Below are 57,671 nucleotides of genomic sequence, written 5' to 3' on the forward strand. Positions count from 1 at the left end.
GGTCTTCCCATATCGGACTCTCCGTTCAGGACTCAACTAACAGCCCTGCCACAAAGTCTGACGCGCGACAGCGAGACCCAAGCGGTCCCTTTCCAGTCGACCACCGTTGAAGACGCAACCCTGGCACAGGGCACGTCCTCAATTACCACTGCAGGGGTCAATGGGACTGAGACGAAGACCTACCTCGTCACGTACACCGACGGCGTAGAGACCGACCGGGTACTCCAAAGCGACGTTGTCACCACCCCGCCCGTGACGCAGGTGACCACCATTGGAACATACGTCGCCCCCGCTCCTGTGGCGCCGACGTGCACCAATGGAACGTACGTCAATAGTGCCGGAAACACAGTTTGCAGGCCGGAAGCCTCGGCGACAGCGCCCAGCGGTGCGACGGCCAAGTGCGTGGACGGTACCTACAGCTTCAGCCAGTCACGACGCGGGACCTGCTCGTCTCACGGCGGCGTTGCCGAATGGCTCTGAGCGGAGCAGCTCGGCGCCAGTGCGTCGTAGTGCACGCCACCGACTTGAGCCTCCTTTGCGTGTCACTACCAGGGCGAGCGAGGTGATCTGTTGGGCTTCTATGTCCGTAAAAGTCTCAAAGCGGGGCCTTTCCGATTCAATCTGAGCAAGTCCGGCGTGGGCGTAAGCGCTGGAGTGCCCGGGTTTCGCGCGGGTTCTGGTCCGCGTGGAAATTACGTCAACGTTGGCGCTCACGGGGTCTACTACCGCGCCAGTCTCGGCTCTAGGCCGACCGGAGCGCGTGCTCGTACAGGCGATCCACGAGCCGATATGCCACCCGTACTCGGCTCCGAGGTGCTGATGGAAGATGTGACAGGCGCAACGGTGCAGGATCTGGCACCCACCGCCTCCGACGACCTGGTTGAGCAGCTGCGGGAAGCATCGAGCCGGCGGCCTGTTGCGATTTGGGTTGCGCTAGCCGCTCTCGTCGGGGGTGCTCGCATCATGCCGTGGGGGTTCGCCCTCTGGGCGCTTGCCATTCCTGGCGTCTGGTGGTTGGCACTTCGCGACCGAGCTCGTCGATCAGTCGTCGTCTTCTATGACGTGAACGACACCGCAGCAGCCCAGTTCCAGGCCGTCGTGGACGCAAGCGCACAACTCAGCACTGCTGCCGGCAAGTGGAGGATCACGCAGTCCGGACAGGTACGGGCCGGCTACCAACACAAAGTCAACGCTGGCGCATCGTCTCTCGTGAGGCGCGAGCCAGTCGCGATCGGCTCGAAAGCCCCCAGCGAGCTCGTCACCAATGTGCAGGTACCAACGTGGACTGCAGGGCGAACAACCCTGCTCTTCCTACCGGACCGGATACTCGTGCGCGAGAACCGGAATTACGTCGACGTCGCCTACGATGAGCTCGAGGTCTCGGACACAACTACCCGCTTCATCGAATCGACCGGTCGCATACTGCAGGACACGAAGCAGGTTGGGACGACATGGCAATATGTCAACAAAGGCGGAGGACCGGACCGGCGTTTTGCGAACAACCCGGTACTCCCCATCGTCAATTACGGCGAAGTCGTCATTACAACTCCCGGCGGACTCCGTTGGCAACTTCAGACCTCACGATCGGAATCGGCGAGCTATACGGCGAGCGCACTGCGTTTTGCCGCGAACACCTAGGCGAACGCGAAACGGCTGTCGGCCCTACCTAGTCGGTACCGATGCGAGCCCCGCGAACCGCGCTCTTCATGACCGACACCTCTCGCTTTAGCGTCCTGTAGGGCCTCTACCGTTGCTACGGTGGCCAGGTGACTGATGGGTCTACGATCCGGGCCTTACGTGATTTCGTGCGTGAGCGTGAATGGGCACAATTCCACAGTGCGGAGAATCTGGCGAAGAGCGTAGCGATTGAAGCTGGCGAGCTTTTGGAGTGCTACCAATGGGATGGCGCCGCCGATGATGATCGCGCGCGCGACGAGCTAGCAGACGTGCTGACGTACTGCTTCTTCCTTGCCGACAAGCTCGGAGCGGACCCGGAAGACCTGATCCTGGAGAAGCTGGTACGCACAAGGTCGAAGTATCCGATTGAGAAGGCCCGTGGGCGCAGCACGAAATATGACCAGCTTTAGCATCGAGCGGCTGCCGTTCGATGACGTGTCGGTCAAAGCGCTCCCTGGACGAGGACCTCGCTTCATCAACTGGCCCGTCGTGTACATGCTCGATGACGATAAGGGGATCTACGTAGGCGAGTCCCTCAACGTAACCCAGCGGATGCGACAGCACCTGGACACTCCTTCGAAGAACCGCCTGCGCAGGCTCCGCGTCATCCTTGACGACGAGTTCAACAAATCTGCAGCCCTCGACCTCGAGTCCTACCTCATTGGTCTCCTCGCTGGAGACGGACGCTTCGAGGTCCTGAACGGAAATGCCGGCATTACCGACGCGGACTACTTCCGGCGCAGCGACTACCGCAAGACGTTCTCACAGATCTTCGACGAACTTCTCGCCGAAGGAGTGTTCACACGAAGCATTCGAGAAATCGAGAACCGGGACCTCTTCAAACTGTCGCCGTTCAAGGCACTGACTCGTGACCAAGCGATTGCGGTCGAGGATATCCTCGACGGATTGTTCCACGACCTGAGCGTCGGTGCGACAAGCACGATCGTCGTCCAGGGCGAGCCCGGTACCGGCAAGACCGTCCTCGGCATCTACTTGATCAAGCTGTTGATGGACATCAGATCTACCTTGCCCGAAGAACCGGTCGAGACGGATTCCATGTTCTCCGAGCTCTTCGTTCCCGAGAACGCGGAACTACTGGCCGACCTCAACGTGGGACTCGTGATCCCGCAGGGATCACTGCGACAATCCGTCGCCGACGTGTTCGCAAAGACTTCGGGCCTTACGAAGAAGATGGTTCTGAGCCCCTTCGAAGTGGGCTCGAGCGAGACACGGTTCCATCTGCTGATCGTCGACGAGACCCACCGGCTCACGCAGCGCGCAAACCAATCCGCAGGGCCGCTCAACAAGAAGTTCACCGAAATCAATCAACGCCTCTTTGGCGACAACGACCTCGGATTGACGCAGCTCGACTGGATCCGGAAACAAAGTGACCATCAGATTCTTCTGCTCGACGCCGCGCAGACGGTCAGGCCTGCGGATCTGCCACGGACACTGACCCGTCGTCTGGTCACCGATGCGCAAGAGCGACACCGTTGGTATCCCCTGACGTCACAAATGCGATTAAAGACCGGCGACGACTTCGTCTCCTACATTCGGGACATGCTGAGCGAGCATCCGCCGGCGCCAAAGAACTTCGAACCATACGATTTCAGGTTCTTTGATGACCTCGGTGCACTCGAATCCGCAATTCGGAGGCGCAACGCCGAGGAAGGATTGTCGCGCTTGGTTGCGGGTTATGCCTGGCCGTGGCGAAGCAAGAAGGATCCTTCAGCATTCGACATCGAGCTCGACGGCCTCAAGCTGCGCTGGAACAAGACAGTTCGCGACTGGATCAACTCGCCTACCTCCATCGACGAGGTTGGTTCGATCCACACCGTTCAGGGATACGACCTGAATTACTGCGGCGTCATCATTGGTGCCGACCTCCGCTACGACCCCGAAGCCAAACGACTGTACGCCGACCTGGCGAACTATCACGACGTCAAAGGTAAAGAGAACAACAAGGTGCTCGGGATCACCTACTCAGCGGACGACATCCTGAAGCTGATCGAGAACATCTATGCCGTCCTCCTCACGCGCGGAATCCACGGAACGTACGTCTACGTCGTCGACCCCGAGTTGCGCAAGTACATCCGTGAGTTTGTTCCCGCAGCTGCATGCCCGTCGTAGGAAGCAGTCGATGCCTTCGTGAGCGCGGTGTACTAACGCTCTCTCAACCGAATGAACCGGCCACAGCCACGTCACCTCCCGACACCCGATTCCCGCCGCGCAGCCTGCGCGTCCTACCGTTGTACGCATGCCCGAGCAGGAACGCCGCCCCGACTTCGAGACCCGCCAGATCCACGCCGGAGCGCTGATCGACGCCGAGGCCCACGCCCGGGTCACCCCGATCTACCAGACGGCCGGGTACCTGTTCGAGAGCTTCGACGACGGCGAAGACCTCTTCGCCGGACGGAGCACCCGCCGCGCCTACTCCCGCAACGACAACCCGACGAACGCGGTCGCCGGGCGACGCATCGCCGATCTCGAGGGCGGAGTCGACGGCATCCTCGTCGCCAGCGGGCAGGCCGCGATCGCCGCGGCGCTGTTCGCGCTCGCCCAGGCGGGCGATCACATCCTGGTCACGCAGTCGCTGTACGAGGGCACCCGCGAGATGTTCCGCGGAACGCTGAAGCGTCAGGGCCTCGACGTGGAATATGTGCCGGATGCCGCCGGCGACGAGGAGTGGGCATCCCGCTTCCGTCCGACCACGAAGGCGATCTACACCGAGACGCTGCCCAACCCGCTGAACCAGGTCACCGACATCGAGCGGCTCGCGCGCATCGCCCACGCCGGCGGGGTGCCCCTCGTCGTCGACAACACGGTGCCGACGCCGTATCTGGAGCGTCCGATCGAGCATGGGGCGGATGTCGTCATCCACTCCACCTCGAAGTGGCTGGCCGGGCACGGGTCGGTCATCGGCGGGGCGGTCGTCGACGGTGGCACGTTCGACTGGGCGGCGAACGCCGAGCGGTTCCCGCAACTGACCGAGGCGCCGCGCGAGGGCGTGCCGTCTTTCGTGGAGAAGTTCGGGGCATCCGCATTCGGAGCGTACCTGCGCAGCGTCATCGTGCTCGAGTACGGGCCCACCGTGCCGCCGACCAGCGCGTTCCTGCTCCTCGCCGGCATCGAGACGCTGTCGCTGCGCATGGAGCGGCACGTCGGCAACGCGCAGCGCGTCGCGGAGTGGCTCGAGGCGCGACCCGAGGTGAGCGTCGTGCACTACCCGGGGCTGGCATCCAGCCCCTATCACGAGCTCGCGCAGCACTACCTGCCGCTCGGGCCGGGCTCGATCGTGAGCATCGACCTTGCCGGCGGAAGGGATGCCGCCCGCCGCTTCATCGACGCCCTGCAGCTTGTGTCGCCCATGACGCACATCGGGGATGTGCGCACGCTGGCGATCCACCTCGGGTCGACGATCCACGGCAAGCTCACCGAGCAGGAGCGGCTGGATGCCGGTATCACGCCGGGGCTTATCCGGCTTTCCATCGGGCTGGAGAGCGCGCGTGACATCATCGACGACCTCGAGCGCGGGCTGGCGGCGGCTGGGTCTACCGCTGGTTGAGTCGACCGGCGGTGAGTGGAGCGGTACTCAACTCGCGGATGCAGCGACGCGTCGCGCGTCGACCACGCGGGCGATGCGGCGCACCGCCTCCACGATCGTGGACGGGTCGCACGCCACGTTCACCCGCACGAACCCGGCGCCTCCGGTGCCGAACGTCGGGCCAGAGTTGAACGCCACCCGCCCCTCCTCACGCAGCACAGCGGCCGGGTCGTCGCCGAGACCGGCGTCGCGCAGGTCCAGCCAGACCAGGTAACCGGCATCCGGGGTTACGAGTCGCGCCTCGGGCACGTGAACAGCGAGCTCGGCCGTGAAGAGTTCGATGTTGGAGACCACCTGGGCGATCGCCGCGTCGCGCCACTCGGTGTCGTCGAACGCCGCGATGCCCGCGTGCAGACCGAGGATGCTCGTGCGCGCCGCGGTCTCCTCCGGCAGCCGCTGCAGGAGGGCTGCCGTGCGGTCGTCGGCCGCGACGATCCACGCGCATTTGAGTGCGGCGAGATTCCACGCCTTGCTGGCGCTCGTGACGGTGGCGCTGCGTGCGCCCGCGGCAGCGGCGAGGGGCGCGAACGGCGTGAACGAGGCATCCGTGTGCGCGAACGGCGCGTGCACCTCGTCACTAAGGATGGGCACGTCGTAGCGAGCAGCGAGCTCGGCGAGCGCCTGCAGCGACTGACGGCTGTGACATCGACCTGTCGGGTTCTGCGGGTTGCAGAGCAGCATCGCGTCGGCGCCATCCGCGAAGGCGCGCTCCAGGGCGGAAAGGTCGAGTGCCCATCCGGATGCCTCGTCCAGCGGCACCTCGACGACCGCCCCGTTCGCCTCGCCCACCATCTCGTAGAACGGCGCGTACACCGGCGGCGTCAGCACGACGCGGGCGCCGACCGGAGGCACGAGCAGCCGAAGCGTCTCCACGATGCCGACCGTGACATCCGTTGCCAGGTGCACGGTGTCTGGATCGACGGTCCAGCCCCAGGAGCGTTCCGCGAACGAAGCGAAGGCAGGCGCGAGCGGACCCGGCCCATCCAGGTAACCCGTATCCCCGGCTGCGAGCGCGCGGGAGACGGCATCCACCACCGCTTTCGACGGCTCGAAGTCCATCTCGGCCACGAACAGCGGGAGCACGTCGGGCGCGTAGCGGCGCCACTTGATGCTGCGGCGCTCGGCGCGCAGCCGTTCGATCGGACGGGTGGCCAGGTGGTTCACTTCGACGGCGCTTTCGGTGGAGAGGCGTACCCATCGAATGTATTCGGGCGACGGATGCCTGTGACAGTTGCACGACGCCGCGTTACGTCGCCGTTGCCAGCAGTTTCTCCCGCGCCGCATCGTCGGGCGCGGTGTAGACCACAACGACCAGGCCCGGCGTTGCCGGCGACTCGAACGCGTCGTAGTCCAGCTCGAGGTCGCCGACCACCGGGTGGTGGAACGGCTGGCGCCCGCTGCGGTACGAGCGCACGTCGTGGCGCCGCCAGTGCGCGCGGAACTCCTCGCTGCGCTCGTTCAGCTCGTCGACGAGTGCCGAAAGCTGGGCGTCGGACCGAGCCCGGCTCTGCAGCGCCCGTAGGGTGCCCGCAGCGTCGAGCCCGATCGCATCCCAATCGCGATAGAAGTCGTGCGACGCCGGATCGAGGAACACGAACCGGGCGAGGTTGCGTCGGTTGTCGTCCCGCCGCAGGAGCGGCTCGTAGAGCGATGCACCGAGCCGGTTGATCGCGAGCACGTCGAGCCGCTCGTTGCGCACGAACGCGGCGGCCTCGGTGAGGGCATCGAGCGCGTGATGGATGCTCGCGGGCACCTCATCGGGAATGGCGACCTCAGTGCGATAGCGCGCGGATGCCGCCTCCTCGATCAGCACGGTGAAGTGGTCGCGTTCGACCTGGTCCAGTTGCAGCGCGGTGGCGATGCCGTTCAGCACGGCGGGCGAGAGTGCGCCGACCTGGCCGCGTTCCAGGCGCGTGTAGTACTCAGTGCTGATGCCCGCGAGCAGCGCTACCTCCTCGCGGCGCAGACCGGAGACGCGCCGCCGCGTGCCCCAGTTCGGCAGCCCGGACGCCTCCGGCGAGACCCTCGCGCGACGCGACGTCAGGAACTCGCGCAGGTCGCGCTGCGGACCGCCGCCATCGCTCACGAGTCCACGGTAACCGGCGGAACGGCGAACAGCGCCCTCCCAGTGCTCCTATAGGCGCGGTCTGTATGGGCGTTCGGAGCGCTGGTTTCGTGGGGAGCGATGAGTACCTCGAACACGAGAGCAACAGATCGACGGATGCCCGGGCATCCTCGCCCGCAGACTGGCACGGTGTCGACAGTGGTCGCCGCCGTGCTGGGGTTCTTCGTGATCACGCTCGACGCGACGATCGTCAACGTCGCCCTGCCGTCGATCCGGGCGGAGCTCGGCGGCGGCATCGCCGGCCTGCAGTGGGTCGTGGACGGCTACACCCTGATGTTCGCCGCACTGCTGCTCTCCACCGGATCGCTGACCGACCGGATCGGTGCGGGGCGCGCCTTCGGCGTCGGCGTCGCGTTGTTCGCGGTCGCCTCGATCGCGTGCGGAGCCGCGCCGAACCTTGGGGTGCTGATCGTCGCGCGCTTCGTGCAGGGCATCGGCGCGGCCGTTGTGATGCCGTCGTCGATGGCGCTGATCCGGCACGCGTTCGACGATGCCCGAACTCGTGCCCGCGCGGTGGCGGTATGGGCGACTGGCGGAGCGGTCGCTGCCGCGGCGGGACCTCTGCTGGGCGGCCTGCTCAGCCTGGCCAGCTGGCGGTGGATCTTCCTCGTCAACGTCCCCGTCGCCGTGCTGACCCTGGTGCTGTTTCGCCGGGGGCCGGCCGGTCCTCGTCACCGGGTGCCGTACGACTGGGCGGGCCAGATCGCGGCGATCCTCGCGATGGGCGGCATCACATTCGGTGCCATCGAGGCGGGCACCTTGGGATTCCTTGCGCCGGGCGTGCTGATCGCGTTCGCGGTGGGCATCCTGTCCGCTGTGGCGTTCGCGGTCATACAGGCGCGAGGCAGGCATCCGATGGTGCCGCTCGACCTGTTCCGCTCCCGCGCGCTCGACAGCGCCGTCGTGATCGGGTTCGGGTTCATGGTCGGGTTCTACGGACTGCCGTTCCTCTTCAGCCTGTACCTGCAGACGCATCGCGGCCTCTCACCCCTCGCGACCGGCATCGTCTTCCTCCCCATGCTCGCCCTGCCGATCGCGCTGACGCCGTTCATGGCGCACATCACCGATCGCGTCGGCCCGCGACTCCCGGTCGTCACCGGCCTCGCGCTGATGGCAGCGGCATCCGTCGCGCTGGCGCTGCTGCCAGCGGATGCCCCGACGTGGGCACTGGCGCTACTGCTCGTACCCGTCGGTCTGGGCGGTCCGCTGATCATGCCGCCCACCACTGCCGTACTGCTGGAGTCCGCACCGCCGCAGCAGGCAGGGACGGTCTCCGGCGTCTTCAACACGAGTCGCCAGGTCGGCGGCGCGCTCGCGGTCGCGGTCTTCGGCGCGCTGACAGCCGTGAGCGGCGGGTTCTACCGCGGGCAGCAGATCAGCCTGGTCGTCACGGCCGTGGTCGCGGTGCTCGCTGGATGCGCCGCCTTCGGGCTGCGGCGGCGGTAGGGCAGCGGTAGCGGGCTGTCACACGCTTTGTACGTAATGGCGAGATCGACATCGTGTATCCGGATGAGCTCCCCGATCCGGGCGCGGCCGGCTGAGTACCCCACGCCACGGAATAGCTGCGTCGGATCGAATCCGGACGACGAATATACTTCGTTAAGGTAAGTAATTCATCGTGGATGGGGACAGATGCCTCGCCGACTCAAGGGTGCTTCATCCGCCGACACCCGCAGCGCCATTCTGGACCTCATCCGATCGAGCGGCCGCGTGAGCCGCATCGAGCTTTCCGAGCGTTCCGGACTCACCGAGGCGACGATCTCGAAGATCGTGCGCACCCTCATCGACGGCGGCCTCGTCGTCGAGGCGGGTTTCGCGGAGTCCACCGGCGGAAAGCGACCTGTCCTGCTCGAGCTCAACGCATCATCCCGCTATGCACTGGGCGTTTCTCTCGACTACGCCCGCATCTCCATCGTGCTGTGCGACATCAACGGCGCAGCCTTGCACAGCCACTCACTCGCAGGCACCGGACGCAGCAAGCCGCAGACGGTGATCGAACGAGTCGCACGAGAGATCGCGAAGTTCCTCGATAAGCACGGAATAGCACGCGACGACGTCATCGGAATCGGCGTCTCCGGCGCCGGCCGCCAAGATGCCTCCGGCGGCGTCCTCCGCTCTTCTCGCCAGACCGGCGAGTGGGAGCAGTTCGCCATCGAGGCTGCGCTGAACGAGGCCAGCGGAATGCCCGTGATCCTCGAGAACGACGCGAACTGCGCTGCCTTGGGAGAGTTCTGGTCGGGTCGGGTGTCGACCGCCCACGACTTCGCAACCATCTATATGGCAACCGGCATCGGGTGCGGGATCGTGATCAACGGCGACGTCTATCGCGGCGCATCCTCGAACGCCGGGGAGATCGGGCACCTCTCGATCGACATCGATGGGCCGGAGTGCTTCTGCGGATCCCGCGGATGCCTTGAGGTCATGGCCACCCCGGCCGCTGTTGTTCGCAACGCCAGGGAGAATCGCGGGCTGTGGGAGCGTCTCGATCTTCGAGATCGGGAGGGCGAGGATGTGCGTGCTTCCTTCGGCACCATCGCCGCTGCTGCGATGGCGGGAGACGTCGATGCCGAGACCCTCGTTCGGCAGGCGGCGAGGCACCTCGGCACAGGGGTGCTCGGGCTCGCGAACATCTTCGACCTGGACCGGGTGTCTCTCGCCGGCCCTGGGTTCGCTGTGGCCGGACCGATCTACCTTCAGGTGGTCCGCGAGGTGCTCGATCGGCTCGCATTCATGCGCAAGGTGCATCCCGTGACGGTGGAGATGGGCGAGACCGGGCCGGGCGCGGCGGCGCGAGGGGCTGCATCCGTCGTGCTACACAGCCACCTCACGCCACACCACCTTCGCGCCTGAGCAGCTGACTCGAGCGCCTGAGCTCACGCAGCAGCCCGGTCGGCGCCCGCGAGGAACTCGCGTAACCAGCGACCGCTGGTCTTGACGGTTCGCCGCTGCGTGTCGTAGTCGACGTGGACGAGTCCGAAACGCCGCGAGAGCCCCCACGCCCATTCCCAGTTGTCCATCAGCGACCAGCAGAAGTAGCCGCGCAGAGGCAGGCGCCGACGCAATGCCTCAGCGCAGGCATCCACGTGCAGTCGAAGATATTCCGTGCGCTCCGGGTCGTCGACCGAACCGTCCGGCGCCACGGTGTCGGCGTAGGCGGAGCCGTTCTCGGTGACGAAGAGCGGCAGGTCCGGCGCATAGGCGTTCGCCTGCTCCAGCACGTCGAGCAGTCCATCGGGATGGATCTCCCAGCCCATCTGGGTTCGCGGCGCACCTGTGTCGACGAACCGCACGAACTCGCTGCCCGGGTTCGCGCTCGCGCCTACGGCGGCGTCGCCGGCGAACGCGGTGTGACGGCTGTAGTAGTTGATTCCGAGAAAATCGATCGGCGCCGCGATCGTCTCGGCGTCTGCTGCCGGCCTGCTCTCGAACCAGCTCCTCTCGCGCAGATCGTCGAGAACATCGGCCGGATAGCGGCCTGCGAGCACCGGCTCCAGAAAGAGCCGGTTCTGCAGACCATCGATGCGACGTGCCGCGTCGACGTCGACGTCCCGCTTGGAAGCAGGGCGGACCGAATAGAGGTTGAGCGTGATGCCGACGGATGCATCGGGGCTCACCTCCCTGATTGCGGCGACCGCCTTGCCGTGCCCGAGGAGCAGATGGTGCACGGCGTGCGCCGCGGCCGAGCCCACCCGTTTTCCTGGGGCGTGTACACCGGAGGCGTAGCCGAGGAATGCTGAGCACCACGGTTCGTTGAGCGTGATCCAGTCGTGCACGAGGTCGCCAAGCTCGCGGACCGCAATACGGGCGTAGCGGGCGAAGGCCTCTGCGGTCTCGGGGACCAGCCAGCCTCCGGCATCCTCCAGCTCCTGGGGCAGGTCCCAGTGGTACAGCGTGGCGTACGGACGGATGCCGCGTTCGAGCAGGGCACTCGCCAGGGTCCGATAGAACGCGACTCCTTTCTGGTTTACCGCGTCTCCGCCGTTCGGGAGCAACCGCGACCACGAGATCGAGAACCGGTAGGAGTTGACGCCCATCGCGGCCATCACGTCGACATCCTCGAGAAACCGGTGATAGTGGTCGTCGGCGACGTCTCCCGTGGTGCCGTCGGCGATCGCGCCAGGCACACACGCGAACGTGTCCCAGATGCTGGGCGTGCGTCCGCCCTCACCCGCGGCGCCCTCGACCTGGTACGCGGCGGTCGCGGTTCCCCACGCGAAGTCCGCCGGAAAATCGGCGCGGCTGCTCATGCCGTCGCCTCGGCCGGCACGGGCGTCCAGTCCTTCGATGGCGCGAACCAGTCGGACCCGGCGTTCTCCGTGAGAGCGATCAAGATGTTGTCCGGCTTGACCCCAGCTTCGACCAGGTTGCCCACGACGGCGTCGTACATGCGCTGCTTGTCGTCGGGCTGGTAGATGTTCGCGAGCAGGATCTGGATATAGAGGATGTCTGTGCGCGCGGCATCCGGGAACGTCGTCGTGAACACGAGTTCGCCGGCTTGATGCAGTCGGAAGATCTGGAACAGGTCATCGGCCGGCATGGGCAGGCCGTTCACGAGGCCGTCGTGCACCGCGGCGCTGATCGCTTTCTGCTTGTCGGCGAGGCTCGCGTGCATGTCGATACGGACGAGTGGCATGGGTGTCTCCTTCATGGGCGGTTCTACGGACAGATCGGTGTACAGGACGCGCGACGCCCGGCGCGTGAGTCGACGAGCGTCGCGTGGGGTCAGGATTCGGCGTCGAGCCAGTTCTCGGGGGATGGGCGCAAGGCGTCGATCTCGTCCCAGAACTCATCGGAAAGCTCGACACGCGTCGCCGCAAGGATCGAGTCGATCCGTTCCGGCTTGCTGAAGCCGACGACCGTCGTCGTCACGAGCGGGTCGCGCAACGACGACTGCAGCGCGACCGTCGCGAGGTCCGTCCCGTTCGTTCGGGCAAGAGCATCCATCCGAGCGATGGCTGCGAGCGTCGCCGGTCGCGCCGGCCGGTACCCGTAAGACGTCAGTCTGCGCTCGGGGGCGGCGAGGATGCCGCCTCCATAGATCGCCGCATTGACGACGGCAACGCCCCGCGCCTTGGCGTCTTCGATGAGGTCCTTCGCGCTGTGGTCGACGAGCGTCCACCTGTTGTGCACGAGCAGCACCTCGAACACATCGAGCGCAAGGTACCTCGCCATCTGGTGCACGTCTCCGCCCGCGAGTCCGATGTGCCCGACGATGCCCTCGTCCCGTAGGCGCACCAGCGTGTCGACCGCGCCACCGGGTGCGGTCATGGTCTCGAAGTCGTGGAACTCCGGATCGTGCAGGTGAACGAGCGGCAGTGGCTCGATGCCCAACCGCGCACTGCTCTCGGCGACGGATGCCCGCACTCGCGCACCGGAGTACTCACCGTCGCGTGCATCGACCTTCGTGATGACGAGGGAATTGCGCGGGAGTCCGCCATGCTGCTGGATGTACTCGGCGATGCCGAGGCCGATCCGGCGTTCGCTGTTGCCGCCCGAGTAGCCGTTCGAGGTGTCGATCGTGCGGATCGGGCTGTCGAGGATGTCGCGCACGAGCCCGACCGCGTCCGCTTCGGCAACCTCGTAGCCGAAGTTTTCGGGCATGCTGCCGAGTGGGCCGCCTCCCGCCGTGACAGCGGAGACCGTCAGACCGGTGGCTCCGAGCGGCCGCATCCAGTCCGGATCGTCCGGCGCCGTCGTCATTCGCTCACCGCGTAGGTGAATCCGTCCGGGTCGGCGTAGACGACGGCGTCGGCGGCTTCGCCTACCACCGCGTCCCCCACCGCGGATCCCTGCAGGCGAGCCGCCACGTACCCTGGCGCTTCGAGCTGCGGCCGGCGCCCTTGCTTCTCCGTCTGATAGGTGAAGACCTCGAGCACCGTGTCCCCGCCTTTGAGGTAGTCGATGCGGAATCCACGCGGATCGTGTGGCTGAAGGATGGTGCCGTGATGCTTGAAGCCGAACGGCCGGTAGCGCTCCCTCGTGGCGTCGAAGTCCTCCACCGTGACGGCGATGTGATCGAAACGCGGCCGCTCCGGCACTCCTAGCGCGTACTCGGCACTGACCAGATCCTCGTCGACCACCGTGTTGTACTTCAGATCACGCTCCACGAACTCGAGCAGCGTGCCATCGGGGTCGAAGAAGAACGTGATCCGCACATCGCCTTCGGCTTCGAGCGGTTCGAGGTGGAAGGGCACGCCAGCCGCATGCAATCTTTCGGCGAGAGCATCCAGACCGCTGACCTTGAAGCCGACATGACGGAAACCGCGCTGGAGGTCATCCGCCGTCCAGGTCGACTCCACCTTCTCAGCCGGTCGCACGAGCTCGATGGTCGCCGTGACCACATCGAGCACCGCGCGATCATCGCTCACCTCGCCCACGGGTACCGCGCCGATGAAGTCGCGGTAGAAGGCGACGGAGCGGGCGACGTCGGCGACGTTGAGCTGGATGTTCTGAATGGGCATGTTTCTTCTCCAGGGCGGGGTGATGGGCGGCGCACAGACACGATGCGCCGCGCTGGTGGTACCGGCGTCAGTTCTTGACGGCTCCGAGTGTCATTCCCGCGACGAACTGGCGCTGCATCCAGACGTAGACGAGCACGACGGGGACTATGGACATGGTCAGACCGGCACAGAGCGTCGGCCAGTCGGTCTGGTATTGGCCGACAAGGCCGAACAGCACGGGTTGCAGTGGCAGTTCTTCTGTGTTCTGCAGCACGGTATTTGCGTAGATGAACTCGTTCCAGGTCTGCAGGAACTGGAAGATGATCACCGTGGCGAGTCCCGGCCGGGCCAGCGGGAGAACGATGCGCCAGAAGATCTGGAACTCACCCGCACCGTCGATGCGGGCGGCTTGCACGAGCTCGTCGGGCAGGGTCTCGAAGAAGGCTCTCATCAAGAACATGGAGAACGGCGCCGAACTCGAGACGTAAAGCACGAGCAGCCCCACCTGGGTGTTCAGCAGCCCGAAGCTCTTCAGCTGCAGATAGAGCGGAATGATCAGCGACGTGGACGGCATCATGAGCGTGGCGAGCAGCATCACGTAGATGACGTTCTTGAAGGGGAAACGCAGCTTGGCGAACGCGTATCCGGCGAGCGATGCGAAGACGACGACGCCGAGCACGGTCGCCAGGGTGATCCAAAGGCTGTTGGCGAAGTGCAGCCCGAAATCCGTCGAGCTCCACGCCTTCGCATAGGCGTCAAGCGAGACCGAGGTCGGCCAGATGCTCCCGCCGAACACCGTGTTCGCCGGTCTGATGGAAGTGAGTACCAGCCAGATCAGAGGGAAGATCGTGAAGGCGGCCACGGCCAGAAGAATGAACGCGACGAACGACCGACCCACGGGGAATCGCCTGCGGCGGGCCGCCTTGGCGTCCACCGCGGAGGAGGCGGGCTCGGCACGGCTCAGGAGGGCGGTCATCGGCTCGCCCTTCTCGAGAGCACGATCTGCACGAGCACGGCGACACCGCAGAGGAGCATGACGATCACGCTGAATGCGCTGCCGTAGCCGAGCTGCGGAATCGATCCGGCTGTCGAGCCGAACGCGAGGCTGTACAGGTAGGTGCCGAAGACCTCTGAGGCGTGGTTGGGACCGCCCGCCGTCATCACGTAGATGAGATCGAACACCTTGAACCCGTTCATGAGGTTCAGGCTGATGACGATCGCCGTGACGACACGAAGACTCGGCATCGTGACGTACCAGAACTGCTGAAGCCGATTCGCCCCGTCGACCTGCACAGCCTCGTAATACGTAGGATCGACGCCCTGGATGCCCGCGAAGAAGATCAGCATGTTCATCCCGACAGCGCCCCACAACGACACGACGATGATCGAGGGCAGCACCACTGCAGGGTCGGAGAGCCAGTGCTGCTGCAAGGCTCCGAGTCCGATCGCCTTCAGCAAGTTGTTCAGCGTTCCGAGATTCGGGTCGTAGATCAGCTTCCACAGCACGCCGGAGACGACGAACGAGATGATGCCCGGAATGAAGAGGATCGTACGAACGACCACACTCAGACCGCGCCAGACGTTGGAGAGCAGCACGGCGATGATCAGCGGGATGACCGTCTGAAGCACCGTCGTGATGATCGCGAAGAGCAGGGTATTACCGAACGCCGTCGCCGCGACGGGATCGCTGAACATCCGCGTGTAGTTGTCGAGCCCGATGACATTCGGGGCACCGAACCCGCTCCACCTGGTGAAGCTGAGGTAGATCGCGAAGACGATCGGCCAGCCCACGAAGAGCACGAAAAGCACGGTGATCGGAACGATGAAGCCGTAGCCGGCGAGTCGCTCGGAACGCTGCAGCTTCCAGAGCCGCGCACCGGAGCGCGGCGCCTGCCGTATCCCGGCGCGCAGCGTCGATGAGGAGGTGCTCATGAAGGCGTCCTCACTCAGCCTCTGGCGTTCTCGACGGCTGATTGCATCTGCTTCGCCACCTCGGCCGGCGTGGCCGTCTGGTCGAAGATCTTCTGCAACGGGTCGCCTGCCGCCGACGATCCGGAACCGAATGGGATGTGTGGGCATCCATCGGTCAGCCATCCCGCCATCTGTTTCACATGCGGTTCGGTGATCTGCTCGACCGCAGCCTGCGTAGAAGGCATCGCATTGGACGTGTTCATGAGGTTCGAGTAGACGCCCTCCGAGTACAGGTACTTGAGGAACGTGAGCGCCGCATCCTTGTTCTTACTCGTCTCCGAGACCGCCAGACCTGCTCCAGCCTGGTCAGCCGTCCAGTGCCTGGCGCCGCTCTTGATCGCCGGCGTCTTCATGATCTTGTAGCGCTTGACGAAGTCGGGCGACGCATTCGTGATCAGCCCAGACGGCGTCCACGATCCAGCGAAGAACATGGCGGCGCCACCGGTGTAGAACAGCTGCTGCGATTGGTCGCCGGAGGTTCCCGTGGTGCCGGGCTGGAACACCTTGCCCTTGACGATCTTGTCGTTGAGCTCGAGCGCCTGGACGACCGGCTTGCTGGTGTAGCTGTACCCCTTCTCGAGCTGATCGAGCTTGAGGTACCAGGTGGGATCATCGGTCACCTGCGTGATGAGCGGAAGGAAGAAGTCGAGGGCGCTCGTGCCAGGATTGCAGCTGATCGAGACGGCCGACTTTCCGATCGCGTTGATCTTGGCCGCGGCGTCGATCAGGTCGTCCCAGGTTTCGGGCTCGCCATCGACACCTGCCTTGGCGAGAAGATCCGGGTCGTAGAAGATGCCGAACGTCTGAGCCTCGAAGCCCACGGCGTACTGCTTCCCGCCCTTCGTGTACTCATCGTTCGTGGATTTGAAGAATCCCTTGAGGAAGTCGGATCCGAGGTCCTTTTTGAGATCGGCCGAGATCCCCTGCTCGCCGTAGGTGATGGCCCGCACGTGCGGAGCGAAGATCTCGGGAACATCGCCGCCCGACACAGCCGCGGTGAGCGCCGGCAGGTATTGATCGGGCGTTCCGAAGATACGGTTCTCGATCTTGATGTTCGGATGCTTCGACTCGAAGTCGGAGATCACCTTGGGAAGCGTGTCCTTGATCTCCGTGTACCACGTCCACATGCGCACCGTGGCCTTTCCGCCGGACGACGATCCGCCGCCCGTGGAACACGCGGCCAACAGACTCGATAGTCCGATGGCTGCCGCTCCGGCACCGGTTGCCTTCAGGAGGCCGCGCCGGGTGATGGGGGTCCCCGCCGCACTGGCGAAGAAGGATGACCCGCGATTGCTTGGCATTCTCTACTACTCCTCGTTGAGTCGGCGTCGCCGCGACTGTCGGCGCTGTCGAGTGGGTGCTCGGTGTGCGGAACTCGCCCGACCCTCCGGTAGGAGCGACCGCTGTAACTTTCTATCTCAAGGTAAGGAAGTTTGTCAATGAGTAATGAGGGCTGCAACCGGGGCGACAATGGCGCACCGCCCCGTCGAAGGTGTCGAAGGATGCGGCCACGGTGGACGCCCAGGAGCGCTGGCTCAGCGGATGCGCGCCGCCCGGTACGCCGCACGCTCGTCCGCGCCGAGGTGCTCCGTCGCGTACGACAACATCACGGCCGGCATCCGGTGGGCGTTCTCGTCGAGAAAGCCGATGAGCAGCCCGCGGTCGACGCGTTTGCCGACCTCGCGGAGCATCCAACCGACCGCCTTCTGCGTCAGATCGCGGCGGTCGCCGGTGTCGAGCACCATGGATGCCAGTTCGAGCGTGGTCGAGGCATCGCCGCGTTTGATGAACGCGAAGGTCGACAGCATCGCGACGCGGCGCCACCACAGGTCGTCGGAGTCGGCGAGTTCGAACAGGATGAACCGCGGCCGGTCGAGGAGGTACTCGCCGAGCACGTACTCGGCGGAGGCGTCGACGAGGTCCCAGTTGTTCACGCGTCCTGCCCGCACAGCGTTCAGGTAGAACGCTGTGAGGCGCTCTCGTTGGTCGTCGTCGCGGGTGCGGGATGCCGATGCCCGGGCGAACAGCGCATTCAGTGCCACGAGAGCCGCAAGCCGGTGCTCGTGCACGTGGCTCCCGAGTAGTTCCGCGATGCTTTCGAGCGACAGAGGCCCGAGCCGTTTCACGACCGCGCGCGCCGCCGGCACGCGCACACCGATGAAGACGTCGCCCTCGCCGTATTCGCCCGGTCCGGTCTTGAAGAAGCGCTGCAGGAACACGGCGTCGTCGGCATCCGCCGCCTTCGCGAGCGCCGCGATGACATCTGCCGCCGGACTGCCGCTCGTGCCGGAGTTCGCTCTGGCTGATCCTGCGCCCACCCCTGCAGTCTGCACGACAACGGTGCGCTCGATGTCGGTGCGAGTCAAGGCGAGCTGTGGCCGGCGTGCGCACTATGGCGCAGAGCTCCGCACTCGGACCCACAGACTGCGTCACAGAACCTGCGGCTCACGGGCCGCGGATCCCGCTGGGTCTGCGACACACGTTCCCGGCATGTCGCAGAAGTTGCGGGTTGGGGGCCAGGAGGCCACATCTAGTGAGACATGAACCATGCACCCGGACCGGCCCGCCGTCATGCCGCCGGTCGGCCCGCCTCCATGCCGCCGGTCGGCCCGCCTACTTGCCGCCGGTCGGCCCGCCTACTTGCCGCCGGTCGGCCCGCCTACTTGCCGCCCGCCGGCACGCCGCCGCACGCCGGCCCGCTTATGCTGACGGCGTGCCGAGCGGTCGAAAGTTCACGAGGTCATGACCCGTGCGCCCGTGCCCGGATCCCGCGGCGTCTCCGCGCGGTACGAGAGCGGTCCGGATGCCACCGCCCGCGCCACGGCCGCGGCGCTCGCGAGGGTCGGCGGTGCGGCATCACTGGTCCTCGTCGAAGGCATCAGTGATCAGATCGCGGTGGAGACGGCTGCTGCAGGAACCGGCAGGGACCTTCGCGCCGAAGGCGTTGTCGTCGTTCCGATCGGCGGAGCTCACGCGGCAGCACGGGTTCTCGCCGGACTCCACACCAAGCGCAGCGACGTGCCGATCGCCGCGCTGTGCGACGCGCCTGAGGCCGAGGTGCTCCGTCGCGGAGCGATCGACACGGGCGTCGACCTGCGACTCTTCGTGTGCGTCGAGGACCTCGAGGACGAACTTATTCGTGCCGTCGGCGCATCAGAGGCGGAGCGCGTGCTCGAAACCGAAGGCGACCTGGCCCGTTTCCGCACGTTGCAGGCTCAGCCGGCGTGGCGCGGGCATCCGCTCGAGGCGCAACTGCGGCGCTTCCTCGGCAGCGGCGCCAGGCGCAAACTGCGCTACGCCGAGGCGCTCACCGCGACCGCCGTCGCGAACGGATGCCTGCCCGCACCGCTCGCCGCGCTGCTCGCCGTGACCCATTGAGCCGCGTCCTGCGACGCTTCGAGTGCTCGCAGCATGCGGGGACCACGCGGGCTACACGCGGGCCCCGTCTCACTGACAGAAAGTGCTCTTAGCGCCGAAACGAATCACATTCTTTGTCAGTGAGACGAGATCTCGATGCCAACGAGCGGCTGCAGCTCTGGCAGAACAGGAGCGGCCGTGCCTCAGGGCGAAGCGGCCAGAAGGATCAGTACCAGCCCGAGGACTGCGAGTGACCCCACGCGGCACACGGCGTGCCGTAGGAGTTGGAGATGTAGCTGAGACCCCACGCGATCTGCGTTGCGGCGTTCGTCGCCCAGTCGCTGCCGAAGGCGGCCATCTTCGAGCCGGGAAGGGCCTGCGGGATGCCCGTGGCGCCGCTCCCGGAGTTGTAGGCCTGGTAGTTCCAGCCGGACTCGCGGTTCCACAGGCTGTTCAGGCACTGGAACTGGTCGCTGCCCCAGCCGTACTTGCTGGACATCATCGACTGCGCGACGGCGCGGGCGCCATCCGGCGTGTTGGCCTGCGCGAGCGCCTGGGCGGCGGCCTGCGCCTCAGCGGCAGCCTTGGCTGCTGCTTCCGCTGCCGCCTGCTGCGCCGCTGCGACCGCGGCGTCGTGTGCCTGGGCGGCCACGGCGGCCTTCTCGACAGCGTCGTTCGCGGCGACGGTCAGCTTGTGCAGAGTGCCGGCATCCGACGAGTAGTTGTTCTTCAGCGCAGCGATCGCGCTGTTCAGCTCGGTCGTGTCAGCACGACCCTGCACCTGTTCCGCCGTGATCTGCGCGACGGCGAGTGCATCGAACGAGTCCTGCGCGGCCTTGTGCTGAATGGCCATCGCCGCGATCGGCGAGCCCTTCTGCACTTCGGATGCCGCGCCGGTCGTCTGCTTGGCCGGCTCGGCGTAGGCGTTCTGCATGACCACCGGAGTGACGACGGCTCCCACGGCGACGATGGCCGCCGAGGTGACGAGCAGTGCTCGCTTGTGCTGCGCGATCGCGCTGGCACGGCGGTGACGGGCGGACTTGCCGAGGAGGGGGCGGAGGGTGTTTCGGAGGCTTTCGGGGGCAATACGCGTGAGGAAGGTCAAAGGGTTCCAATGATCGGGGCTTCCCCGCGTCGTCCACCCGGGTGCGCGCACGCGTCATCCGGGCAACGGATGCCTGACACACGCACTCGCGCGCGCCTCAGCATCCGGGCGGGTCGGGCTCACCCCTTGCTGCACGCCCGGTTCGTGAGAACCCGGGCGCACCTCGCGTCATGCCGGCACACCGCCGTGTGGGGGCACGACGGTGGCCTGGCGCGCGGAACGCGCACCGGCAAGACGCCCCTCAGACGCAGCAGGCGGCGTCCGTCGGGTCGGGGCGTTCGTCAGAACGGCATCCCACCCAAGGGGGTTTTGTCGGGGCGCAATGCCGAAAAATCCGACGACTCCGACACGGTACTCAGTAGCACTGGACGGGCTGTGCACAGAGCATCCGAGAGCCCTGGGAGCGGTTTTCCCCCGGAATTACGCGGATCTCGCGTCGTGGATCACGATGTCACCGAAATTGCAAGTCGGTTCATCCGCAGATGCCGCTCGCTTGACAGGTTCTACGCGCTCCAGGGCCGGCAGCGGGCCCGCTGCTCCCTACGGCGAAACCGATAGGAACAGGAACGCCGCGAAGATCACTAAGTGCACGCCGCCCTGCAGCTTCGTCGCACGGCCGGGGACGACGGTGAGGATGCTCACCACGATCGAGAGCAGCAGCAGCACGATCTGCGTGTCGCCGAGTCCGAGCACGAGTTGCCCGGGCATCCAGATGGATGCCACGGCGACCGCCGGAATCGTCAGCCCGATGCTCGCCATGGCCGACCCGAGGCCGAGGTTGAGGCTGGTCTGGATGTGATTGCGCCGCGCAGCACGTACCGCTGAGATGCCCTCCGGCAGAAGGATGACCAGCGCGATGATCACGCCGACCACAGACTCTGGAAGCCCGAGCGCCACCACACCGCCCTCGATCGACGGAGACTCGAGCTTGGCCAGGCCGACCACGGAGACGAGCGCGACAAGCAGCAGCACGAGGCTGATCAGCGCCGCGCCGAGGGTGGGCGGCTCGCCGTGATCCTCCTCGTCGTCATCCTCGCCGATCACGCCGCCCGACTCGCTCACCGGCAGGAAGATGCGCCGGTGCGAGATCGTCTGCGTGATGACGAACAGCACGTACAGCGCCAGCGACGCGATCGCGGCGAACGTGAGCTGCGTCGGCGAGAACCGCGGGCCGGATGCCTCGGTGAAGTCCGGCAGCACGAGGCACAGCACCGCGAGCGTCGACACCGTGGCGAGCGCAGCGCCCGACCCTTCCGAGTTGAAGCGCACCGTGCCGAACTTGAGTGCGCCGACCAGGATCGCAAGGCCGACGATCCCGGTGGTCGTGATCATGAACGCCGAGAACACGGTGTCGCGGGCGAGCGTCGCCGCGTGCTCGTCGCCTCCGGCCGAGAGCGACACGATGAGGCCGACCTCGATGATGGTCACGGCGACCGCGAGAATGAGCGACCCGAACGGCTCGCCGACTCGGTGCGCGATCACCTCGGCGTGATGCACGGCCACCAGGATGGCACCGATGAGGATGACCGCGAGCAGGATGGCGAGCCCGATTCCCGGCTTCGTGCCCCACGCCAGCACAAGCGCGATCGCGGCGATCACGGGCACGCCGACGGGCGTCCACCTGCGGATCACGCCCATCACCGTCACGTACCCATCTTGTCAGCCGCTTGTGCCGACGCCGGGCGGCTGCGCCGTCCGGCGAACGCTGCAGTCCTCCCCGTTCAAGTCGCAAAGTCTGCCGTTATGAGGCCGCGATAGCGGCAGACTTTGCGACTTGAACGGGAGGTGGGCGGGCGGCCGAGGGAGACAGGGTGCGGCTACCTTTGGTTGAGCGGGCCCGGTGAACCGAACGGAAGCGAGACGATATGGCAACGCGCGCGTGGCGCACCCTGGAACCCGGTCAGATCTCGAGGCTCGTCGTCGTCGACATCGCGACCGGCGAACGTCGCACCGTGCATGAGAGCGCCGACACGGTCTTCGAGGCGCCCAACTGGACGGTCTCGCCGTATTGGGGCGACGAGGAGTGGCTGGTCTTCAACCAGGACGGCCTGATCCACCGCATCCCCGTCACGGGCGGCGACGTCGAGTTCGTGCCCACCGGCGACATCGACAGCTCGAACAACGATCACGTCGTCTCGCCCGACGGCCGCTACCTCTACATCTCGGCGGAGGACAAGCACATTCACCAGGTCTCGCTCGCCGACGGCGCGACCCGCCGCGTGACGCGCGAGCACGCGCATCCGTTCAACCACTACCTCCACGGCATCTCGCCCGACGGCCGAACCCTCTCCTACATCGGACTCGAACCGCTGGGCCCCAATCCAGGCCCGGGCACCCCGGCTCGCACCAACGTCTTCACGATCGGCATCGATGGAGCGGATGACACGCAGCTCACGCACTCCGATGCCCCGCACGACGGCGCCGAGTTCGACCCGACCGGCGAGTGGATCTATTTCAACTCGGAGCGCGAGTCGCAGGATGCCGGCCATGCGCAGCTGTTCCGCTGCAAGCCGGACGGGTCGGCCATCGAGCAGCTTACGTTCGACGAACGGGTGAACTGGTTCCCGCACGTCGCGCCTGGAGGCCGGAACCTCGTATACGTGAGCTACCCGTCGGGGGTGGTCGGGCATCCGGCGAACGAGCGGGTGCGCATCCGTCGCATCGATCCCGACGGCGGGGAACCGGTCGACGTCGTCGACCTCTTCGGCGGTCAGGGCACCATGAACGTCGCGAGCTGGTCGCCCGACGGCGCGCGCTTCGCGTACGTGGAGTACCCGATCGACTGAACGCAACGTCGTTGCGTGCTTTCGCTCAGAGACGCAACTCTGAACGCCAACTCGGCAAACTCATCCTCGAACCTCGTCGTTACGCTCGAAGGAGACGCAAGAGAATTCACGTTCGAGGAGGTCTCGTCATGTCCATCGTTCTTCCCACGGGAGCCGACGAGGCCACGGATGCCGCACGCCTGGCGACCATCGCTGCCGACCCGGCGTGGCTGGAACTGAAGAGCGCGGCCACGAGCATCCAGGCCGACCAGGTCAAGGACGGCTCGATTCCGGATGCCGACCGTCACGCGGATGCGCGCGCTCACGTCGCCACCATCGTGGACTCGATCCGCGACCTGGCACCCCTGTTCCCGCACGATGCCGACTATCTCGCCGCCTTGCAGGCCGACTTCGAGCGCTGGGTGGACGGCGGATTCGGCGTGCCCGACTTCTACGACTCGCTGGTCGCCTTCCAGCCGCAGCAGCACCGCATAGACGGCCTCCGGCACCTCGTGGTGTTCCCGATGTACACGCAGAACGGGTCGCCGGACCGCCACGTCGAGGCCCTGATCGTCGAGACGATCTGGCCCGAGTTCGTCGCGGAGCTCGAGCGCACCGACTACGGCAACAAGCTGTTCGTCTCGCTGCGGCTGATCGACTTCACGCCGGGCTATGACACGAACTCCGCCGTGCTGTTCCCCGAGACCGTGGCGATGCGCGAGTTGCCCACCTTCACCTGGGGCGCGATCTTCCAGGACCGCGAAGCCGCTCGCTACCGCGTGGTCGTGCGGGCGGCATCCGACATCACGAAGCTCGACCTGCCCGAGCCGGCCGCGCGTCTGCTCGACGACCAGTCGCTCATCGAGGAGACGTTCGTGATGTGGGACATCATCCACGACCGCACCCACATGCGCGGCGACCTTCCGTTCGACCCGTTCATGATCAAGCAGCGCATGCCGTACTTCCTGTACTCACTCGAGGAGCTGCGCTGCGACCTCACCGCATACCGCGAGGCGTACCGGCTCGAGAAGACGCTCGGCGCCATGCCGCGCGAGGAACTCACGGATGACCAGCGCAGCATCCTGGAGCACGCCTCCCTCGTGCGCTACGCCATCCTGTTCGACCGCATCTTCCGGTTCCCGATCACGGGCAGCCGGGTGCGCAACTACGACGGGCTCGGCGGGCAGCTGCTGTTCGCGTGGCTGCACCAGCACCACGTGCTCGACTGGACCGACACGCAGCTCTCCATCGACTGGGATGCCGTCGGTGACGCGGTCGTCTCGCTCAGCGACACCATCAACGAGCTGTACTGGCGCTCGATCGACCGCCCGAAGACGGCGCACTGGCTGGCCGCCTACGAGCTGGTGAGCGGCGTGCTCGCGCCGAACCCGGCATCCGTGTGGGCGAAGGGCCTGCCGGAGGAGGTTCTCGCCGGCGCGCCGAAGGGGTACACGGATGCCGTGCTCGACGACGAGTTCCCGCTCTCGATGTTCTACGAGGCGCTGAACAAGAAGATGGGCGACACCATCGAGTCGACGAAGGGCATCACGGGCACGTCGCTGGGCTGATCACGGCATCCCGGCCGCGAGAGTTCGTCTCGGCCGCCACCGTGGTGTCGTACGTGCGTTCTAACGTTCCGGTCATCAAAGTTCCGTCACCAGGGAGGACACGATGACCATCATTCCTACGCCGGCCGAGCAGGCATGGCTCGACCAGGAAGACAAGAACACCGCCGAGATCATTCGCACGCGTGGTGTCTTCATCCCATACGTGATCGGCGACTCGCGGATTCAATTGCCGTCGTTCGCGTACACCATCGGCCTGTTCGGCATCGGGCACCCGGAGTTGCTCGTCATGGGCATCGATCAGAACACCGCCGGCGCTCTTCTCAACGATGTCGCGGACCAGGTGCGCGATGGCCGGCTGCTCTTTCCCGGCGAGTTGCTGACGTTCGAGCAGTGGTCGCACCGGGTGACTGTGGAGGAGGTGCCGAATCCGGGAGAGATCGCGTTCGCTGCGAACCGCTTCTACCAGAAGGCGGACTGGTGCTCCGTTCCCTTGCTTCAGCTGACCTACGACGACAAGAACGGCCGGTTTCCGTGGGAGAGCGGATACTCGAATCCCGACTGGATTCAGCCCCGGCCGGGATCGTTCCGGGCGTGAACCTCGCCTACGCGAGAGGCTCCGCCTCGTCCAGCTGTGCGGCGAGTTCGCGATCGAGCGCGAGAAGCGGGGTGGCGCCCTTCTCGCGTGCTCGAAGGGCGAGATAGATTCACCGGGCCTCCCAGCGGAACCAGCGGATGCCGATGAATGCGAACACGATCACGTAGCCCAGGGAGGCCAGCAGTGCGTACAGATCCTGGTCGCTCCATCCGGTGCCGTTGAGCACGTCGCTGAAGAGCGTCATCAGGGCACCGACGGGCGTCCATCCCGCGATCGACTTGATGACATCGCCGAGCACGCCCGTTCCGCCGAGAATCCCGACCAGTACGAGCAGGATGAAGAGGATGCGCCCGATGGCGTTGATCGCGCCCGTTGAGGGAACGAGCCCCACGAGCGCCTGACCGATCGACAAGAACACCGCGGCGCCGAGCACGGCGACCACGAGCACGAGCACATACTGGCCGAAGCTCGGCGCGAGGCCGTGGAGGACCACCCCGACGATCAGCACGATGAGCGAGGAGATGAGGTTCGTGACGATCTGCACGACGATGCGACTCGTCATGATCGTCCAGGTCGGCGCCGGCGTGACGCGGAGTCGCTGAAGCACGCCGATCTCGCGGTCGCGGGCGAGCCCGAGGCTGTAACCGAGCAGGCACGAGGCGAGCAGGCCGAGCGTGATGGCGAGCCCGATGACCAGGCTGGGATTGCCCAGCCGGTTCACGTTCTTGTTGAAACTCGTGACGATGATGATGACGACGGGCAGCGCGAGGCTCAGCACCGTCGAGATCCTGCTACGCATCAGCACGATGGCGTCGGCGCGCAGCAGCGAGCGCATGGCCAGCCCGAGCGGTGGACGATGGAAGGCGACGTCAGTCACGGATCTCACTTCCCGTCAGGCCGATGAAGACATCCTCGAGCGTGACGTTTCCGTGCGCGACGGCAAGCACTCTCGGATCGTCCTTGTGCTTCGCGATCAGGTCGGCAGGGGTGCCCTCCGTGAGCAGCGCGCCGTGATCGATGATCGCGACGCGGTCGCACACCGCCTGTGCCTCCTCCATGGAGTGCGTGGTCAGCAGGATGCTGCTGCCCCGCTTGCGCAACTGCTCGATGCGCGACCAGAGCGCCCTGCGCGACTGCGGGTCGAGACCGGCAGTGGGCTCGTCGAGCAGCAGGAGAAGCGGGTCGTGGATGGTCGCGATGTACAGCGCCAGCCGCTGCTGCTGCCCGCCGGAGAGCTGTTTGAACCGCTTGCCTCGCTCCTGGTCGAGCCCGATCTCGTCGAGCCTCTGCCTGATGCGCTCCCGCGTGAGTCGCACCCCGTACAGGCCGCCGTACAGGTTAGCGATCTGCTCGATGCTGAGCTCGGCCTGGAAGCTGGATGTCTGCAACTGCACCCCGAGACGCGCCTTCGTCTCGGTGGGGTGCTGGCGGGCATCCATCCCGTCGACCGTCACGGTGCCTGCTCGCGGGTGGATCAGCCCCTCGATCGCACCGAGCGTGCTCGTCTTGCCGGCGCCGTTCGGGCCGAGAAGGCCGAAGATCTCGCCGCGCTCGATCTGCAGGCTCACACCATTGACGGCGATCTGCTGCCCGTAGGCGACCGTCAGCCCGCTGACCTGCAGCGCAGGCGCGGCCGCCGTCGGCGCCTCAGGCGGCACGATGGAGGGCTCATTCCCAGGCACAAAAAAACGATATCACTTTAGGGTCGCGCGTATCCCTCGAATCCCCTCAGGATTCCTCCCGAGGGTGCGGGTTCCCCCTCCCGAGAGTGCGGGTTCCTCCTCCCGAGCCTGCGGGTTCGTGCTGCCGGGAGTGCGCGGTCAGCTCCGGGGCGGCCGGCCGCGCTTGGGCAGCGGAGCGACCTCCTTGGGCAGCCTGCCCGCTTGCTTGAGGGCATCCCGGAGCAGGATCTCGATCTGCGCGTTCACGCTGCGCAGCTCACCGGATGCCCACCGCGCGATCGCGTCGTGCACCGCCGGGTCGAGCCGCAGCAGCACGTTCTTGCGCTCAGCGCTCATCGTGACCACCCGCGATCTGCGCGGGAGGCCGAGCCGGCACCCGAGCCATTGACCTGACGAAGTGCGGCATCCATCACGAGTACAGCGTTCCTGCGTTGACGATGGGGGAGGCCGGCTGGTCGCTGCACAGCACCACCATCAGGTTGCTGACCATCGCGGCCCTGCGCTCGTCGTCGAGCGTGACGTAGTCGCTCTCATTCAGGCGATCGAGGGCCATCTCGACCATGCCGACCGCGCCCTCCACAATGCGCGAACGCGCCTGCACGACGGCCGCGGCCTGCTGGCGGCGCAGCATCGCCTGCGCGATCTCCGGCGCGTAGGCGAGGTGGCTGATCCGCACCTCGACGATCTCGATTCCGGCGAGCGCCACCCGCATCGCGACCTCGTGCGAGAACTCGCTCGCCACCACGTCGGTGGAGTCACGGAGCGAGATGCGATTCTCGCCGGCGGCGTCGTACGGATAGGCGTTCGCGATCTGCCGCACCGCCGACTCGGCTTGCACGGCGACGAAGTCGAGGTAGTCATCCACCGCGTAGACCGCCTTGGCCGTATCGGTCACCTGCCAGACGACGATCGCGGCGATCTCCACCGGGTTGCCCTCCGCGTCGTTCACTCGGAGTCGCTTTGTCTCGAAGTTGCGGATGCGCACGCTCATCTTGCGCCGGGTGGTCAACGGCAGCACCCAGGAGAGGCCGGTGCGGCGAACCGTTCCGACGTAGCGGCCGAACCGCTGGATCACCCGCGCCTCGCCCGGCTGCACGATCACGAGTGAGCCGAGCACGACCGCGATCGCGAGGATCGGAAGGATGACGAACCGCGCTTGGCCCTGCATGATCGCGATGATCGCGATCACCACGAGAACGGCGATCGCCGCGATCCCGTACGCGCCGCTGATCACCCGCGCGGGCCGCTCGTCGATGTCGACTCGGGCGCCCGAGTACGCGAACGGCGCCGCGTCGGGCCGCTGCGGAGCAGTATCCATGCACCCATCGTAAAGTGATATCGCGATTTCGGGGCGTGTCGGGCATCCGCGAAGATGGATGCATCATGACACTTCGACTGCACGACCCCGACTCCCGCGCGTTCGCCTCCGACAACTACGCCGGCGCGCATCAGGAGATCATCGACGCGATCGTCGCTGCGAACAGCGGTCACCAGATTTCTTACGGGGAGGATGCCTACACGGAGCGCCTGCACGAGGTGTTCGCGCAGCAGTTCGGCGAGGGCGTCGAGGTGTATCCGGTGTTCAACGGCACCGGGGCGAACGTGACCGCGCTGCAGTCGATGCTGCCGCGCTGGGGAGCGGTGGTGGCATCCGCAACGGCCCACATCAACACCGACGAGAACGGCGCCCCGGAGCGGGTCGGCGGGCTGAAGCTGCTCACGGTCGAGACCCCGGACGGCAAGCTCACACCCGAGCTGATCGACAAGCAGGCGTGGGGCTGGGGGGACGAGCACCGCGCACAGCCACTGGCCGTGTCGATCACGCAGACCACGGAACTCGGCACCTGCTACACCGTCGAGGAGGTGCGCGCCATCGCCGACCACGCGCACTCGCTCGGGATGCGCGTGCACATGGACGGCGCCCGTGTCGCCAACGCCGCCGCCCACCTGGATGCGCCGCTGCGCGCCTTCACGAGCGATGCCGGCGTCGACGTGCTCAGCTTCGGCGGCACCAAGAACGGCCTGCTCTTCGGTGAGGCGGTCGTGGTGCTGAACCCGGATGCCTCGCAGGGCATGACCTACCTCCGCAAACTCGACATGCAGCTGGCATCGAAGATGAGGTTCATCTCCGCGCAGCTCATCGCCCTGCTGAGCGACGGACTCTGGTTGCGGAGTGCGCGGCACTCGAACGCGATGGCCAGCCGGTTGCGGTCCGAGTTGGAGGATGCCGTGGTGTCCGGCCGCGCTCCGGGCCTCGGTTTCACCCAGGCGACCGAGTCGAACGGCGTGTTCGCGACGCTTCCGCACGATGCCGCCGAACGCATCCGTGAGCAGCACCGCTTCTACGATTGGGACGCTTCGCGCGGCGAGGTGCGCTGGATGTGCTCATGGGACACCACTGAGGACGACATCGACGACTTCGTCGCTGCGATCGTGGAAGCGCTGACGGCGAGCGCCGCCGCTGGTTGAGCCTCCCGCCTGCGAAGGCTGACAGGTTCGGGGCAGAAGCCTGGCACGAACCTGAGCCTGGGCCTTAGCATCCGTGTCTTGTGACGCCCGCGACGACGCGGGCGCGCGCGACCCGAAGGCGACCCATGTCTGCAACCGAGACAACCACCCGCCGCACCGGACTCGAGGTGCGTTCGATCGACTACGTTCCCCAGGCGGAGCGACACGGCAAGGTGTCGCACATCGGGCCGCTCTGGTTCATGTGCAACGCGCAGATCGCCACGCTCGCCACAGGCCTGATCAGCATCACCTCGGGCGGCAACCTCATCTGGTCGTTCATCGCCATCGCGGTCGGTATCTGCATCGGCACGTTCTTCATGGCGGCGCACTCCTCGCAGGGGCCGCAGCTCGGCCTGCCGCAGATGATCCAGTCCCGGCCGCAGTTCGGATACATCGGCGCCCTTCTCGTGTGGCTGTTCGCCTACATCCAGTACGCGGGCTTCAACATCTTCAACTCGGTGCTGGGCGGTGAGGCGCTCGGCGGTGCGATCAGCTCGAGTCAGGCATCCAACCCGCTCTGGATCTGGGTGGTCACCATCGTCGCCGTCGTGATCGCGCTCGTGGGATACGACTTCATCCACTCGTTCGAGCGCTACCTCACCTACCTCACGATCGTCGTGCTGGCGCTCGTGTCGATCTCGGCGATCATCCACCTGCACATTCCGGCATCCGAGTTCAACCTCGGCGCCTTCAACCCCGTGGCGTTCTTCGGGCAGCTCGGTGTCGCGGCCGGATACCAGATCTCGTGGGCCATCTACGTCTCCGACTACTCGCGGTATCTGCCGGCGGACACGAAGACGAGCAGCACGTTCAACGTCACATTCTGGGGCAGCGCGGTCGGTGGCATGTGGATGATGTTCCTCGGCTCCTACATCGCCGTCTCGGCCAAGGACATCGGCACGAACACCGTGGTCGACCTCAAGAAGGTGGCGGATGCCCTGTTCCCCGGCTTCGGCATCATCGCGCTGATCGTGTTCGGCCTTGGACTCATCTCGGTGACGGCGCTGAACATGTACGGCGGGTCGCTCACGCTCATCTCGTCGATCGACAGCTTCGTGAAGGTGAAGCCGACGCTGGCCATCCGGATGATCACCCTCGGCATCACCGCGGCACTCTCGCTGGGCTTCGCGCTGTTCGCCACCGCGGACTTCCTGGGGAACTTCAACGCTTTCCTGCTGCTGATCCTGTACCTGTTCATCCCGTGGACGGCCGTCAACCTCACGGACTTCTTCATCGTGCGGCGCGGGCACTACGCGATCGCCGAGATCTTCAAGCCGAACGGCATCTACAAACGCTGGGGCTGGGCCGGCATCGGCGCCTACGTGCTCGGGTTCGTCGCGATGATCCCGTTCTTCGACGTCGCGGGCGTGTACACCGGGCCTGTCTCGCACGCACTCGGAGGGGTGGACATCTCCCTCTTCATCGGCCTTCCGGTGGCCGCCGTCGCGTACTGGCTCTTCACGCGACGCGTCGACGTGGCCGGTGAGCGCGAGCTGGCGCGCCGGCAGGCCATCGAGATCGAGGAGACCGCGGCGGTGCACGAGCTGCCGTAGCGACGGACACCGCACCAGACCACCGAACAGACGAGCGAGCACGGAACGGACGAACCACCACGCGCTGGGCGTCCGCACGGTGCTCGCTCGTCCGTTCCGTGCTCGACCGTCCGCACCGTGCTCGCCCGTCGAGCCCCGTAGACGACGTCCGGCATGCTGGACGGCGGCGACGGATACCGCACGGCGCAGGATGCACACTGGCGGTATGTCCGTGTACGTGTCGGCGCTCGACCTGTTCTCGATCGGGATCGGGCCGTCCAGTTCGCACACGGTGGGTCCGATGCGCGCCGCCGGACGCTTCGTGGCTGAGCTGGCCGAGGCGGGCATCCTTCCGCATGTGACCCGCGTGGAGTGCACGTTGTACGGGTCGCTCGCGGCGACCGGCGTCGGCCATGGAACTCCGGATGCGGTGGTGGCGGGCCTTGCCGGTGAGCGCTCCGAGACGTGCGACCCGGCTGCGGTGCACGGCGCGTGGGCGCGAGCATCGGAGCTCGGCGTGCTCACGCTCGGCACGGGGGACGGGCACTCGCACGAGGTGCCGTTCCACGCATCCGACCTCACGTTCGAGCCGCGCACCCGGATGCCCGAGCATCCGAACGCGCTCACCCTGCGCGCATACGCGGCCGGTTCGCGTACGTCGGTCGTCGAGCGCACGTTCTTCTCGATCGGCGGCGGCTTCATCGCGGAGCGCGGAGTGGAGTCAGAGCCCGAGGGCACCGGACAGCGGACCGAGTGGCCGTTCTCGACGGCCGCAGAACTGCTTGCCCTGTGCAAGGAGAACGGGCTCGGCGTCTGCGACGTCGCATACCGCATCGAGCTGGAGCGGCGCAGCGAGGCTGAACTGGTCGCGGGACTCGACGCCATCCGAGACGCGATGCACGACTGCGTCGAGCGCGGCCTGCACTCCGATGGCGAACTGCCCGGCGGCCTGCACGTACCCCGCCGCGCCGAAGCGATGCGCGAACAACTCGAGACCATGCCGCCCGACGCACCCGACTTCGCCGCGGAATGGATGCGCGCCTTCGCCCTCGCCGTCAACGAAGAGAACGCGGCGGGCGGCCGCGTCGTCACGGCGCCCACGAACGGCGCGGCAGGCATCGTGCCCGCCGTGCTCGAGTACCACCTGCGGTTCAACCCGCGCGCAACGGACGCCGACGCCCACCGCTATCTGCTGACCGCCGCCGCGATCGGTTCGATCCTGAAGGCGAACGCATCCATCTCGGGTGCGGAGGGCGGATGCCAGGCCGAGGTCGGCTCCGCGTGCGCGATGGCAGCGGCCGGGCTCTGCGCCGTGCTCGGAGGCACCCCCGACCAGGTGGAGAACGCGGCGGAGATCGCGGTCGAGCACCACCTCGGTCTCACGTGCGACCCCGTCGGCGGACTCGTGCAGATCCCGTGCATCGAGCGCAACGCGATCGCGGCATCCACCGCGGTGTCGGCCGCGCGCCTCGCGCTGCACGGCGACGGTCGCCACCTGGTGCCCCTCGACGTCGCCGTCGAGACCATGCGCCAGACCGGCGCCGACATGAGCGATCGCTACAAGGAGACCAGCGCCGCGGGCCTCGCGGTGAACGTCATCGAGTGCTGAGGGCGCTGCGCGACTCGGGCAGCCGCGAGCTACGACCTGCGGATGCCGGACTGCGCGGTCACGTCCGCCTGCCCGAGGGGGCCACGTGCTGAACCCTCAGCGGATGCCGGAGGGGGCCACGTGCTGAACCCTCAGCGGATGCCGGAGGGGGCCACGTGCTGAGCCCTCAGCGGATCCCCGAGGTCGCGAGCCCGAGCATCCGCTTCAGGCCGGCATCCGTGTCGCCGCGACGCTGCGACGCCCACGCCACCGAGGAGACGAGCGCGAACAGGTCGCGCGGCTCGATGTCGTCGCGGATGGCGCCCGCGTTCTTCGCGCGTGCGACCAGCACCGAGGTCGTGTCGGTCAGCGGCCGGCACGAGTTCCGCAACGGCGAGTCGTCGGTGCGGAACGACTCCGCGATCGACTCCGGCAGGTTGTCGTAAGTGCGCAGGTGGTTCGCGAGCGCGAGCATCCATTCGTCGAGGGCCGCACCCGGATCGTCGGATGCCTTCAGCCGCTCCGCCAGCGCCTCCAGCCGGTCGAGGCTGTCGCCTAGGGCCGCGGCGATGAGCCCGTCGCGGGTGGGGAAGTGCCGGTACAGCGTTCCGGGGCCGACACCCGCTCGGCATGCGATGTCGTCGAGCGAGGTGAGCACCCCGCGTTCGGCGAAAGCGTCACTGGCGACCTCTACGATGCGGTCGTAGTTCCGCTGCGCATCGGCCCTCAACGGCCGCGGCGCTGCGGCGGTGGCGGTGCCCATTTGTCGTGCTCCTGACGTTCTCGTCCTGGGCCGGATCGCGGCAGGCGACCGGCTCCTCGTGCTGTTCGCCGACGACGAACAGCGGTTCGTTGACAAAGCGGAGACAGTCTCCGTATCGTGATATTCACTAACAGGAGAGCTTCTCCGGATACCCACGATACCTCGCCGACCGCGGATTGAGTGCCCTACCTCTCAACCCGCAGGGTTCCGGCAGTCCACCGACAGAACCCCAATCGACACAACTCGCATCGACAGAACAGAGGACGCGCCAGACATGGCCGACACCGCACTCGTTCCACCCACCGACGGCATCCGGTTGCCCGAACGCACGGCATCCGTCTCCAGCACTCCCGGCACGGCATCCCGAGCGGATGCCCGCACCTCCCGATTCCGCACCCTCGGCCTGGTGGTCGTGTTCGTCACGCAGCTCATGCTCGTGGTCGACGCGAGCATCGTGAACGTCGCGCTGCCCGACATCCAGAAAGCGCTCGGGTTCACGCCCGTCGGCCTGTCGTGGGTGGTCACCGCCTACGCGCTCGCGTTCGCCGGCCTCATGCTGCTCAGCGGCAAGGTCGGCTCGATGATCGGGGCGAAGCGAGCACTCATCATCGGCACGCTCGTGTTCATCATCGCGTCCGCCGCCGGCGGCCTCGCCCCGACCGCCGAGATCCTGGTCGCCGCTCGAGTGGTGCAGGGAATCGGTGCCGCGATCGCGGCGCCCAGCACGCTCGTGCTCATCATGGCCAGCACCACGCCGGGAAAGCAGCGCAACCGCGCGCTGTCGCTCTTCGTTCTCGCCTCCGGCAGCGGCGGCGCGATCGGGCTCATCCTCGGCGGCGTGCTCACCACCGGGTTCGGCTGGGAGTGGGTGATGTTCGTGAACGTGCCGGTGGGCATCCTCATCGTCGTCGGCGCACTGCTGTTCCTGCGCGAGACGGATCGCGAGCGCGCCCGCCTCGACGTGGGCGGCGCGGTCGCTTCGACGCTCGGCATGGTTGCCCTGATCTACGGGTTCACGACCGCCGCCAGCGCGGGCTGGACCGACCCGGTCGCCCTCATCGCGTTCGGCGTGGCGCTGGTGTCGCTGCTCGCGCTTCTGCTGATCGAGCGCAGGCACCACAGCCCCGTCGTGCCGCTGCAGCTGTTCCGCGGGCCGCGCAACGTGGCCCCGCTGGTGGCGATGCTGCTCGTGCCGGCCGGCATGTTCGCGTTCTTCTACTTCATCACGCTGTTCACCCAGCAGGTGCTGCGCTTCAGCCCGCTCGCGACCGGCCTGTCGCTGCTGCCGTTCGTCGTGACGCTCGTCACGGTGAGCCAGCTGGTTCCGCGATTCCTCCCGCGCATCGGCGAGTGGATCGTCGGCGCCATCGGGCTCGGGATGCTCGCAGCCGGCCTGCTCTGGCTCAGCACCCTGGACTCCCACGATTCGTTCCTCACGGGCATCCTCGGTCCGATCCTCGTGATGGGCGTCGGCGCCGGTATGACGTTCGCGCCGATCACCGCGGTCGTGATGGACCGGGCGCCGGAGGAGCACGTGAGTGCGGCATCCAGCGTGCTGCAGGCGATGCAGCAGCTCGGCGGATCGATCGGCGTCGCAGCACTCACGACCGTGTTCGTCTCGGTCACGGCAATGAGCGGCGAGGCAGGCGGCGTGGCGGCGGCGGTACTTGGAGGCGCGGTGTTCGTGCTCATCGCGTTCGTGCTCTTCGCCCTCTGGGGCAGCCGGGTGCGGCAGGAGTCGTCCGACGAGGATGCGCCGGCGGTCGCTCCGCATTGACGACCGAGCCGAGAGTCGAGCGAGTTTGCTCGCTTGACCGAGGCGACGGAGTCAGTCGAGCGCTCAGCGCGAGCACTGACGACCAGGGCCTCCCGCTCGCCAGTCGGAACCGCTATACAGATCGGCATCCGCTACAGCAATTTCGTGTAGCGGGTGCCGATCGTTGTAGCGCTCGCGTGCGGCGGGTAGCGGGCACAAGCGCCGTGTGACGATCGGTACCCCGAGGAGGGAATACACCTGCGGCGTATGTGTTTGCATAGAGCGCAGGCAGCGTCGCCGTGTTCCCTTTTCGTCAGAGGCTGAACGCGAGCGGCACATCCGCAGGCTCGGAAAGCCTCACGTTCCTCGAGGAGACCCGTGTCACTGACACTTGCGTCCGACCGCATCGCCGACACCAGCACCCCGATCCATCCCGTGCTCACCGAGCGCTTCAGCCCTCGAGCGTTCGACGCCAGCGAGCCGATCGACGAGACCAAGCTGACCGCCGCCCTCGAGGCCGCCCGCTGGTCGCCCTCCGCGGCCAACACCCAACCGTGGCGATTCATCGTGGCCCGGCGAGGCACGCCGGCGTTCGACAGCATCGTCGCCAATCTGATGGGCTTCAACCAGTTCTGGGCGGTCAACGCGGGGGCGCTCGTCGTCGGACTGGCCGCTCGCGCGACGGAGGACGGCCAGCCACTTCGCTGGGCTCAGTACGACCTCGGCCAGTCGCTGGCGCACTTCAGCGTGCAGGCGCACGCCGACGGGCTGCACGTGCACCAGATGGGCGGATTCGCCGCCGGCGAGCTGCGCGAGGCGTTCGAGGTCGACGAGCGCTTCGACCTCGTCAGCGTGACGGCCGTCGGAGTTCTGGGCGACGTCGACGACCTTCCGGAGAACACCCGCGAGCGCGAGCGCGCACCCCGTACGCGGCTGCCGCTGGATGAGCTGCTGCTCGTCAACGCGTAAAGGCGGGTGTCGACAGGAGCTGCAACGACCACATTCAGGTCGCAGTTTTCGTCGGTATGAAGGCGTCTTTCCGACAGAAACTGCGACCTGAGTGATGTTAAGCCGGCCGGTCGAGCGGCGGGAAGCTCACTCCCCGCCGAGCACCCGCTCGGCGAACGCGGCGACGTGCTCGCGCAGCGACTCGATGCGCTCCGCCCGCGCGGCCTCGACGTCGTATCCCTGATACGGAGCCGGATGCCTGCGGCGCACGTTCGCCGAGCACTCGAAGTTCTCGCAGACGAGGGTGCCGACGGTGTCTCCGTTGCGTCCGGCCTTGCCCGCACGCTTGGCGCCGTAGAACACCACGTCGTTCGGCAGGTGCACATCCTCGCACCAGGAGCACTGGGACTTGCGACGGCTGCGGGCATCCGCTCGCTTCAGGAGGATGCCTACGGGTGCGTCTTCGAGTCGTACGACGACGTAGGCGAGGCCGTCGTACTTGCGGTCACGCCAGCCGAGGTAGTCGATGGCGTCCCAGTCCAGGTCGGCGAAATCGGCGGGCAGGGTGAGATTGTTGCGTTCGCGGAGAGTGGCGTTGACGAAGCACGCGCGGATCTCCCGCTCGGTCACGGGAAGCATGGGTATTCCTGTCGGATTCGTGGTCGGCCCTGCGGCCGGGATTCGTTGAAGAGGAGCGGCTTGACCGCTCGGGCGGCGCCGTGCACCGCATGTACCTAAGCGCGCGGCCGGAGTAAGGCATCCGGTCGGCGCAGGCCGTTATCTGCCGCCGGCGCGGACGCCGGCGACCTCCTCACGCCCAGCGGGCGCCACGAAATCCAGGGAATGCATCCGGCCACTCTACCTGCCGGCCGCCAACACCCCCGCCCCAAGAGTTGCGGGCCCAAGGTGTCGTTACCTGAGCGAATAGCGGCATCCCGGGACCGCAAGTCGCGTTGGTGCGATGCTCTCCGTGAAATTGCGGGCCGAAGGTGTCGCTATTTCAGCGGTTAGCGGCACCCCGGGACCGCAATTCGAAAGCTCGCGCGGCAGAGCCGGGCCCGAGGACGCACGCGGCGCTGCGACCGCGTCCAGGCATGTAGCGCCGCCTCGCGAAGGTCGGCGACGCGACACGCCGACATCCGTCGAAAAACTCGTACGAAGTGCTCGCTCCACTCTTCCGTCGCCCCCGGCCGCGGGAATAAGGTGTCGCCCAGACTTTGTCGATTGACGCTGGGGGAGCGTGGACATGGCGAAACGGAATGCGGGGAGTGGGCGCTCGTTGACCCGGCGCACGGTCATACTGGCCGGTGCGCCGCAGTACGCGGGTGTCGCGATGGCGACGAGCGTCGTGCCGGCGGTTGCGCAGGCATCCGTTCCGGCGCGCGAGCTGTATGCGGATGCCGTCGGCCACCACTTCGAGGCGGCCAGCGAGTACGGCAGCTACGATCTCACCCTCGCATCCGTTGAGGAACTGACCAGCGGTTCGGCGCACACCGAAACCCGCTTCGGCCTGATGTTCACGGCGTCTTCGACGCCGCCACCCGCCGGCGTCTATCGCCTCACCGAGATCACGTCGTGCGCGGTTCCGGATGCCCAGCTCTTCATCGCGGGAGCGGCACGTTCGCGTCGCGCGGCTCGTCGTCGCTCGTCGAGCATCACCGGCCGACGCCCGTGATCGCCGCCGACGACCTGCGCTACCGTCCCGCGATCGCCACTGACGGCCCGGCGCTTTTCAGGCTCTTCCAGCAGGTGCACACCTCCGAGATTGCAACGCTCTCTGTGGATGCGGCGACGCGGGCGGCACTCGCCAGCATGCAATACGTCGAGGAGCGGGTGCGTTTCAGTGCGGAGTTCCCGGATGCCGTCGACGTCGCCATCGAGTACCAGGCCCGGCTCTGCGGACGCATGCTGACCGTGATGCGCGATGGAGGCGTCCAGCTCATTCAGCTCGGCGTACTCCTCGAGCACCGGGGGCAGGGCATCGGCACACTGGCCATGCGGCGCCTCGCCCACATCGCCGAGGAGCACGGATGCCCGATCTGGCTCCGTGCGGATTCCGCCAGCGCGGACTGCCGCGGCTTTCTCGAACGGGTGGGCTTCAGCGTGACCGGCCGCGGCGGTCGGCTCCTGGTGGAGCCGGCGCGCGCGGTCGTCGCCGCGTAGGGCGTATCGGTCCAGTTCGCACCCGGCCGTCTCACGAGACAGCCCAGGCTCGTCGCGAAACTGCACAGGACCCCCGAGACAGCGGGTATTACCCACCGTCTCGGGGCGGGCGTGCAGTCTCGCGACTCCGCGGCTGGGACACCGAGCCCGGCTAGTCGACCGGCGAAACCTCGAGGTGCTCGCCGTCGGCAGCGAGGTCGACGAGCACCGTGCTGCCGTCGCGCACGCGTCCCTCCAGCAGTGCCGTCGCGAGGCGGTCGTCGATCTCGTGCTGCATCAGGCGACGCAACGGACGCGCCCCGTAGATCGGATCGTAGCCGCGCTCGGAGAGCCAGGCACGGGCATCCGGAGTCACGCCGAGCTCGAGCCGCCGCTCGTGCAGGCGCGCCTGCAGCCGGTCGATGTAGAGCGACACGATCTCGCCGAGCTCCTCCTCGCTGAGCGCGGAGAACACGACGATGTCGTCGAGCCGGTTCACGAACTCGGGCTTGAACGCCTGCCGCACCAGAGCCTGCACCTGCTCCTCCTTCTCGTGCCACGACAGCGTCGGGTCGATCAGGATCGTGGAACCCAGGTTCGAGGTGAGGATGAGGATGGTGTTGCGGAAGTCGACCGTGCGGCCTTGACCGTCTGTGAGGCGTCCGTCGTCGAGCACCTGCAAGAGGATGTCGAACACCTCCGGGTGCGCCTTCTCGACCTCGTCGAGCAGGATGACGCTGTACGGGCGACGGCGCACCGCCTCGGTCAGCTGCCCGCCCTGCTCGTAACCGACATAGCCGGGAGGGGCGCCGACGAGACGGGAAACGGTGTGCTTCTCGCCGTACTCGCTCATGTCGATGCGCACCATGGCGTGCTCGTCGTCGAACAAGAACTCGGCGAGCGCCTTCGCCAGCTCGGTCTTGCCCACGCCGGTGGGCCCGAGGAACAGGAACGAACCGGTCGGCCGGTTCGGGTCGCTGATTCCGGCGCGGGAGCGGCGCACGGCATCCGCCACCGCGTGCACGGCACGCTTCTGGCCGATGAGGCGGCGGCCGAGCTCGCTCTCCAGGTTCAGCAGCTTCTCGGTCTCGCCCTGCATGAGACGCCCGACCGGGATGCCCGTCCACGCCGCGATCACCGCCGCGATGTCTTCTTCGGTGACCTGCTCGTTCACCATGCGCGGCTCATCCGGCGCGCTCTCCGCCTTCTCGGCCTCGTCGAGGTCGCGCTGCAGCTGCTTGATGGTCTCGTACTCGAGCTTGGACGCCTTCGCGTAGTTCGCCTCGCGCAACGCCAGATCGCGCTGGGTGATGGCCTCGTCGAGCTTCTTCTTGAGCTCCCCGACGCGGTTGAGCCCCATGCGCTCACGCTCCCAGCGCTCCTCGAGCTGGGCGAGCTCGCGCTCGTGCTCCACGAGGTCTTCGCGCAGCTTCGCGAGGCGCTCCTTGGATGCCTCGTCCTTCTCCTTCTTGAGCGCCAGCTCCTCGAGCTTCATGCGATCCACCTGGCGCTTGAGCTGGTCGATCTCCACCGGGGACGAATCGATCTCCATCTTGAGGCGGCTCATCGCCTCGTCGATGAGGTCGATCGCCTTGTCGGGCAGCTGTCGCGCCGTGATGTAGCGGTTCGAAAGAGCGGCCGCAGCGACCAGCGCAGCATCCGAGATGGTGACTCCGTGGTGGGCCTCATAGCGACCCTTCAACCCGCGCAGAATCGCGACGGTGTCTTCGACGCTCGGCTCACCCACGTACACCTGCTGGAAGCGGCGCTCGAGCGCGGCATCCTTCTCGATGTACTCGCGGTACTCGTCGAGGGTCGTCGCACCGATCAGGCGCAGCTCGCCACGCGCGAGCATGGGCTTGAGCATGTTGGACGCCGCCACCGACCCCTCGCCGCCGCCTGCACCCATGAGCAGATGAAGCTCGTCGACGAACGTGATGACCTCGCCGTTCGACTCGTCGATCTCCTTGAGCACGCTCTTCAGCCGCTCTTCGAACTGGCCCCGGTACATGGCGCCGGCCACGAGAGCGGAGATGTCGAGCGAGACGAGACGCTTGTTCTTCAACGACTCGGCGACGTCGCCCGCGACGATGCGCTGCGCAAGGCCCTCGACCACCGCCGTCTTGCCGACGCCGGGCTCGCCGATCAGCACCGGGTTGTTCTTGGTACGTCTGGTCAGCACTTGGCTGACGCGACGGATCTCGGAGTCGCGACCGATCACGGGGTCGAGCTTGCCCGCCTTGGCCAGTGCGGTGAGGTCCACTCCGTACTGTTCGAGCGCGCTCTTCTGCTCCTCTTGGCTGGAGGGCGCGCCCTGCATGTTCGCCATCTACTTCTCCCCTTATGGTGGCGCGGCATCCGTCGCATCGAGTCGTCTGAGCACGATTCTGCGCCGACCGGATGCCCGTACAAACTTGAGTCTACATGGCTCAACTTTGTCAAGGCGAGGGTTATTCCTGGCCGCGGCCCGGGTGCGTCGCCAGATTGAGCGCCCGGCGAAGGTCAGCCACGTAGGCATCCGGCTGCTCCCATGCGGCGAAGTGGCCGCCGACTTCGTGGGGGACGTACTCGTACAGGTCGACGAAGGCTTCGACGTAGCTCTGCGGAGCAGGCTTGATGTCAGCCCGAAACGCGGACGCCACGGTCGGCACGGCGGTCCGCCCTGGAATGACGGCAGGTTCTGCGTAGCTGGCGAAGGAGGTGCCTATGGCGCCGCTGAACCAGTACGCGCTGACCCAGGTGAGCAGCTCGTCGGTCGAGAACGACTGCGCGGGGTCGTCGGTCCACGCCAGGATCTTCTCGAGAATCCAGGCCGCAAGCCCGGCAGGCGAGTCACCGAGCGCCGCAAGCAGCGTGCGAGGGCGGGTGGACTGCTCGGCGATATATCCTCCGTTGAGCCGATTCCAGGCCATCGCGTGACCGATGTACGCGCGGGCGTCTGGCGCTAGTCCTCCGGGATCCACCGCGAACACGTGACGCGCGGAGACATTCGTGAGATGCATGGCGAGCACGCCATCCGGGACATCCCCTGCGATGACCTCGGCGATGTCGCCGCCGAGGTCGCCACCCGAGAGTACGAAGCGGTCGTAGCCGAGAGCAGTGACGGCCGCCGCGACGAGATCCGCCATGCTGTTGACGGATGCCGGCGCGAAGTGCCGAGCCGCGAACGGGAAGCCCGGGAGCGCGGGAACGATGACGTTCACGTCGCGCAGCAACGGCCGCACACGCTCGAACCGGAGGACCGAGTCCGGCCAACCATGCAGCAGTACGACCGCTGGGGCATGCTCTTCCCCCGTTCGCTGATGAATGAGGCGGAGGGCTCGGTCTCCCTCTCCGACGATCTCCCACGGGAGATCACAGATGCGTTGCTCGTGCCGGCGCCAGTCGAAACCGTCGATCCACCGCGCGAGTATGTCGTGAAGGTCGGCGGGGCCGATTCCTCGCCCGGCATCTCCCGCCCACGGATCGACCACCGAGAGTGTGGCCCGCAGCCGATCGATCAGCACGGCGATCGCCTCGTCAGGGGTGCGAGGCGGTGCCGCTGAGACGTGACGATCTGCCATGTGTGCGATGATACACATACGTGTATGCCTGTACACAAAGCGGTATGCTGCAGTTGTGTCAGAAGCTGCGGCGCCCCTGAGACCGCGGAACGCGACCGCCACGCGCGCGCTCATCCTTGCGGCGGCTCGAGCGCAGTTCGCTCAGAACGGCTACCGACCGACCACGGTCAAGAGCGTGGCCGACGCGGCCGGGGTGTCACCCAATCTGATCACCCGCTATTTCGGCGGTAAGGACGGATTATTCGTCGCCGCTTCGCAGGCCGAGATCGCTGTCGACGGGGTCTACACGGGCGACCTCGACGGCTTCGGCGCGCGACTGGCGCGCAGCGTCCTTCGGCGCTGGACCATGCAGCCGGGCGAAGACCCACTGCTCGTGCTGCTGCGCGCTGCAGGCGAGCATCCGGAAGCCGCGGAGACACTCGCACGATTCCTCGACGAGAATTCCACCGATCGAGTGGAGAACTACCTGCGATCGTGCGGTTTTGCACCTCGGGATGCCCGCGACCGGGCGGAAGCCGTCGACGCCTTGATGCTGGGCCTGTCGGCCCGACGGCGCGTCCTGCGTTCCGACCTCGGCGACCTCAAGAAGCTCGAGCGGTGGCTCGCTGCGGCCATCCAACGCCTCGTCGCGGGATGATCCGCCCCATCCAACGCCTCGTCGAGGGATGATCCACCCCGTCGACAACCGTCAGGCGGCGTTGCCTGCCACTCGCACGAGGCCGACCATGTGCTTGTAGCGGGGTCTGGTCGCGAAGTCATTCCAGAACCAAAAAGCGGGCCTGCCCTCCTCCGCACACAAGTGGAGGAGCCGATCGCCGGCGACGATCGCGACATGTGCACCCCAGGCGCTGGGCGAGTCGTTGAACAGCACCAGATCAAGGTCCTGGGCATCGTTGCGTTCCGGGTGTGAAAGAATCTCGTCTTCCCAGAGCTGGCTGGAACAGTGTGGGGGTATACGGCGATCGAAGAGTTCCAAGACGGCGTACGCGTACCGCTGGCAATTGGCTCCGGCATCGATCGGAGCCAGCGCGGATGCTTGCGGATGCGCCTCGTAGCGGTACGGCGCGGCCGTCGCCCAGGAAGGCCAGCCACCAGTCGGCCGAAGCCACTGATCGAGATCCCGCGCTTCCACCCGATGATTCCAACACACGCGCCCGACCTGCGGGAGGGCGTCCTCTAGCGGGGCGCCGCGCGGACGATCACGAGGGAGCTGTTGTACGACGGCTCCTGCCTCAGCGCGCCGTGTTTCGCGTCCCACGCGCCGGCTCTCAGATCTGCGGCGAGGCGGTCCGTATAGGCGCGCGCCAGGCTGTCGTCGATGAAGCTCCACGCCGAACAAGACCGTCTGGCCTCCGGAATGAGGAGCTTTTCGGGTCGGCCGTAGTAGGCCTCGTTGAAGCCGTCTGTGCAGTCCAATGGGATCGGTACCGGCTGGACTGCCACCGTCTCGCCGAGGCCGGTACGCAGGGTAGGGATGGCTGGGTACCTGTGGTGTTCGGTGGCGATCACCGCTGGTGCGTACTCGGTCAGCCAGAACCGGTGCAGCAGGCCGGGGTCGCATGTCAGCACCACCACTGGACCACGGGTGACGCGCCTCATCTCGCGCAGGCCGGCCGCAAGATCCCGCCACTGGTGCACGGAAAAGGTCGTCATCGCAGCATCGAACGAGTCGTCTGGGAACGGAAGATTCTCGGCTGTCGCATCGATTGCCGCCGAGAGGCGCGGGGGCCGCTGGGCGCGCATGCTTGCGGACGGTTCCACGGCGGTCACGTCACGATCGACTGGTTCGTAGCCGCCAGCACCAGCGCCGACATTGAGAACGGTCTCGGCATCGCCCAGCGCATCCAGGATGAACCTAGCGATTCGAGGATCAGGGACGCGAAACGAGCTGTACTTCGATCCGATGCGTCCGTAGTCCGCATCCCCTGCGCTCCCGTCGGACGAGCGTTCACGATACGTCTCCGACACGGCTCAATCCTCGCACTCAACGGACGTGAATCCGCCGGACCGCGGGCCGCGAACCTCTTCAGCTTTCCGGATCTTGAGCATCTGCTGGGTCATGACGGGGCGACGAGCGCATGCTGGAAGGGTGAACGCGATGACGCAAAAGGCGCTGCGCACCACGACGGACCGGGCTGGGTCCTGGAAAGCCGCGTGGCGCTCGATCGTCGAGTCGCCAAACCACCGGGCGGTGCACGATCTGCACCTGGCCGCGGAGCGCGGTGACGGTGCACGCGTCGCATCATTGCTGGCGCCGAACGTCGCCGTCGTGGTCGACGCAGGCGACGACGAGCATCCGCACGCGCATATCGTGCGAGGTGTCGACGACGCGGCGATGGTGTTGATGCACGGACTGGCGGCCCGCCCTGGGCTCGTCGTTCTCGAGAGGCCGGTCAACGACCAGCCCGGACTGATCCTGCAGCGGGACGGCGAGCCCATCGCCGTCATGACGGTCGACTTCATCGCTCGGTGCGCGGTCGTGCTGTGGATCAGGCTGCGCCCGGCGAAACTGCGGCACTGGAACCACGTGTAGAGCGACACGCCGCCGAGTTCACGTCGCGGCGCCGAAGTCGTCCCAGGTCAGGTGCTCTCGCTCAGGCATTACGTCGCTCACTGGTTCTCCTAGCGCGCACCGCATCGTTCGGCGACTCGGCTCAGCCCGAGTAGCTCCCGAAGAGACGCAGCTCGGCGATGTTGATCCAGTTGTTGTTCGCGATTCTCAGGTATCGGTATGCAGTGACCGCGGTTCCGTCGGGCCGCGCCCAGGTCTGCCAGGAGAGGGTGCCGACGGCGTTGCTCGTCACCGGCGTCCAGGTCGACAGGTCGTTGGAACCTTCGATGCGGAGACCGGATGCTCGGTTGAGACCGTTCGCATCCTGCCGAACGAGTAGCTCGGCGTGATCGAGGCTGACGCTGTGACCCGCGCCGACGTCCAGGATCTCGGCGTACTGCCCGCTCACGGGTCCGATATCGGAGAACGTGGCGGCATTGCCGTCGAACATGTTCGCGACGTACTTCTGGTTAGCCGTGTCGGGCTGACCGGTCGCCGTCACCGGCATGAACAGGCTGCCCGGGTCGGCGATCAGCCCGGCGTTCGAGGTGAGGAACACACCGGATGCGTCGGTCGTGCGGGTCAGAGCCTGACGCGGCTCCCCGTTCGGGCCGGCGTACGTGACGCGAAACGAGAGCAAGCGGCCGGGTGCGGCATCCGATGCCTCCTTCAAGGAAGCGTGCCAGGAGGTACCGCTTCCCGTGACGGTCGCCGAATGTCCGTCGATCGTCGACTCGACATCGGTGATCGCTTCGGAGGTCGTGAAATCGAGGTTCACGGTGTCTCCGCCGACCGCGATGCCGGGCTCAGCATCCGTCGAGCCGAGATGCGCAGCGGTCACGGAGTCGAGCGGCGGGGCCACTCGGGCGCCGAAGAGACGCAGCTCGGCGATGTTGATCCAATTGTTGTTCGCGATCTTGAGGTAGCGGTACGCCACCGGCGACGTGCCAGGACGGAGCGCGAGGGTCTGCCAGTCCAGCGTTCCTCTGGCGTTGTTCGTGATGGTGGTCCAGGTCGACTGGTCGTTGGATCCCTGGATGCTCAGCCCGCTCGCCCGGCTCGTGCCGTTGTTGTCCTGCCGAACGAGCAGCTCAGCGCGGGAGAGCGCGACGGATCCTCCGTCGCCGAAGTCGAGCGTGATGTAGTACTGCCCGTTCACCGGCCCCACATCGGAGAACGTCGACGTGTTGTCGTCGAACATCTTCGCGACGTACGCCTCCTTCGACACCTCGACATCGCCGGTCGGCGACACGGGCGTGCTGACTGCCGGCACGTTCGAGATCAGCCCTGACGAGTTCGAGAGGAAGAGTCTCGAACCGTCGGTCGTAGCGACGAGCGGATCCGCCTTCCGCCCGTCGGCCGTGGTGTAGCCGATGGAGAAGGCGGCCGGCTGCCCCGAGGCGATCGTGTCCGGCAGCACGGCCGTCGCCTTCCAGGCCATACCCGCTCCCGTGATGGTTGCAGCCTGCCCGGCGATTGAGCCGGCGACATCCCTGATCGGCTCTGTGCTCGTGAACGCGAGGGTTACCGTGTCGCCGCTGCTCGCGATCCCGGGTTCGGCGTTGGTCGACGTGATCGTCGCGCTCGCGATGCGATCGACGGCCCCCTGGCGGGCCCCGTGGATGTGGAACTCCGCTAGGTCGAAGATGCCGGGAAAGTTCGGGTCGGTGGGCACTCCCGGGTCGTCGACCTGCACCTTGAGGAAGCGGAAAGCGGTGTCGGTCAGCCCGGATGCGACAGGTAGCGTCTCCAGCCCATTCGTGTTCGTCGTCTCCTTGGTGGTGAGCTTCGTCCAGGTGACGTCGTCGTTCGATCCGTACACGTTGGCACCTTGCGAGCGATTACCGAACGTCTGTCGCGCCTGCAGATCGAACGCCGTCGTCTTCACCCGGTAACCGCGACCGAAGTCGACCGTGAAGGAATTGACGTGCAGGTCACCTGGGAAGGTGTAGTTGTCGTCGTCGGTCAGGTAGCCAAGGGTTCCGGCGGGCAAGGTCGAGCTGGTGATGCCCACGTAAGCCAGGGTGCCGTCGGCGGAGACAGGGTTCAGCAGCTGCAGCCCGGCGACCGCATTCTGGATGTTCGCCAGCGCGGTCGCGAAGTCCGAGTCGCTGTCGGTCGTCAGGCCCGACTTCGCGTCGGCCACGGCTGAATCGAACGCCGGTTTGGTGTCGCTGGTATAGGTCTCGGCGGCGTGATATCCGATCTCGGCGAGCGCGATGGCATCCGCACGGTTCTTCGCGATGGCCAGCGTGACCTTCAGCGCCGTCATCGTGGTTCCGTCGTCCGCCTGCACGATCATGGTGTGGTCGCCCACATCGCCGCTCGCCGGGCGCCACTGAAGCTCACCGCTGGACGACCCGACGCTTACTCCTGTCGGCGCACCCGAAACGGTGTAGGCCACCACGTCGCCTGCTCCCGAATCCTTGGCGGCGAGACCGACGTCCATCGGAACACCGGCGATTCCGACCAGTGTGACGCTTGCTCCCCGCGGGAACAGCGGCGGCGTCACACCTGCAGCCGCGTTCGGGACGACGTAGTCGAGGTCGATGTGACCGCTCGCGCCGGTGAACGTGTAGTAGACGATGTTGTTTGCGCCGGACTGCCAGCCGGGCACCACGCTCGAATCCATGTCGTAGGTGACCATCCGCCACCGGCCGCCGGTGTCGGGCACCGTGAGCGTCTGATACGCGGTCGCGCCCATGCGACTGCGCACCTGCAGGGTGGACACCGCGTTCGTGCGCACGCGGATCGCGACCGGGCTGTAGCCGGAGAGCGAGCCGTACTGCATGGTGCGAACGGCAAGGGTCGTACCCTTCTTGTCGACGCGAGCGCTCAGAATCTTCTCGCCGCCGTCGGAGGTTGTCTTGACGCTGCCGCTGATGAGGGATGCCTTCTGCACGAACGACACGTTCTTGTTTGGTTTCGGCACGGTCTGGCCCTTCGCCGCAGCCGGGATGGAGAGCCAGTAGTCGTCGCCGGTGAGCGTTCCGCCCCAGAAGCTCTGCAACCCGTCGGAACCGATCTTGGTACCGATCTCGTTGACGTTGAAGTTGTAGTAGAGGGCGCCGTCGCGCTGCTGGAATTCCTGCTCGACGTATGGGGCAGCCTTCGCCACGTCCACGTGCTCCAGGTACTTGTAGATGTAGTAGATCTCGTTGAGCGATTCGCTCCACCGTCCTCGGTACGCTTGCGCAAGCCTGCCGCCCTGCTGCGTGATGTCGATCCATGGGATCTTGTAGCCGTCCATGAAGCCGAAGAACGCGTTCGTGCCTGCCAGCAGCCGGTCGCCCAGGAACCGGTAGGGGTCGACGGCATCGCTCGCCGTCGAGACGGTGCCAGCCTTCGGATCGAGCTTCGTGCCCTGCGTATTCACGAGCCGGGCGAGTGTGGTCAGTGTGAGCACATCGTCTCCCGCGTGCGCCTGATCACGTCCCATCTCCAGGTCGTTGACGAAGGAGTAGCCGTACGGGTTGCGCGGATCCTTCTTGTCGATAAGCCGATACATCGAGCCGAGCGCACCGTTGACATCCTGATCGGGAGCAGTCGAGTTCATGGTGAACCACTCCACGGCCTGGTCGTACCTCGCCTTGTTGTCGGTGAAGATGTAGCTGGCCATCGCGCCCTCGAGCGGCAGGATCCCCTGGTTCATGTACCAGGCGTTGCCGTAGTCCATCGTGTTCACCATCGGGACCGCGAAGTTGTTCGTGAAGTCGGCGGTGTCTTGATCGGTCCACGCCAGCGGGTACCCGTCGGTGCTGGGCACAACAGAGGTGTAACGGAGCAGCTCGGCCGCGGCCATGATGCGGTAGACGAAGGGACCCGTCTTGATTTCGGCATCCGCAAAGAACTTGTAGCCGGCCGGATCCATGTGGCTCCAGATGCGGACGATCTTCATCGCGTTCTCGCGGTAGACCGGGTCACCCGTCAGGTAGTAGAGGATCGCCTGGGTGTACGCGCCCTCGGAGTCCGTGCCCAGCTTGTTGCTCTCGTCGACGCTGTTGAACTCGCTCTCGGCGGGAACGCCGACGCCCGAGCCCTGGTTCGCGGAGGTCAGAGTGGTGCTCGCGTACTTCGTGGCGAGCATCCCCTGGTAGTAGCTCGTCCATGGGTCGGCGCCGGCGATGAGCTCGTCCCGTGTGGTCGCGAGGCTCGCGGCGCCGACGCCGACGCCAGGGTGCACGAAACCCGCGGTCGTCGTCTTGTCGATGGTCACCGTCTTGGTCACCGCAGGGGCCGTACTGCTCGTGGTCCCAGCGTCGGCCAGCGCCGCCTGCGCCGGCACGAGGCCGGCCGCGATCACAGCAGTGGCCGCTACGGCGGCCGCCCATCCTCCTCGGCGTCTACCCAACCCGAACATTCGTCTTTTTCCTCCGTTGCAGATTTCGCGGTACTTCGTCGTGGTGCGTGATGCTGCGGGCAGACGTCCACCACGGCTCGATGGATCGACCCGACCGGACGTGCGGGTTCAGTTGCTGAGGTAGAGAACCACTGTGCTCCGCGGCGGCACGGCAAGCCCGCTCGCCAGGGCGACGTGGTCCTTGTCGCCATGGAACCCTCCGGGCGGGGGCGTCAGCAGGCCGCCGGTGCCCGCTCCGGTCTGCTTCAGGGTGAACGTCTGGTCCTCTGTGGTGTTCATCGCCACGAGGTACCGGCCGTACTTCAGCTCGTAGTACGGGGCGATGCCGACGAGTGCCTCTTCGACCCCGAGCTCGGTGGAACCCAGCGCGGGGTGGGCGTCCGCCGGGATGATCGCCAGCGGAAGCACCTCGCCCGCGTAGGCCTGGTGCACGGTGTCCCCGGGCGGGGTGATGCCGCCCTCGGGGAAGTTCGAGCCGCCGTTGCTGTCGTTGATCGTGTAGTCCTGGTTCACCCAGTCCTGCACCGTGAAGGTGCTCGAGCTGAGCTGACCGCCGGTCTTCTCCCGCACGGTGGCCGACTGCTGGGACGACGGCGTGAGAAGGTGCACGCGACCCCAGTCGTTCACGCCCTGCCGCGCTCGCCAGTACAGCGAGGCGAAGAACAGTTCCTGCCCGTGCTTCACGGCGAGCACTCCGTCGACCTCATCCGTGAAGGCGAAGTCCGGAGCGTCCCAGTTCACGGGCATCCGCTCACTGGATGCCGCGAGCCGGCGGAATGCAGGCAGGTCGCGTGCCAGCATGCGCGTGGCGTTCAGCTGCACCCGATTGCCGGTGTTCGTGAACATCAGGCTCAGCTGCGGTGCGAACTGCCCATCGTCGAACATCTCCTGCGTCCACCCGGTGAGCTTCGGGTCGTCGAAGGCCGCCGCCGCCATGACGGGGCTGCAGTCCCAGACGGTGCGCGATGCGTAGATGACGATGCCGGGGTACTGCTCGTTGCGCCAGCCGACAACCGTCTCGAGGCGGGAGACCCGGTATCCGTCGGCATCCGCGTCGAACTGCCGGAAGTAGCCGCGCGCCTGCACCATCTTGACCATCTGCTCGCGCACTTCTGGCGCCTCGACGGCCTGGTATCCGCGGGTTATCGACTCGTACATCATCACGAGCCAGTCGGTGACCTCGCCGTAGCTGCCGACGTAGCCCAGCTCGCGAGTGAGTCCCTTCGGGGTGACGACGTAGTAGTCGGTCCCGAGTGGCTTCGTACGCGTACCGTCCGGCAGTTCCGGGCCGTACCAGGGCTTCAGGCCGATGCTCTCGTAGACCCATTCGCGGGCACGCGACTCCGGCCACGCATCCTTGGGTGAGATCAGGGACAGGCCACGATTGCATTGGTAGATGCCGATCGCCGTGATCTGCGCCTGGTTGGAGTAGTGGCGCATGTTCTGCTTCCAGTAGTCGCGGCTGGAGAGCAGCATGTCGGCGTACGCGACACGACGGCTCGGCTCGCCGGATGGCGCTGGCGGGGTGCCGTCCACCTGCTGCATCGTGACGTCGTCGAACCAGGCGGTTCCGGTGCCATCGACGCGCAGGTCGATGCGCGCCTTCGTGGCTCCGGACGGAACCGCCAGGCTGGCGGTCAGCTGCTGCCAGTCGTGCGTGCCGGTCGCACCGTAGAACTTCTGATCGGACTTCACGATCTGTCCGGCGTCGTTGTAGAAGAGGATGTCCAGGTACGGCCCGAGTCCCGAGACGGCGTCGGTTCTGCACCACACGGCGAAGGCGTACGTACCGGTGCCGACCAGCGGCCGGCCGGCGATGGTGACGCCGACGGCACTGCCCGTCGCGCCGTTCGCGTTCGCGGTGATCTTGAGGGATGAGTTGCCGGAGTGCGCGACGGCCGAGTCGGCGCTCACCGTGCCCGAGCCTCGCCACCTGGATGTCGTCCATCCGGCTGTGCCGAGTTCGAAGCCGGGATTCGCGACGGTGGTCGGGCCGGTGGTGACGGTCTTGTCGAGCTCGTCCTGGATGTCCTCCCACAGGTACGCGAGCACGAGGCCCACCCTGCCGAAGCCCTGCCACTGCTGATCGGACCCCGTGAGCACGGTGGGATCGGCCTTCCAGGCGTTGTAGCGGCTGTCGATCGCCGCGCAGATCGCCGTGAGCGCGTCCGGGTTCTGGTAGGCGGGGCTTGCCTTCCACGCGTAGCCCTCGGCGAGCATGTTGAAGCCCCAGGCGTCCGCACCGTACGCCCCGCCACCGTAGATGAGTGCGTTGTGCTCGGCGAGCACCTGGGTGGTCAGCTTCGCGATCGCAGCGTCGTCCTCGTTCGGCCGATTCTTGGTGGCCGGCGCCGCACCGAGCACGTCGGATGCCGATGGCAAGAAGTATGGGTCGGTGTGGGTGTACACGCGGTAGACCGGGCGGGACGGCTCCGTCTGCTTGTAGAAGTAGGTGTCGGTGGTGCCGCCGTAGTCCCAGATGCGGCCCATGGACCGGATCTCGAGTTGCAGACTCATCTTGCCCTTGGTGTAGCTCTCGGGGAGCGGGAGGGTGTGGAAGAAGAACCGGCCCGGGCTGCGCGGGTCGGTACCGAGCTGATCGAGGTTGTCGACCGGGCCCTCGTCGTACCAGCCGACAGATTTGCCATCGACGAAGAGCTGGAGGCGCCAGTTGTGCGATTCATCGGCCTTATCGGAGACGTCGCCGCCCCACAGCTTCACGGTCAGGTACGTCGTGTGAATGGGATCGACCCTGACGGTGAAGACCGCTGAGCCGCCCCACCAGTTTGGGGTGCTCTGCGGATTGAACACGCGGGCGGGCTGGGACAGCGCCCCGGTGACCACGTCGGAGAGCGTGCCGCTCAACGCATGAGCGTTCTCGGAGGCCGCATCGCCGAACACGACAGTGTCGAGCGGGGCGCGCAGCGCTGGCCTAGTCGTGCTCGCACTCGCCGAACGCCCGGTGCTCGCTGCCGACGCCGGCGCGGGCGGCCAGGTGAAGGGGCTTGTCGCCGCCACTCCGGCGGCGGCCGCGGCGACCGCCAGCACGCTCCGCCGACTGATCTCTTTGCTCATGCTTTCTCCCGTTCACTTCGTCGTGGGGCCGGAAAACGCGCGGCCGGGCTACTTCTGGCTCTTCAGGTAGGCGTTCACCTGCTTCTTCATCTCGTTCTGCAACGTGCTCAAGCCGGCGGAGTCGGCGGCGGACTTGAGCTTGTCGAGCTGGCTGTCGACATCCACCACGCCGTAGTAGAGCGGATTCGCGTACTGGGTGATCACGTTGTTCATGGATGCCGCGGCCTGCTTGACCGGGGTGACGTTCGGGATGAAGGATGCGAGCGTCGCCTTGGTGAAGTTGCCGTAGTCCTGCGCCCAGTCGAAGACCTTGGACTCGGATTCCGTCATGAACGACGAACGGCGCTCGAGCTTGGTGCGCCACAGCAGCGAGAAACCGGGGAAGGCGTATGTGCTCAGCTGCTTCACACCATCGGATCCGACGGGCTCCCAGTCCGTGCCCTTGATGCCGTACTCGAGCAGATCGTGGTTCTCCTGTACCGACAGGTAGTCCTGGAGGGCAAGCGCTCGTTCGACGTTGCCGCCGTTGGCATTCACCACCACGAGGTTGTCGGCCTGGAAGGTCTGAAGCGGCTTGGCCGAGGTCAACGGGCCACCGAAGGGCAGCACCTCCTCGAGATCCGCGCTCGGCACCGCCTTGCGTAGTCCGACGAGCGCGTTGCTCGCCGTGCCGTCGGTGATCGCCCATGCGCCCGCGAACTTGCCGGCCTGGAACTGGGCATTGATGGTCGCACTGTCGGCGTTCAACCCGTTCGCGTTGATGATTCCGTCTTGGTAGTACTTTCGGATGCGGCGCAGCGTCTCGACGACGCGCTCGTTCTCCCAGAACGGCACGGGGTCCGCGGAGGCGGCGGCAAGATCCTTCTCCTTCATGCTGAAGTAGAGGCCGGAACCGGCGAACAGCGTGTTGAAGTACGTCGTCGGATCCGCCCAGCCGCTCTGATCGAAGAGACCGACCGGACCCTGCGGACCGATCGCGAGCTCGAACGTCTGGTTCGACGAGACCGCGAACGGCGTGATGCCCGACTCCTTCTGCTTGACGTCGTAGAAGAACTTCTCGAGCGTGCCGTAGTCCTGGATCGTGTCGAAGCCGAGCTTGTCCGCGAGGTCCTTGCGGATGCTGAAGTGCTGCACGCGACCGGCACTGTTTACCTGGGGGACGCCCCAGAGGTGCCCGCTCCACTTGTTCGACGCGATCAGTTCCGGTGCGAGCTGCTTCGACAGGTTGGGCCACTTCGAGATCTCTTTCGTGAGATCCACCAGCGACTTGTCCTGCTGCAGCTGGGCCATGTTCAGCCAGAGCGCCTGCAGGGCGGTGTCGAACTTCGCACCAGCGGTGAACTTGAGCAGCGACTGCTGGGCGTAGTTGGTCCAGTTGATGAACTGCGCGTCGAGCTCGAAGCCGTGCTCCTTCTTCAGTCCGGCGTTGAACTTCGCGAGCACGGTCTTCCAGTTGCTCGGTGCCGTACTGGGCAGAATCGCGAGCGACGTTCCGCTGAGGCTTCCCGAGGAGCCCGTGCTGCTGCATCCGGCCAGGGCTCCAGTCAGGCCGAGGCCGATCGCAACAGCGCCGCCCAGGGCGAGAAAGCCGCGACGGCTGATTGTCGTGGACATATCCGTGTACTCCTTTGTGAACAGATTGCGGGGGGTGGGTTGGGGTCAGCCCTTGGTGGCGCCGAGGGTGAGGCCCTTGACGAAGAACCGCTGTGCGAAGGGATAGGCGAACAGGATCGGGGCGATCGTCATGACGGTCATGGCGAAGCGCAGCTGGTAGACGGGCGCTGCAGCCTGTGCCGCGGATGCACCGGGCAGCGAAGCAGCGTTGGTCACGTTCGAGATCAGGTTCTGCAGGATCAGCTGCAGCGGGAACTTGTCCGGGTCCGAGATGAACAGCAGCGCCATGAACCACTCGTTCCAGTACGTGACGGCGTAAAACAGGCCGAGCACCGCGAGGATCGGCTTGGAGAGCGGGATGACGATCTGGAAGAAGATGCGCAGCTCGCCCGCTCCGTCGATCCGGGCCGAGTCGAGGATCTCCTCGGGCAGCTGCCGGAAGAAGCTGACGGCCACGAAGATGAGGAACGGCGCGAGCATGACCGGCAGGATCACCGAGAACCAGCTGTTGGAGAGGTTCAGCACCTGCGTGACCAGCAGATACAGCGGCACCAGCCCGCCGGTGAACAGCATCGGGATGTAGGCGAAGACCGTCAGCGGCCTGCTGATGCGCGGCAACCGGCGCGCGATGACCCAGGCGAGCGATGCCGTGCACGACAGTGACAGTGCCGTTCCCACGATGGTGATGAACAGGGATGCGACGTAGCCGTTGACCAGCGATTGTCCCGTGAACAAAAGCTGATAGGCGGCCAGCGAGAAGGGTGCGGGCCAGAAGCTGTAGCCGTTCGCCGCCAGTACGGATTCGTCGGTGAACGAGCCGGCCAGGATCATCCAAAGCGGAACGAGGCAGAACAGACCGAAGATCGACACGCAGACGTAGCTGACGATTGTGAACGGCTCGAATTTCGCGCGGGAGCGTCGCCGTGGCGCTTTACCGGCCGGCTGGATCTCCGCGAGCACGGTCTCCGCATCGATGTCGGTGATGGTCTGCGTTCGACCGGATGCGATGAGGCTCACAGGATGCTGCTTTCCTTGTCGACCCGGCGCTGCACGAGCACCGCGGCGGAGACGAAGACGAACCCGACGACGGACTGGAAGAGCCCGATCGCGGCGGTGGTGCCGAAGTCGCCGACGGTTCGGAGCGAACGGAACACGTAGGTGTCGATGACGTCGGTGGTGGGGAAGAGCGTGCCGTTGTCGCCGACGATCGCGTAAATCGTCGCGAAGTCGCCGAAGAAGATGCGGCCGACGCCGAGCACGATGAGGATGCCCATTGTGGGCAGCAGGAGCGGGGTCGTCACCGATCGCGCCATGCGTGCCCGGCTGGCGCCGTCGATCGATGCCGCCTCGTAGACCTCTTCGGGGATCGAGGTGATCGCAGCGAGGAAGATGACCGAGGTGTAGCCGCCGAGTTGCCAGACCTTGACGATCGTGAGGATCCACGGCCACGCGCCTGGCTCCGTGTACCAGTTCACCTGCGGCAGATCGAAGACGTTCAGCATGTTGTTGACCATGCCGCCACGACCGCCGACGCCGGCCAGCACGGCCTGCAGGATGATGCTGATCACGATCGGTGAGACGAAATACGGGAAGAAGATGATCGACTGCCCGAACCGTCTGGTGAAGTGACCCTTGATCTCGTTCAGCATCAACGCGAGCAGCAGGCCGGCCGCGAGCGACGCCGCCAGGAACAACGCGTTCAGGAAGATCGTGTTGATGACGATGCGCGGGGCGTCACCGCTGGAGAAGAAGTACGCGAAGTTCTGCAGACCGTTCCACGGGCTGCCGAAGATGCCGTCGCTGACGTTGAAGTCTTTGAAGGCGACGACGAGCCCGGCCATCGGGCCGTACGCGAAGACGGCGAACCAGATGACGCCCGGAAGGGCCAGCAGGAGGAGGCCCAGAGTGCCGCGGCTCGTCGGCTTTCGCCGCCGCCGAACGGCGATGGCGCCGCGCGGTGCGGCGACTGCGGTGCCTCGTTGCACGGTGGCTCCTCTGAGAGTCTCGGGTTTCAGTTCGCTATGGAACTAGTTTCACAAACGCGAAGCTAGACCACGTCCTGGCCCGTGTCAAGCGGCTGACCCGACCCGTTACACCGGGAGAACCGGCCGGCACGCCACGCGAGCCTGTCACCGTTCACGCTCTGCGCAGATCGCCGAGTACGATCCCGACCATGTCCACTCCAGGCGAATCGCCACGCTCGCGACGGGGCGGATCGCGCGGCCCGGCCCGGGTGGGCAGCGCGAACCTCCGCGATGTCGCCGCACGTGCCGGCGTCTCACCGGCGACCGCATCGCGGGTGTTCGGCGGAAGCAGCAACGTGCACGCCGACACTCGTGCCCGCGTGCTCGCCGCGGCCGACGAGCTCGGCTACGTCGTCAACGGGCTTGCGAGGGCCATGACCGGCAGAGGTCCAGGGACCATCGCTTTCGTGGTGCGCTCGATGATCGGCCCGACCTTCGCGTCCCTGGCTGCCGGCGCGGAGAGCGTCGCCACGGCGAACGGGCACCTGCTCCTGATCTCGACGACAGAGGGCGACCTCGACCGCGAACGCGAGTTGATCACGACGCTCAGGGAGCAACGCGCCCGCGCCGTGCTCTATGTCGGCTCGACCGAGTCCGACACCGCTTTCGATTCCCGTGTCGCCGGTTACGCGAAAGATCTCGCAGACGTGGATGCCTCGCTCGTGCTGTGCGGACGCCCTCCCATCGCAGGCGCACCGGGCATCCTCAGCGTCGACTACGACCATCGGGCCGGCGTCGGGTCGGCTGTTGACGAGCTCGTCAGCTTCGGCCATACGCGGATCGGATACATCGGCGAAGGCAAGGGCATGACCACCGCGGAGCAGCGCCTAGACGGATTCCGGAAGGCGATGAAGCGCAACGGGCTGCGGCATCCACGGGAGCTCATGCACGAGTCCGCGAACACCGAGGAGGCCGGGGAGGCCGCCGCCTGGGCATTGCTGTCATCGAATGCCCACCCCACCGCAGTCGTCGCGATGACCGACAACATCGCGGTCGGCACCTACCGCGCAGCCCGAGCGCTCGGACTGCGCATCCCTGAAGACATCTCGATCGTCGGGTTCGACGATGTGCCGATCGTCGGCGACCTCACTCCGGGGCTGACGACCGTACACCCGCCCTTCTACGAGGTGGGCGTGCGCGGCGCGCGCATCGCACTCGGGCTCGATGCGCCCGAGAACGTGCTGCTACCGACTCACCTGGTTCGACGCGGCTCGGCCGGGCCGGCAGCGACGAGCTGACGCGCGACCCTTTCGGGCTTCTCGACATCGGTTGCATTCAATCTCGTTTGTAACTAGTTTCAGAGCGGCGGCCACTTCCGCCGCGAGATCGATCGATGAGGTTTTCATGACGAGCGCTCCGGGCAACACGACGGCGGAGGCGGAATCCGCCCTCGCTGCCTCCCCGAGATCCACCATCGGCTTTGCCATGGCCATGAACCCACCAGAGCTCGCCGAGCATCTCTTCGGCGTCGACCTCGAGGCACTACGAATCGATGGTGCCAAGGCTTTGCACCCTTCCCCGTTCACGGGCTTCGACCAGCCGGATGCCCGGGATGTGCTCGAACGCGCCGACGTGCTCATCACCGGGTGGGGCGCGCCCGCGCTGACCGACCACGACCTCGACCGAGCGCCGCGCCTGCGCTACGTGCTCTATGCGGGTGGGCAGGGCTCGATCCTGCTACCGCCGAGCGCTCGGCACCGCGGCATCCAGGTCTCCAACGCGGGATGGATGAACGCCATCCCGGTGGCCGAGTTCACCGTCGCGATGATCGTGCTGGCGAGCAAGCAGACCTTCGAGGCCCGCCGCCTCTACCGCACTCGCCGAACCAGGATCGATCGCGAGCGCGAGTTCCCGACGGCGGGCAATCGAGAGAAGACCGTCGGGATCGTCGGCGCGTCGCGCATCGGGCGGATCGTGATCGAGAGGCTCCGCTCGCTCGACCTGCACGTGCAGGTCTACGACCCGTTCCTCACCGACACGGAGGCACGCCGCCTCGGGGTACGACGGGTGGATCTCGACGAGTTGATGCTCACCAGCGACATCGTGACGCTGCATCCTCCGCTGAATCCGTCGACGGAGGGGATGATCGACGCGGCCCTGCTCGGTTCGCTGCCCGATGGTTCAACCTTGATCAACACCTCGCGGGGCGGCATCGTCGATCAGGACGCCCTCGTCGCCGAACTGCGGACAGGGCGCATCGAGGCGATCCTCGACGTCACGACACCCGAGGTGCTGCCGCCCGACCACGAGCTCTACACCATGCCCAACGTCTTCCTCACCCCACACATCTCCGGATCGATGGGCACCGAGATCCGGCGGCTAGGCGACCATGTGGCGACCGAGCTGGAGCGCATCGTC

The 57,671-nt window shown here is 66.4% G+C and carries 49 protein-coding genes and 1 pseudogene (1 of these 50 running past the window's edge); 23 read left to right on the forward strand and 27 right to left on the reverse strand.

What is annotated here, in order from left to right; translation table 11 throughout:
• The first annotated feature begins 57 nt into the window (after positions 1–57).
• The 6 genes and pseudogenes from ACYVI5_RS17040 (at position 58) to ACYVI5_RS17065 (ending at position 5,242) form a co-directional block, all read left to right on the forward strand.
• Entirely contained in the window at positions 58–480 is a 423-nt protein-coding gene (locus ACYVI5_RS17040) for a DUF3761 domain-containing protein (protein WP_460581583.1), read from the forward strand.
• A 90-nt stretch (positions 481–570) separates the two neighbouring features.
• A pseudogene (locus ACYVI5_RS17045) lies at positions 571–717 on the forward strand (DUF4236 domain-containing protein); the annotation flags it as partial.
• Positions 718–789: 72 nt separating this feature from the next.
• A complete protein-coding gene (locus ACYVI5_RS17050; protein ID WP_460581596.1) occupies positions 790–1,638 on the forward strand; it encodes a hypothetical protein in 849 nt (282 codons plus the stop codon).
• 128 nt (positions 1,639–1,766) lie between these two features.
• Complete coding sequence (locus ACYVI5_RS17055) at positions 1,767–2,087, forward strand: nucleotide pyrophosphohydrolase (protein ID WP_460581294.1); 321 nt, start codon at positions 1,767–1,769, stop codon at positions 2,085–2,087.
• Positions 2,056–3,807, forward strand: a complete 1,752-nt coding sequence (locus ACYVI5_RS17060) for a DNA/RNA helicase domain-containing protein (RefSeq protein ID WP_460581295.1) — start codon at positions 2,056–2,058, stop codon at positions 3,805–3,807. The genes ACYVI5_RS17055 and ACYVI5_RS17060 overlap by 32 nt, the downstream gene beginning before the upstream one ends.
• 127 nt (positions 3,808–3,934) lie before the next feature.
• Positions 3,935–5,242 (forward strand): O-acetylhomoserine aminocarboxypropyltransferase/cysteine synthase family protein, encoded by a 1,308-nt coding sequence (locus ACYVI5_RS17065; RefSeq protein WP_460581296.1) that lies wholly within the window; start codon positions 3,935–3,937, stop codon positions 5,240–5,242.
• Positions 5,243–5,269: 27 nt separating this feature from the next.
• On the opposite strand, the gene ACYVI5_RS17070 is transcribed toward ACYVI5_RS17065, so the two are convergent.
• Together ACYVI5_RS17070 and ACYVI5_RS17075 are read right to left on the reverse strand one after the other, a co-directional pair.
• Positions 5,270–6,445 carry a MalY/PatB family protein gene (locus ACYVI5_RS17070; protein ID WP_460581297.1) on the reverse strand — a complete coding sequence of 392 codons (1,176 nt, stop codon included), beginning with the start codon at positions 6,443–6,445 and terminating at the stop codon, positions 5,270–5,272.
• 82 nt (positions 6,446–6,527) lie between these two features.
• Positions 6,528–7,367, reverse strand: coding sequence for a helix-turn-helix transcriptional regulator (locus tag ACYVI5_RS17075; RefSeq protein WP_460581298.1), 840 nt, complete (start codon positions 7,365–7,367; stop codon positions 6,528–6,530).
• Between the two features lie 168 nt (positions 7,368–7,535).
• Between ACYVI5_RS17075 and ACYVI5_RS17080 the strand changes: the two genes are divergently transcribed.
• Entirely contained in the window at positions 7,536–8,852 is a 1,317-nt protein-coding gene (locus ACYVI5_RS17080; RefSeq protein WP_460581299.1) for an MFS transporter, read from the forward strand.
• Positions 8,853–9,038: 186 nt separating this feature from the next.
• The gene (locus ACYVI5_RS17085; protein WP_460581300.1) at positions 9,039–10,256 is read left to right on the forward strand and encodes an ROK family transcriptional regulator; all 1,218 of its coding nucleotides are present in this window, start codon (positions 9,039–9,041) and stop codon (positions 10,254–10,256) included.
• Positions 10,257–10,279: 23 nt separating this feature from the next.
• Here the strand turns inward: ACYVI5_RS17085 and ACYVI5_RS17090 are convergent, their stop codons facing one another.
• The 8 genes from ACYVI5_RS17090 to ACYVI5_RS17125 all read right to left on the reverse strand — a co-directional run bounded on the left by ACYVI5_RS17090 (position 10,280) and on the right by ACYVI5_RS17125 (position 18,135).
• The gene (locus tag ACYVI5_RS17090) at positions 10,280–11,653 is read right to left on the reverse strand and encodes a glycoside hydrolase family 1 protein (RefSeq protein WP_460581301.1); all 1,374 of its coding nucleotides are present in this window, start codon (positions 11,651–11,653) and stop codon (positions 10,280–10,282) included.
• Positions 11,650–12,039 carry a tautomerase family protein gene (locus ACYVI5_RS17095; RefSeq protein ID WP_460536627.1) on the reverse strand — a complete coding sequence of 130 codons (390 nt, stop codon included), beginning with the start codon at positions 12,037–12,039 and terminating at the stop codon, positions 11,650–11,652. Before ACYVI5_RS17095 ends, ACYVI5_RS17090 begins: the two co-directional genes overlap by 4 nt.
• A gap of 89 nt (positions 12,040–12,128) precedes the next feature.
• The gene (locus ACYVI5_RS17100) at positions 12,129–13,106 is read right to left on the reverse strand and encodes an aldo/keto reductase (protein WP_460581302.1); all 978 of its coding nucleotides are present in this window, start codon (positions 13,104–13,106) and stop codon (positions 12,129–12,131) included.
• Positions 13,103–13,867 carry a VOC family protein gene (locus ACYVI5_RS17105; protein WP_460581303.1) on the reverse strand — a complete coding sequence of 255 codons (765 nt, stop codon included), beginning with the start codon at positions 13,865–13,867 and terminating at the stop codon, positions 13,103–13,105. The genes ACYVI5_RS17100 and ACYVI5_RS17105 overlap by 4 nt, the downstream gene beginning before the upstream one ends.
• A 67-nt stretch (positions 13,868–13,934) precedes the next feature.
• On the reverse strand, positions 13,935–14,822 hold the full coding sequence (locus tag ACYVI5_RS17110) for a carbohydrate ABC transporter permease (protein ID WP_460581304.1): 888 nt from the start codon (positions 14,820–14,822) through the stop codon (positions 13,935–13,937).
• Positions 14,819–15,778, reverse strand: coding sequence for a carbohydrate ABC transporter permease (locus ACYVI5_RS17115; protein WP_460581305.1), 960 nt, complete (start codon positions 15,776–15,778; stop codon positions 14,819–14,821). Before ACYVI5_RS17115 ends, ACYVI5_RS17110 begins: the two co-directional genes overlap by 4 nt.
• A 14-nt stretch (positions 15,779–15,792) precedes the next feature.
• A complete protein-coding gene (locus ACYVI5_RS17120) occupies positions 15,793–17,118 on the reverse strand; it encodes an ABC transporter substrate-binding protein (RefSeq protein WP_460581306.1) in 1,326 nt (441 codons plus the stop codon).
• 234 nt (positions 17,119–17,352) lie between these two features.
• On the reverse strand, positions 17,353–18,135 hold the full coding sequence (locus ACYVI5_RS17125; RefSeq protein WP_460581307.1) for a DNA alkylation repair protein: 783 nt from the start codon (positions 18,133–18,135) through the stop codon (positions 17,353–17,355).
• A gap of 424 nt (positions 18,136–18,559) precedes the next feature.
• Here ACYVI5_RS17125 and ACYVI5_RS17130 point away from each other — a divergent pair, with 424 nt between their 5' ends.
• Positions 18,560–19,195: a TOPRIM nucleotidyl transferase/hydrolase domain-containing protein gene (locus tag ACYVI5_RS17130; protein WP_460581308.1), complete on the forward strand. Its 636-nt coding sequence runs from the start codon at positions 18,560–18,562 to the stop codon at positions 19,193–19,195.
• A gap of 205 nt (positions 19,196–19,400) precedes the next feature.
• Here the strand turns inward: ACYVI5_RS17130 and ACYVI5_RS17135 are convergent, their stop codons facing one another.
• Both ACYVI5_RS17135 and ACYVI5_RS17140 read right to left on the reverse strand, forming a co-directional pair.
• Positions 19,401–20,279, reverse strand: coding sequence for a lysozyme family protein (locus ACYVI5_RS17135; RefSeq protein WP_460581309.1), 879 nt, complete (start codon positions 20,277–20,279; stop codon positions 19,401–19,403).
• A gap of 540 nt (positions 20,280–20,819) precedes the next feature.
• Positions 20,820–21,917 carry a calcium:cation antiporter gene (locus ACYVI5_RS17140; protein ID WP_460536714.1) on the reverse strand — a complete coding sequence of 366 codons (1,098 nt, stop codon included), beginning with the start codon at positions 21,915–21,917 and terminating at the stop codon, positions 20,820–20,822.
• Positions 21,918–22,144: 227 nt separating this feature from the next.
• Between ACYVI5_RS17140 and ACYVI5_RS17145 the strand changes: the two genes are divergently transcribed.
• The 3 genes from ACYVI5_RS17145 (at position 22,145) to ACYVI5_RS17155 (ending at position 25,207) form a co-directional block, all read left to right on the forward strand.
• Entirely contained in the window at positions 22,145–23,065 is a 921-nt protein-coding gene (locus ACYVI5_RS17145; protein WP_460581310.1) for a TolB family protein, read from the forward strand.
• Between the two features lie 128 nt (positions 23,066–23,193).
• Complete coding sequence (locus tag ACYVI5_RS17150; RefSeq protein WP_460581311.1) at positions 23,194–24,612, forward strand: DUF6421 family protein; 1,419 nt, start codon at positions 23,194–23,196, stop codon at positions 24,610–24,612.
• Between the two features lie 103 nt (positions 24,613–24,715).
• Positions 24,716–25,207 carry a DUF4262 domain-containing protein gene (locus tag ACYVI5_RS17155; RefSeq protein ID WP_460581312.1) on the forward strand — a complete coding sequence of 164 codons (492 nt, stop codon included), beginning with the start codon at positions 24,716–24,718 and terminating at the stop codon, positions 25,205–25,207.
• A gap of 109 nt (positions 25,208–25,316) precedes the next feature.
• On the opposite strand, the gene ACYVI5_RS17160 is transcribed toward ACYVI5_RS17155, so the two are convergent.
• From ACYVI5_RS17160 to ACYVI5_RS17175, 4 genes are all read right to left on the reverse strand, one after another.
• On the reverse strand, positions 25,317–26,084 hold the full coding sequence (locus ACYVI5_RS17160; RefSeq protein WP_460581313.1) for an ABC transporter permease: 768 nt from the start codon (positions 26,082–26,084) through the stop codon (positions 25,317–25,319).
• Positions 26,077–26,889, reverse strand: coding sequence for an ABC transporter ATP-binding protein (locus ACYVI5_RS17165; protein ID WP_460536653.1), 813 nt, complete (start codon positions 26,887–26,889; stop codon positions 26,077–26,079). The genes ACYVI5_RS17160 and ACYVI5_RS17165 overlap by 8 nt, the downstream gene beginning before the upstream one ends.
• A gap of 138 nt (positions 26,890–27,027) precedes the next feature.
• Positions 27,028–27,225: a type II toxin-antitoxin system antitoxin gene (locus ACYVI5_RS17170; RefSeq protein WP_440293790.1), complete on the reverse strand. Its 198-nt coding sequence runs from the start codon at positions 27,223–27,225 to the stop codon at positions 27,028–27,030.
• Between the two features lie 73 nt (positions 27,226–27,298).
• Positions 27,299–28,207 carry an SPFH domain-containing protein gene (locus ACYVI5_RS17175; RefSeq protein ID WP_460581314.1) on the reverse strand — a complete coding sequence of 303 codons (909 nt, stop codon included), beginning with the start codon at positions 28,205–28,207 and terminating at the stop codon, positions 27,299–27,301.
• 65 nt (positions 28,208–28,272) lie between these two features.
• Between ACYVI5_RS17175 and ACYVI5_RS17180 the strand changes: the two genes are divergently transcribed.
• The 3 genes from ACYVI5_RS17180 (at position 28,273) to ACYVI5_RS17190 (ending at position 32,538) form a co-directional block, all read left to right on the forward strand.
• The gene (locus ACYVI5_RS17180; RefSeq protein WP_460581315.1) at positions 28,273–29,358 is read left to right on the forward strand and encodes a threonine aldolase family protein; all 1,086 of its coding nucleotides are present in this window, start codon (positions 28,273–28,275) and stop codon (positions 29,356–29,358) included.
• 125 nt (positions 29,359–29,483) lie between these two features.
• Positions 29,484–30,950, forward strand: a complete 1,467-nt coding sequence (locus ACYVI5_RS17185) for a purine-cytosine permease family protein (protein ID WP_460581316.1) — start codon at positions 29,484–29,486, stop codon at positions 30,948–30,950.
• Positions 30,951–31,155: 205 nt separating this feature from the next.
• Complete coding sequence (locus tag ACYVI5_RS17190; RefSeq protein WP_460581317.1) at positions 31,156–32,538, forward strand: serine dehydratase alpha family protein; 1,383 nt, start codon at positions 31,156–31,158, stop codon at positions 32,536–32,538.
• A 166-nt stretch (positions 32,539–32,704) separates the two neighbouring features.
• Here ACYVI5_RS17190 and ACYVI5_RS17195 read toward each other — a convergent pair whose 3' ends face one another.
• The gene (locus ACYVI5_RS17195) at positions 32,705–33,280 is read right to left on the reverse strand and encodes a TetR/AcrR family transcriptional regulator (protein WP_460536666.1); all 576 of its coding nucleotides are present in this window, start codon (positions 33,278–33,280) and stop codon (positions 32,705–32,707) included.
• A 274-nt stretch (positions 33,281–33,554) separates the two neighbouring features.
• Here ACYVI5_RS17195 and ACYVI5_RS17200 point away from each other — a divergent pair, with 274 nt between their 5' ends.
• Both ACYVI5_RS17200 and ACYVI5_RS17205 read left to right on the forward strand, forming a co-directional pair.
• On the forward strand, positions 33,555–35,057 hold the full coding sequence (locus ACYVI5_RS17200) for an MFS transporter (RefSeq protein ID WP_460581318.1): 1,503 nt from the start codon (positions 33,555–33,557) through the stop codon (positions 35,055–35,057).
• A 357-nt stretch (positions 35,058–35,414) separates the two neighbouring features.
• Positions 35,415–36,005, forward strand: a complete 591-nt coding sequence (locus ACYVI5_RS17205; RefSeq protein ID WP_460581319.1) for a nitroreductase family protein — start codon at positions 35,415–35,417, stop codon at positions 36,003–36,005.
• 126 nt (positions 36,006–36,131) lie between these two features.
• Here ACYVI5_RS17205 and ACYVI5_RS17210 read toward each other — a convergent pair whose 3' ends face one another.
• The gene (locus ACYVI5_RS17210; protein ID WP_460536672.1) at positions 36,132–36,623 is read right to left on the reverse strand and encodes an FBP domain-containing protein; all 492 of its coding nucleotides are present in this window, start codon (positions 36,621–36,623) and stop codon (positions 36,132–36,134) included.
• Positions 36,624–37,230: 607 nt separating this feature from the next.
• Between ACYVI5_RS17210 and ACYVI5_RS17215 the strand changes: the two genes are divergently transcribed.
• Both ACYVI5_RS17215 and ACYVI5_RS17220 read left to right on the forward strand, forming a co-directional pair.
• Positions 37,231–37,659 carry a hypothetical protein gene (locus tag ACYVI5_RS17215; protein ID WP_460581320.1) on the forward strand — a complete coding sequence of 143 codons (429 nt, stop codon included), beginning with the start codon at positions 37,231–37,233 and terminating at the stop codon, positions 37,657–37,659.
• The gene (locus ACYVI5_RS17220; protein ID WP_460581321.1) at positions 37,656–38,147 is read left to right on the forward strand and encodes a GNAT family N-acetyltransferase; all 492 of its coding nucleotides are present in this window, start codon (positions 37,656–37,658) and stop codon (positions 38,145–38,147) included. The genes ACYVI5_RS17215 and ACYVI5_RS17220 overlap by 4 nt, the downstream gene beginning before the upstream one ends.
• 151 nt (positions 38,148–38,298) lie before the next feature.
• Here ACYVI5_RS17220 and ACYVI5_RS17225 read toward each other — a convergent pair whose 3' ends face one another.
• Both ACYVI5_RS17225 and ACYVI5_RS17230 read right to left on the reverse strand, forming a co-directional pair.
• On the reverse strand, positions 38,299–40,455 hold the full coding sequence (locus tag ACYVI5_RS17225) for an ATP-dependent Clp protease ATP-binding subunit (RefSeq protein ID WP_460581322.1): 2,157 nt from the start codon (positions 40,453–40,455) through the stop codon (positions 38,299–38,301).
• A 121-nt stretch (positions 40,456–40,576) separates the two neighbouring features.
• Positions 40,577–41,689 carry an epoxide hydrolase family protein gene (locus tag ACYVI5_RS17230; protein WP_460581323.1) on the reverse strand — a complete coding sequence of 371 codons (1,113 nt, stop codon included), beginning with the start codon at positions 41,687–41,689 and terminating at the stop codon, positions 40,577–40,579.
• A gap of 55 nt (positions 41,690–41,744) precedes the next feature.
• Here ACYVI5_RS17230 and ACYVI5_RS17235 point away from each other — a divergent pair, with 55 nt between their 5' ends.
• Positions 41,745–42,326, forward strand: a complete 582-nt coding sequence (locus ACYVI5_RS17235) for a TetR/AcrR family transcriptional regulator (protein WP_460581324.1) — start codon at positions 41,745–41,747, stop codon at positions 42,324–42,326.
• A 51-nt stretch (positions 42,327–42,377) separates the two neighbouring features.
• Here ACYVI5_RS17235 and ACYVI5_RS17240 read toward each other — a convergent pair whose 3' ends face one another.
• Both ACYVI5_RS17240 and ACYVI5_RS17245 read right to left on the reverse strand, forming a co-directional pair.
• A complete protein-coding gene (locus ACYVI5_RS17240; protein WP_460581325.1) occupies positions 42,378–42,821 on the reverse strand; it encodes a hydrolase in 444 nt (147 codons plus the stop codon).
• Between the two features lie 44 nt (positions 42,822–42,865).
• On the reverse strand, positions 42,866–43,657 hold the full coding sequence (locus ACYVI5_RS17245) for a class I SAM-dependent methyltransferase (RefSeq protein WP_460581326.1): 792 nt from the start codon (positions 43,655–43,657) through the stop codon (positions 42,866–42,868).
• A 130-nt stretch (positions 43,658–43,787) separates the two neighbouring features.
• Between ACYVI5_RS17245 and ACYVI5_RS17250 the strand changes: the two genes are divergently transcribed.
• Positions 43,788–44,222, forward strand: a complete 435-nt coding sequence (locus ACYVI5_RS17250) for a sigma-70 family RNA polymerase sigma factor family protein (protein WP_460581327.1) — start codon at positions 43,788–43,790, stop codon at positions 44,220–44,222.
• 121 nt (positions 44,223–44,343) lie between these two features.
• On the opposite strand, the gene ACYVI5_RS17255 is transcribed toward ACYVI5_RS17250, so the two are convergent.
• From ACYVI5_RS17255 to ACYVI5_RS17275, 5 genes are all read right to left on the reverse strand, one after another.
• The gene (locus ACYVI5_RS17255; RefSeq protein ID WP_460581328.1) at positions 44,344–48,600 is read right to left on the reverse strand and encodes a discoidin domain-containing protein; all 4,257 of its coding nucleotides are present in this window, start codon (positions 48,598–48,600) and stop codon (positions 44,344–44,346) included.
• A gap of 108 nt (positions 48,601–48,708) precedes the next feature.
• A complete protein-coding gene (locus ACYVI5_RS17260) occupies positions 48,709–51,675 on the reverse strand; it encodes a carbohydrate binding domain-containing protein (RefSeq protein WP_460581329.1) in 2,967 nt (988 codons plus the stop codon).
• A gap of 48 nt (positions 51,676–51,723) precedes the next feature.
• Positions 51,724–53,289: a type 2 periplasmic-binding domain-containing protein gene (locus tag ACYVI5_RS17265; RefSeq protein ID WP_460581330.1), complete on the reverse strand. Its 1,566-nt coding sequence runs from the start codon at positions 53,287–53,289 to the stop codon at positions 51,724–51,726.
• Between the two features lie 45 nt (positions 53,290–53,334).
• Positions 53,335–54,306: a carbohydrate ABC transporter permease gene (locus ACYVI5_RS17270; RefSeq protein ID WP_460536693.1), complete on the reverse strand. Its 972-nt coding sequence runs from the start codon at positions 54,304–54,306 to the stop codon at positions 53,335–53,337.
• Positions 54,303–55,274 (reverse strand): ABC transporter permease subunit, encoded by a 972-nt coding sequence (locus ACYVI5_RS17275; protein ID WP_460536695.1) that lies wholly within the window; start codon positions 55,272–55,274, stop codon positions 54,303–54,305. Before ACYVI5_RS17275 ends, ACYVI5_RS17270 begins: the two co-directional genes overlap by 4 nt.
• A gap of 188 nt (positions 55,275–55,462) precedes the next feature.
• On the opposite strand from ACYVI5_RS17275, the gene ACYVI5_RS17280 reads away from it, so the two are divergent.
• Positions 55,463–56,551, forward strand: coding sequence for a LacI family DNA-binding transcriptional regulator (locus tag ACYVI5_RS17280; protein ID WP_460581331.1), 1,089 nt, complete (start codon positions 55,463–55,465; stop codon positions 56,549–56,551).
• Positions 56,552–56,657: 106 nt separating this feature from the next.
• Positions 56,658–57,671, forward strand: partial view of a hydroxyacid dehydrogenase gene (locus ACYVI5_RS17285; protein WP_460581332.1) — the 5' portion only. 39 nt of this gene lie beyond the right edge of the window; only the first 1,014 of its 1,053 coding nucleotides appear in the window; its start codon is at positions 56,658–56,660; its stop codon lies beyond the right edge, outside the window.

This window comes from Humibacter ginsengisoli (genome assembly GCF_054780095.1).

Coding starts and splice junctions, on each gene's coding strand:
- ACYVI5_RS17050 (WP_460581596.1), top strand. CDS start 790: ATGCCACCCGTACTCGGCTCCGAGGTGCTGATGGAAGATGTGACAGGC.
- ACYVI5_RS17065 (WP_460581296.1), top strand. CDS start 3,935: ATGCCCGAGCAGGAACGCCGCCCCGACTTCGAGACCCGCCAGATCCAC.
- ACYVI5_RS17085 (WP_460581300.1), top strand. CDS start 9,039: ATGCCTCGCCGACTCAAGGGTGCTTCATCCGCCGACACCCGCAGCGCC.
- ACYVI5_RS17090 (WP_460581301.1), bottom strand. CDS start 11,653: ATGAGCAGCCGCGCCGATTTTCCGGCGGACTTCGCGTGGGGAACCGCG.
- ACYVI5_RS17095 (WP_460536627.1), bottom strand. CDS start 12,039: ATGCCACTCGTCCGTATCGACATGCACGCGAGCCTCGCCGACAAGCAG.
- ACYVI5_RS17100 (WP_460581302.1), bottom strand. CDS start 13,106: ATGACGACGGCGCCGGACGATCCGGACTGGATGCGGCCGCTCGGAGCC.
- ACYVI5_RS17105 (WP_460581303.1), bottom strand. CDS start 13,867: ATGCCCATTCAGAACATCCAGCTCAACGTCGCCGACGTCGCCCGCTCC.
- ACYVI5_RS17110 (WP_460581304.1), bottom strand. CDS start 14,822: ATGACCGCCCTCCTGAGCCGTGCCGAGCCCGCCTCCTCCGCGGTGGAC.
- ACYVI5_RS17115 (WP_460581305.1), bottom strand. CDS start 15,778: ATGAGCACCTCCTCATCGACGCTGCGCGCCGGGATACGGCAGGCGCCG.
- ACYVI5_RS17120 (WP_460581306.1), bottom strand. CDS start 17,118: ATGCCAAGCAATCGCGGGTCATCCTTCTTCGCCAGTGCGGCGGGGACC.
- ACYVI5_RS17130 (WP_460581308.1), top strand. CDS start 18,560: ATGACCCGTGCGCCCGTGCCCGGATCCCGCGGCGTCTCCGCGCGGTAC.
- ACYVI5_RS17140 (WP_460536714.1), bottom strand. CDS start 21,917: ATGGGCGTGATCCGCAGGTGGACGCCCGTCGGCGTGCCCGTGATCGCC.
- ACYVI5_RS17145 (WP_460581310.1), top strand. CDS start 22,145: ATGGCAACGCGCGCGTGGCGCACCCTGGAACCCGGTCAGATCTCGAGG.
- ACYVI5_RS17150 (WP_460581311.1), top strand. CDS start 23,194: ATGTCCATCGTTCTTCCCACGGGAGCCGACGAGGCCACGGATGCCGCA.
- ACYVI5_RS17155 (WP_460581312.1), top strand. CDS start 24,716: ATGACCATCATTCCTACGCCGGCCGAGCAGGCATGGCTCGACCAGGAA.
- ACYVI5_RS17170 (WP_440293790.1), bottom strand. CDS start 27,225: ATGAGCGCTGAGCGCAAGAACGTGCTGCTGCGGCTCGACCCGGCGGTG.
- ACYVI5_RS17175 (WP_460581314.1), bottom strand. CDS start 28,207: ATGGATACTGCTCCGCAGCGGCCCGACGCGGCGCCGTTCGCGTACTCG.
- ACYVI5_RS17180 (WP_460581315.1), top strand. CDS start 28,273: ATGACACTTCGACTGCACGACCCCGACTCCCGCGCGTTCGCCTCCGAC.
- ACYVI5_RS17185 (WP_460581316.1), top strand. CDS start 29,484: ATGTCTGCAACCGAGACAACCACCCGCCGCACCGGACTCGAGGTGCGT.
- ACYVI5_RS17190 (WP_460581317.1), top strand. CDS start 31,156: ATGTCCGTGTACGTGTCGGCGCTCGACCTGTTCTCGATCGGGATCGGG.
- ACYVI5_RS17195 (WP_460536666.1), bottom strand. CDS start 33,280: ATGGGCACCGCCACCGCCGCAGCGCCGCGGCCGTTGAGGGCCGATGCG.
- ACYVI5_RS17200 (WP_460581318.1), top strand. CDS start 33,555: ATGGCCGACACCGCACTCGTTCCACCCACCGACGGCATCCGGTTGCCC.
- ACYVI5_RS17210 (WP_460536672.1), bottom strand. CDS start 36,623: ATGCTTCCCGTGACCGAGCGGGAGATCCGCGCGTGCTTCGTCAACGCC.
- ACYVI5_RS17215 (WP_460581320.1), top strand. CDS start 37,231: ATGGCGAAACGGAATGCGGGGAGTGGGCGCTCGTTGACCCGGCGCACG.
- ACYVI5_RS17225 (WP_460581322.1), bottom strand. CDS start 40,455: ATGGCGAACATGCAGGGCGCGCCCTCCAGCCAAGAGGAGCAGAAGAGC.
- ACYVI5_RS17230 (WP_460581323.1), bottom strand. CDS start 41,689: ATGGCAGATCGTCACGTCTCAGCGGCACCGCCTCGCACCCCTGACGAG.
- ACYVI5_RS17250 (WP_460581327.1), top strand. CDS start 43,788: ATGACGCAAAAGGCGCTGCGCACCACGACGGACCGGGCTGGGTCCTGG.
- ACYVI5_RS17255 (WP_460581328.1), bottom strand. CDS start 48,600: ATGTTCGGGTTGGGTAGACGCCGAGGAGGATGGGCGGCCGCCGTAGCG.
- ACYVI5_RS17260 (WP_460581329.1), bottom strand. CDS start 51,675: ATGAGCAAAGAGATCAGTCGGCGGAGCGTGCTGGCGGTCGCCGCGGCC.
- ACYVI5_RS17265 (WP_460581330.1), bottom strand. CDS start 53,289: ATGTCCACGACAATCAGCCGTCGCGGCTTTCTCGCCCTGGGCGGCGCT.
- ACYVI5_RS17280 (WP_460581331.1), top strand. CDS start 55,463: ATGTCCACTCCAGGCGAATCGCCACGCTCGCGACGGGGCGGATCGCGC.